This window comes from Aromatoleum anaerobium (assembly GCF_012910705.2).
GTDB lineage: Bacteria > Pseudomonadota > Gammaproteobacteria > Burkholderiales > Rhodocyclaceae > Aromatoleum > Aromatoleum anaerobium.
This window is the reverse complement of record NZ_WTVG02000037.1, coordinates 396,517-454,187: the sequence shown is the minus strand read 5'-3', so window position 1 is coordinate 454,187 and position 57,671 is coordinate 396,517. Positions and strand designations below refer to the sequence as shown.

Genomic DNA, 57,671 nt, shown 5'->3' with positions numbered 1-57,671 from the left:
GTTCCGCATCGTCGGCGATCGCCGCCGGGGCGAACTGCATGAGCGCGATGCGGTGCAGCAGCGAGGCGAGCGCCTGCAACGCCGCGTCGAACGACAAACTGCGCGCCTCCATGCGATCGGCCACCGCGAGCATCCCGGCGACGTCGCCTGCGGCCAGCGCGTCGAGCACCGCGTACAGATGGTCGTCGCCGACCGTACCGAGCATGTGCGAGACCTGCTCTTCCTCGACGCGCCCCGAACCGTGCGCGATCGCTTGGTCGAGCAGCGACAGTGCATCCCGCATCGAGCCGTTCGCCGCCTTGGCGAGGTGGCGCAGCGCGGGGACCTCGAATGGCACGCCCTCGGCCTCGAGGATGCCGCCGAGATGGTCGATGATGTGCCCCGGCGGCATCTGCTTGAGGTTGAACTGCAGGCAGCGGGAGAGCACCGTCACCGGGATTTTCTGCGGATCCGTCGTCGCCAGGATGAACTTGACGTGTTCGGGAGGCTCTTCGAGCGTCTTCAACATCGCGTTGAACGCATGCCCGGTCAGCATGTGGACTTCGTCGATCATGTAGACCTTGTAGCGCCCCTGCGCCGGCGCATAGACCGCCTTGTCGAGCAGCGCCGCCATGTCCTCGACCCCGCGGTTCGAGGCCGCATCCATCTCGACGTAGTCGGGAAAACGGTCCGCGTCGATCGCGCGGCAGGCCGCGCAAGTGCCGCACGGCTCGGGCGTGACGCCGGTTTCGCAGTTCAGTGCTTTCGCGAGAATGCGCGAAATGGTCGTCTTGCCGACGCCGCGCGTGCCGGTGAACAGCCACGCGTGGTGCAGCCGGCCGGTGGCGAGCGCATGGCTGAGCGCCCGGACGACGTGTTCCTGGCCGACCAGCGTCGCGAAACTCTTCGGGCGCCACTTGCGGGCGAGAACCTGATAGCTCATGGCGGGATTCTAGCAGAGCGGCCCCTGTCCCGCGGCGCCACCGCCGGCACGGCCACGGCGTGCCCGGCGAAGAAACGAGAGTCGCCAGCCCAAATATGCCGAAGGGCGTCTTCATGGGAAGACGCCCTTCGCGCGATTGTCAGGGGTGGCGAGCCTGACCCCCGGCACTTGCAGGGAACGGCTGTGGCTGCTGCCTTCCGGCCCTGACCAGGTTCACCGCGCTGCAATGCGGGGAGACCCGCCACGGCCGCAATTATATCAGCTTACGGCGGGCAGCACCCGGCGCGGCGGTCTCGACGGAAAACTTCCGTCGGGCCGGACCCAGGACGCGAAAACGGCGGGCTGCCCCCGCCGCCCGGCACTTTGCCTCACACGACACTGATCAGCCCTTCAGCTCCGGGAAGTCCTCTTCGAAGAACTCCAACTCCCTGCGCACTGTCGAGGCGTCCTTGCCCTGTTCGCTCCTGCGCAGCTCAACGCGCCGGATCTTGCCCGAGATGGTCTTCGGCAGGTCCGAAAATTCGATGCGGCGGATGCGCTTGTACGGTGCGAGTTTGTCGCGCGTAAAGGCGAAGATGTCCTTCGCGAGCTCCTTGCCGGCCTCAAAGCCCGGCGCGAGGATCACGTAGGCTTTCGGCACCGCGAGGCGCAGCGGGTCCGGGCTCGGAACGACCGCGGCTTCGGCGACCGCCGGGTGCTCGATCAGCACCGACTCGAGCTCGAACGGGCTGATGCGATAGTCCGACGCCTTGAACACGTCGTCGGCACGGCCGACGTACGTGATGTAGCCGTCGGCGTCGATGCTCGCGACGTCCCCGGTGTGGTAGTGACCGTTGCGCATGACCTCGCTGGTCTTCTCGGCGTCACCGGCGTAGCCGAGCATCAGGCCGAGCGGACGCTTCGCCAGCACCAGCGACACTTCGCCCTCTTCGGCCGGCTTGTCGTCGGCGTCGAGCAGCGCGATCGTGTAGCCGGGCAACGGTCGGCCCATCGAGCCGGGCTTGAGCACCTGCCCCGGCGTGTTGCCGATCTGCGCCGTCGTTTCGGTCTGGCCGAAGCCGTCGCGGATCGTGATGCCCCATGCCTTCTTCACTTGGTCGATGACTTCAGGGTTGAGCGGCTCGCCGGCGCCGATCAGCTCGCGCAGGTTCGTCTTCACCGACGCGAGGTCCTGCTGGATCAGCATGCGCCACACCGTCGGGGGTGCGCACATCGTCGTGATCTCGTATTTCACGAGCACGTCGAGCAACGCGCGCGCGTTGAAGCGATTGTAGTTGTACAGGAACACGCAGGCGCCGGCATTCCACGGCGCGAAGAAGCAGCTCCACGCGTGCTTCGCCCAGCCCGGCGAGCTGATGTTCATGTGGCGGTCGCCGGGCTGCAGGCCGATCCAGTACATCGTCGACAGGTGGCCGACCGGGTAGGACTGGTGGCTGTGCTCGACGAGCTTCGGCTTCGACGTCGTGCCGGACGTGAAATACAGCAGCAGCGGATCGGTGACGCGGGTCACGCCTTCGGGCGTGAATTCGGGCGACGCCGCGTACGCGTCCTCGAACGAGAGCCAGCCGCCGGTCGCGCCGCCGACGCTGATGCGCGTGTAGCTGCCGGCGAGCTCCGCGAATTTGTCGGTGTGGGCCTTGCCGATGACGACATGCCTGACCTGGCCGCGGTCAAGACGGTCGAGCAGATCTTCCGGCGTCAGCAAGGTGGTCGCCGGGATCACGACCGCGCCGAGCTTGATCGCGGCGAGCATCGTTTCCCACAGCGGCACTTCGTTGCCGAGCATGATCAGGATGCGGTCGCCGCGCGCGACACCGTGGCTCCTCAGCCAGTTCGCGACGCGGTTCGAGCGCACCGACATCTCGGCGAACGACAGCTTCGCCTCGTGCCCGTCTTCCTCGACGATCCACAGCGCCGGCTTGTCGTTGCCCTGCGCCATCGTGTCGAAATAGTCCAGCGCCCAGCTGAACTCGGTCAGTTGCGGCCACTGGAAACCGGCGTACGCAGTGGCGTAGTCGGTCCGGTTGGCCAGCAGGAAGTCCCGCGCTTTCAGAAACTCGGCAACTGCAGTCATGTGCTCTCCTTTCCCATATGCAACGCCCCGGACGCCCGTCCGCGACGCGTGTTGTACGCCGGCTCGCATCCCTGGCCGCGGTCGCCCCGCGGCAGGGCGCGGCGAAGAAGCGGGGGAACAGTCCGCTGCTGGCGGAGTGATTGGAATCCGGCGATCCCGGAAGATCGCCGGGCGGTATTGTGACGTTGACGTCAACGTCACGCAATCATCCCTCGACGGTAGCCCCTGGCGCCGAGCGGTTTGCGTGCCTCGGGAAGGGCCCTTGCTGATTCCGGAAAAACTCTTCATCGACGGCACGGCGAGAGCTTTGTGCGCATGTCCAGCACTTTCAGGTCCATGCTTTTGCTTGCGCAGCTTCCGATCGACTCCCCCGCTTCCGGGCGGTTCTCGAATGGCCCGGCATATTCCTCATTCCTTCGGCATGGCCGCGCCGGTTAGAATCCGCGACTTTCCCCGCACAGGAAGCCGCGACCGTGACCGCCCCTGCCGTCGAATCCTTCATCCAGCGTTGGCACCGGGCCGGCGGCAGCGAGCGGGCGAACTACCAGCTCTTCCTCACCGAGCTGTGCACGCTGCTCGACCTGCCGCAGCCCGAGCCGGCGAGCGACGACACGCACGACAACGCCTACGTGTTCGAGCGCCGCGTCGTCATGCGCCAGCCCGACGGCGGCGCCAACAACGGCTTCATCGACCTGTACCGGCGCGGCGCCTTCGTCCTCGAGGCCAAGCAGACCGGCAAGACGCTGGATTCCTCCGGCTGGGACAAGGCGATGCTGCGCGCCCACAACCAGGCCGACCAGTACGCCCGCGCGTTGCCTACCGACGAAGGGCGCCCGCCGTTCATCGTCGTCACCGACGTCGGCCGCAACCTCGAGCTGTACGCCGAATTCAGCCGCTCGGGCGCGACCTACACGCCTTTCCCCGACCCGCGCAGCCACCGCATCCGCCTCGAAGACCTGCACCGCGACGACATCCGCGAACGTCTGCGCGCGGTGTGGCTCGACCCGCTGTCGCTCGACCCGGCGCGGCGCTCGGCGCGCGTCACGCGCGAGATCGCCGACCGCCTGGCGACGCTGGCGAAGTCGCTCGAAGCCGCCGGCCATGCGCCGCAGAAAGTCGCCGGCTTCCTGATGCGCGCGCTGTTCACGATGTTCGCCGAAGACATCGGCCTGCTGCCGGGGCGCAGCTTCACCGAGCTGCTGCTGAGCCTCAAGGACTCGCCGCTGACCTTCGCGCCGATGCTCGAACACCTGTGGCAGAACATGAATGCCGGCGGCTTTTCGCCGATCCTGCGCGGCAACGTGCTGCGCTTCAACGGCGGGCTGTTCGCCGAGGCGAGCGCGATCCCGCTTGACCGCGACCAGTTCGAGTTGTTGCTGAAAGCCTCCGAGGCCGACTGGCGCTACGTCGAGCCGGCGATCTTCGGCACGTTGCTCGAACGCGCCCTCGACGCGCGCGAGCGCCACAAGCTCGGCGCCCATTACACGCCGCGCGCCTATGTCGAACGCCTCGTGTTGCCGACCGTCATCGAACCGCTGCGCGCTGAATGGAAGGAAGTGCAGGCCGCTGCGCTCGCCTTCGAGCAGCAGGGCAAGACCCGCGAAGCGGTCGCCGAGATCCGCGCGTTCCACCGCCATCTGTGCGAAGTGCGCGTGCTCGATCCGGCCTGCGGCAGCGGAAATTTCCTCTACGTCACGCTCGAACACCTCAAGCGCCTCGAAGGCGAAGTGCTGAACCTGCTGCACGACCTGGGGGAATCGCAGGGCCTGCTCGAACTCGAAGGCGTCACCGTCGACCCGCACCAGTTCCTCGGCCTCGAAATCAACCCGCGCGCGGCGAAAATCGCCGAGATGGTGCTGTGGATCGGCTACCTGCAATGGCACTTCCGCACCCACGGCTCGGTCAATCCGCCCGAGCCGGTGCTGCGCGACTTCCGCAACATCGAAAACCGCGACGCGCTGATTGCGTATGACCGCGAGGAATTCGTCACCGATGCCGCCGGCCGCCCGGTCACGCGCTGGGACGGCGTCAGCTACAAGCCGAGCCCCGTCACCGGCGAACCGATCCCGGACGAGACGGCGCAGGGCGTGCAGAAGCGTTACGTGAATCCGGGGAAGGCCGAGTGGCCGCAGGCGGATTACATCGTCGGCAATCCGCCGTTCATCGGCGCCGCGACGATGCGCCGCGCGCTTGGCGACGGTTACGTCGACGCGGTGCGTGGCACCTGGCCGGATGTGCCGGAGTCGGCCGATTTCGTCATGTACTGGTGGCACATCGCCGCCGAGCGCGTGCGCGCGGGCGCGACAAGCCGCTTCGGTTTCATCACGACGAACTCGATCCGCCAGACCTTCAACCGCCGCGTCATTGAAGCGCAACTGAGCGCGAAGAATCCGCTGTCGCTGGCGTTCGCGATTCCCGATCATCCATGGGTCGATGCGGCCGATGGCGCGGCGGTGCAGATCGCGATGACGGTCGGAGCAGGTGGCGAACAGGAAGGAAGGCTGCTGCAGGTGCGAGACGAACGCGAAACGGATCGGGACGAGGTCGATGTCACGCTGCAGGAGCACTCGGGCAAGCTGTTTGCAAACCTGAAGACCGGAGCGAACGTTCCCGCGGCGCAGCCGCTGCAGGCACTTCAAGGGATCAGTTCACGCGGCGTTCAACTTATCGGAGCCGGATTCATCGTCACTGAGAATGAGGCGGAGCAGCTTGGTCTCAGCAAGACTCCGGGTCTTAAAAAGCACATTCGCACCTACCGCAACGGACGCGATTTGACCGATTGCCCCCGCGGCGTCCGCGTAATCGACTTATTCGGCCTGACGAGTGACGAGGTTCGTGCGCAGTACCCGGCTGTTTACCAGTGGGTGCTGGAGCGGGTAAAACCTGAACGTGATCACAACAACCGGGCCACATACCGCGACAACTGGTGGTTATTTGGCGAAGCGCGCAGGAATTGGCGAATGATGAGTGATGGCTTGCCGCGCTACATCGCCACAGTCGAAACGACCAAGCACCGCTCATTCCAGTTCCTCGGTGCGGAAATCCTGCCCGACAACATGCTTATCGGGATCGCAACGGATGATGCCTTTCCGCTCGGCATCCTTTCGAGCCGTGTCCACATCGCCTGGGCGCTAGCAATGGGCGGGCGCTTAGGCGTCGGCAACGACCCGCGCTACAACAAGACTCGCTGCTTCGAAACCTTCCCCTTCCCCGCCGCCGCCCCGGAACAAACCGCCCGCATCCGCGACCTCGCCGAACAGCTCGACGCGCACCGCAAGCGCCAGCAGGCGCAGCACGCGGAGCTGACGCTGACCGGCCTGTACAACGTGCTCGAAAAGCTGCGCAGCGGCGCAACGCTGAACGCCAAGGACAAGACGATCCACGAGCAGGGGCTCGTGTCGGTGCTGCGCGAACTGCACGACGCGCTCGACGCCGCGGTGTTCGACGCCTACGGCTGGAACGATCTCGCTGCCGCCCTCACCGGCCGCCCCGGCGCGACCACCCCGCTGCCGGACAAGCCGGACGCGCAGACGGAAGCCGAGGAAGAACTGCTGCGCCGCCTCGTCGACCTCAACGCGCAGCGCGCCGCCGAGGAGGCGCGCGGGCTGGTGCGCTGGCTGCGCCCGGACTACCAGGACGCGCAGGGTCGTAGGGTGGATAAGCCGCAGGCGCAATCCACCGAAATGGAGGCCGATGGCGGAAGGCGCTTCGCTTTTCCGCCCTACGCGTCCGGCGAAGCGGACGAAGCCGAAGCTGCCCCCGCTGCCGCGCCGGCGGGCAAGCTCGCCTGGCCGAAAAGCATGCGCGACCAGGTCGCCGCGGTGCGCGCCGCGCTCGCCCGTCAGGGCCTGCCCGTTGAAGCCATCGCCGCGCAGTTCAAGCGCTCGCCGAAGGCCGCGGTGCTCGCGGTGATCGAAGCGCTGGAAGAGCTGGGCATGGTGCGACGCGAGGGCGAGCTCTTCACCTTGCAAGCCTGAGGGTGCCACGGCCGGTGATGTTTTGCCTGTAACGGGCGGCGTTGCGCGGACGTTCGTCGCTGCCTCGCGAGAACTGATTGATCCGCAAGATGCTCGGAGTAGAGTAAGAATGTAATGCAAGCCTTGTCGGAGGACGCCATGCTTGCGATCGCCAAGATTACCGCCAAGGGTCAAACCACCATCCCGCAGAACGTGCGCGCGGCGCTACATGTGGCGCCGGGGGATCTCATCGCCTGGGAAGTGGCGGCTGATGGGACAGCAACCGTGCGGCGCGTTCAACCGCTCGATCTCGAATACCTGCGCGCAGTCGAGGGCACCCTTTCCGAATGGGCGGGGAGCGCCGACGAGGAAGCCTACCGTGACCTTTGAGCGTTTCACGGCCCGCGCGGGAAAAACTCAGCGCCTTCGGCCGGCACGACCCATGCCCCCTTACGCCACGCTGCGCCCGGCGGCGACGAGGCGCTTGATCTCCGGTATGCACGAGCCGCAGCTCGTGCCGCATTTGAGTTTCGCCTGCAGCACGTCGAAGCCGTCGCCGCCGGCGATCGCTGCGGCAATGTCGCTCTCGGCGACGTTCAGGCACGTACAGACGATGCGGCCGCGGCTCTTCGCCGCCTCCGGCGGATTCGCGAGCGGCGCGAGGATCCAGCGGCGCAGATCCCCGGTCGGCTGGCGCTCGACGAGCACGTCGCGCAGCCAGCCGGCGGCCGCGGTCTCGCCGGTGAGGCGCAGGCCGACGAGGAGTCCGTTGTCGATACGCGCGCGCTTCGTGATGCCGCGCCGGGTGTCGCTGTACGCGAGGCAATGCTCGTCGTCGAGTCCGAGCAAGGCATCGAGTTCGGCGAGCCACTCGGGCGGGATCGGCTGGTGGTGCGCGATGCGCAGCACGACCGCGGGATGGTCGCGACCGGCAAGCGCAAGCGACGCGTAGCTGAAGCGCTCGAGCCAGGGCGCGAGCGCCGCCGCGCGTTCCAGCGCGAGGCCGGCAGCGTTGGCCGTGACGCTGCCCGCGGCGACCTTGCCCGGGACATTGATCGGCGCAGCGTCATCGTTCCCGTTCCCCTCCTCGTCGCCGGCCGCGCCGGGCTCGCCGCGCATGATCAGCGCCTGGAACGGCAGCACCGCCTTCTCGACCTGCACCGCCGCATGCTTGAGCTCGGGCTGCTTCGAGTACGGGTCGACGTCGCGCAGCGTCAGCGCGTTCGCACCGGCCGAGTTCAGGCTGTTGCCGCCCCAGTGCATCGCGATGAAAGCCTGGCCGGAACGGATTTCCGGCGAGGCTTCGGCGCGCAGCACGACGTCGCCGCGGCGGCTCCTGACGTGCACCAGATCGCCGCTCTTGAGCCCGCGCAGCGCGAGGTCGTCGGCGTGCATCTCGATGCGGGCCTCGTCGACGTGATTGTACAGCCGCGCGACCTTGCCGCTGCGGCTCATGCCGTGCCACTGGTCGCGCAGGCGGCCGGTCGTCAGGTGCAGCGGATAGCGCGCGTCGGCGCGCTCGGCGGTGAGCCGCTCGGTCGGCACGACGAAATGCGCCCGGCCGTCGGCAGTCGGGAAACGGCCGTCGGCGTAGAGACGGTCACGGCCGGCTGTATCGGCAACATTCGCGCCTTTTGGAAACGGCCACTGCTGCGGACCGGCCGCATCGAGCAGCGCGTACGACAGCCCCGTGATGTCGAGGTCGCGCCCGGCGGTCGAGGCCGCATGCTCGGCGAAGATCTCGGACGGCGCCGCGTACGGGAAGAGCCGCGCCGCCTCCTTGCCGATGCGCGGCCCGAGTTCGCGCGCGAAATCGCAGACGATGCGCCAGTCGGCCCTCGCTTCGCCCGGCGGCGTCAAGGCGCGATGAACGTGTGTGATGCGCCGCTCCGAGTTCGTCACCGTGCCTTCCTTCTCGCCCCAGGTCGCGGCGGGCAGCAGCAGATCCGCGAACGGCGCGGTCTCGGTGTTGCGGTAGGCCTCCTGCAGCACGACGAAGTCGCAGCGCGTGAGCGCTTCGCGCAGCCGCTCCTGCTCGGGCAGCGACTGCGCGGGGTTCGTGCAGGCGATCCACAGCGCCTTGATCTTGCCGTCGTGCGCCGCGTCGAAGAGTTCGATCGCGGTCAGGCCCGGCGTCGGAGGCACGCTGTCGACGTCCCACAGCCGCGCGACTTCGGCGCGGTGCTCGGGGTTCGCGAGGTCGCGGTGGCCGGACATCAGGTTCGCCATGCCGCCGACTTCGCGCCCGCCCATCGCGTTGGGCTGCCCGGTCAGCGAGAACGGGCCGCATCCGCGCTTGCCGATCTTGCCGGTCGCGAGCGACAGCGCGATCAGCGCGGTCCCGTTGTGCGTGCCGTGCGTCGACTGGTTCAGCCCCTGGCACCACAGCGACATCGAAGCCTTCGCCTCGCCCCACCAGCGCGCGGCCGTGACGATGTCGTCGGCGCCGCGCCTGCCGAGGCCGCAGACATCGGCGGCGATCGCCGGCGTGACATCGCGCACATGGTCGCGCAGCGCCGCGAAGCCTGCGGTGTGCTCGCGCACGAAAGCCTGGTCGACGTGGCCTTCCCACAGCAGCACGTTGAGCATCGCGTTGTACAGCCAGATGTCGGTGCCGGGCAGGACGGCCAGGTGCAGGTCGGCGGTCGCGGCGGAGTCGGTGCGGCGCGGGTCGACGACGATGATCTTCATCTGCGGGCGCGCGGCCTTCGCGTCCTCGATGCGGCGGAACGCGACCGGGTGCGCGTACGACGGATTCGCCCCGGCGATCAAGAGGCAGTCGGTGTGCGCGAAGTCCTCGTACGAACAGGGCGGCGCGTCGGCGCCGAGCGTCTGCTTGTACGCCGTGACCGCGCTGGACATGCACAGGCGCGAGTTCGAATCGATGTTGTTCGTGCCAATGAGCCCTTTCACGAGCTTGTTGAAGACGTAATAGTCCTCGGTCAGCAGCTGGCCGGAGATGTAGAACGCGACCGAGTCCGGCCCGTGTTCATTGATCGCCGCGGCGAAGCGTTCGGCGGCGGTCGCGAGTGCGGCGTCCCAGCTCGCGCGCTCGCGCGGCTTGCCACGGGCGCCGCGCAGCTCCGGGTACAGCAGCCGGGTTTCGGGCCGCGCGGAGAGGTGCAGCGTCGCCCCTTTCGTGCACAACCGGCCGAAATTCGCCGGATGTTCGGGGTCCCCGGCGACGCCGGTGATGCGGCGACCGTCATGTTCGATCAGGACACCGCAGCCGACGCCGCAGTAGGGACAAGTGGCTTTCGTTTTCATCAGGGGCTCCGCGGGAGAGGCTCATCATCGGTCTAGCGCCGACTGAGCAGAAACAACAGGATCAGGTTCAGCAGCAGCGACGCACCGGCGAAGAGCTTCAGCGCCAGCGCCGGGTTGCGCGCGACGAGCGGCACGCGGCGATGCGTCACGAGCGGGCGGTGCGCGCCGCGTTCGAGCGCGAGCAGGAACTCCTCGGCGGTCTCGAAACGGTCCTTGGCCTCGCGCGCGCAGGCCTTCAGCAGCACCGCTTCGAGCCACGCCGGCGTGTCCGGGCGGTAGCGCGTCGGCGGCACCGGTTCGCCGAAGCGCGGCCGCTGGAACGGCTCGACTTCGCCGTACGGGTATTTGCGCGTCAAGAGTTCGTACAGCGTCACGCCGCACGCGTAGAGGTCGGACGACTCGTTCGCCGTCCCGCCATTGAAGAGTTCCGGCGCCATGTACGACGGCGTGCCCGGATTGTTGATCTCGCGCAGGTCGTCAGCGTCGGACGCAGCGACGCCGAGGTCGAGCAGGCGCAGCTGACCATGACGGTCGACATGCACGTTGTCGGGCTTGATGTCGCGATGCACGATGCCGAGCCGGTGCAGGGCGCCTGTCGCGCGCAGCAGCGTCGCGCCGATCGCCACGAGCTCGTGCGGCGCGAAGCGGTGGCCGCGCGCGAGCTTCGCCTTCAGCGTCTCGCCTGCGTGCCAGCTCATCAGGTAATACAGGGCGCTGCGCGCATCGGCATCGGCGACGGCGGGGAAGCTCTGCGACGGCGCGCGTCGCGCGAGCCATTCCTCGCGCAGCAAGGCGCCGGCCGCCTCATCGTCGTCCGCGTCCGGGCGCAAGGTCTTCAGCACCAGCGCCTCATTGGTCGCGATGCGCGTGACGCGGTACAGCAGCGTCACGCGCGATTCGTGCAACAGCTCCTCGACCCGCAAGTCGTCGAGCACGTCGCCCGCCTTCAGCCGCGGTGGCAGCGGCAGGTGGCGCGCGCTGGCGAACCGGTCGCGCAGCGTATCCGGCGGCACCGCCTCGACGTTCGCGACGAGCGCGGTGCAGTTGTCGGTCGCGCCGCGCGCGAGCGCTTCCAGCGTCAGCACGTCGGCGGCGTCTTCGGCGCCCGCGTGGCGCTTCAGGATCTCGATGATGCCGCCGTCGCCGAGCGCCCCCCACACGCCGTCGGTGACGAGCACGAAGCGATCGCCGGCGGCCAGCTCGCCGTCGTCATAGTCGACGGCGAGCTGCGCATCGAGTCCGACCGCGCGGCGCAGCACGTTGCTGAGCTCGGGGTGTTCCCAGGTGTGGTCCTCGGTCAGGCGGCACAGCTCGCCCTCGCGCAGCAGGTACGCGCGCGAATCGCCGACGTGCGCGACGTGGTAACGGCGCCCGCGCAGCACGAACGCGGTCAGCGTCGTCGCCATGCCGGCGTACTCGCGCGACTTGGCCGACTGCGCGAGCAGCCAGCGGTTCAGCGCGCCGATCACGACGTCGAGCGATTTCTCGACGCTCCACGTGTCGGGCGTCGAGAAATAGTCGGCGAGCAGTCCGCGCACCGAATATTCGGCCGCCTCCCGGCCACGCGCGTGGCCGCCGACGCCATCGGCGATCGCGAGCAGCAGCCCCTTGGCCGCGAGCGGCGCGCCGTCGGGCGTCACCGCGCCGACGAAGTCCTCGTTGCCGGGCCGCAGCCCCTGCTGCGAGGCGTGGCCGAGCGTGACTTCGAGCGATTTCGCCACGGCGCGATGCGACGACGACGCGGGGACGGGGACAGCCGCGTTCCGCGGCGGCACGGGAGCCGGCTTGAACCGCGAACTCGCATCGATGATCCGCGCCACGTCGCTTCTCCCCGAACGCCTCAGAGTCAGATTTTCGCCGACGTCAGGTGGGCGGCACCCCACGTCGTGCGCCAGCGCGTCTTGACCGCGGTGAGCCCGACCAGCGCCGCGAGCGCGAGCGCGGCGAAGATCAGGAATCCGGATTGATAGCTGCCGGTCGCCTGTTTCGCGTAGCCGAGCGAGGACGCGAGATAGAAACCACCCACGCCGCCGGCCATGCCGACGAGCCCCGTCATCACGCCGATCTCCTTGCGAAAGCGCTGCGGCACGAGCTGGAACACCGCGCCGTTGCCCATCCCGAGCGCGAGCATCGCGGCGACGAACACCACCAGCGCCATCCACGCCGTCGGCAAACCGACGCTGACGATGCCGAGGAACAGCGCCGCGAACACGTACATCACCGACAGGCTCTTGATGCCGCCGATGCGATCGGCGACCGCGCCGCCGACCGGGCGCACCATCGAGCCGGCGAACACGCACGCGGCGGTGAAGTAGCCGGCCATCTTCGCGTCGAGGCCGTATTGCGTATTGAAGTAGATCGTCAGCGACGACGCCAGGCCGACGAAGCCGCCAAAGGTGACCGCGTAGAAGAACATGAACCACCACGCGTCCTTGTCCTTCAGCACCTTGAAGTACTCGGCGAGGGGCTTCGCGGGCGGGCACTCCGGAGCATCCTTCGCGACGACGAGGTAGAACACGAACACCAGCACGAGCGGGATCAGCGCGAGGCCGAACACGTTCGTCCAGCCATACGCCGCGGCGAGCCCCGGCGCGACCAGCGCCGCGATCGCGGTGCCCGAGTTGCCCGCGCCGGCGATGCCGAGCGCCGTGCCCTGGTGCTCGGGCGGATACCAGCGCGACGCGAGCGGCAGCGCGACCGCGAACGAGGCGCCGGCGACGCCGAGAAAGACGCCGAGCACGAGCGTCTGCTCAAAGCTGTGGATGCCGAACTGCCACGCCACGAAGAGCGCCGCGATGACGATGACCTGGCCGATCGCGCCGGCCATCTTCGGCTTCAGGTGGTCGACGAGCACGCCCATGAAGAGCCGCAGAATCGCGCCGGCGAGCACCGGGATTGCGACCATCAGGCCTTTCTGCGCGTGGTCGAGGCCGAGGTCGGCGGCGATCTGCACGCCCAGCGGCCCCAAGATCACCCACACCATGAAGGCGAGGTCAAAATACAGGAAAGCCGCGAGCAGGGTTGGCGGGTGGCCGGCTTTGAGGAAAGCTTTCTTGTCCATCGAGTTGGCTCCGGAATCGGTGGTGCGATCAAAAAGTCTGGCGGAAGGCGCTGCGCTCCTGGCTGCGCCGAAACTTCGTTTTCCGCCCTGCAACGTTGGGGGCGAGCGGTAGGGCGGAAAAGCCGAAGGCGCCTTCCGCCGCATGTGTCCGATCCGCACCGATGTCTGGCGGAAGGCGCTTCGCTTTTCCGCCCTACCGCCATGCCCGGCGCGCTTACGCCTTCAGCAGCACCTGGCCGTCGACGAGCTTCACCTCGAACGGCTTCGTGCAGCCGACGTCGGGCGCAACCGCCTCGCCGCTGTCGAGCTGGATCTTCCAGCCGTGCAGCGGGCACGTGACCTGGCGGCCATGCACGATGCCCTGCGACAGCGGGCCGTTCTTGTGCGGGCATTTGTCGTGCATCGCGAAGACCTCGTCGTCGGCGGTGCGGAAGATCGCGATGTCGCCGCTCTTCGAGGCGACGACGCGCGCGCCGAGCACCGGGATGTCGTCGAGCGCACAGATCGTTTTCCAGCCGGCATCGGCAGCGATATCGGTATCGGTCTTGCGAAGGGTCATGGCATTCATCGTCATCGTGTTTCTCACGCTTCCAGGGTTTCGAATGGCGCGCGCAGCGCCGGTGCCGCATCGGCTGCGTAGCGCTCCGCCCACGGGTCCTTGTAGTCCTGCACCGCGTACAGCAGGCGCTCGTACAGCGCGCGCCGCGTCGCGGCGTCCTCGACGACGCGCTTCTTGACGTGCTCGAGGCCGACGCGATGCACGTAATGCACCGTGCGTTCGAGGTAATAGCCTTCCTCGCGGTAAAGCTGCAGGAACGCGGCCGAATATTCGAGCACCTCCTCGCGCGTCGCGACCTTGCACAGGAACTGCGCGACTTCGGTCTTGATGCCGCCGTTGCCCGCGACGTACAGCTCCCAGCCGGAATCGACGCCGATCACGCCGACGTCCTTGATGCCCGATTCGGCGCAGTTGCGCGGGCAGCCGGACACCGCGAGCTTGACCTTGTGCGGGCTCCACATGCCGAACAGCATGCGTTCGAGATCGACGCCCATCGCCATCGAGCGCTGCGTGCCGAAACGGCAGTGCTCGGCGCCGACGCAGGTCTTCACGGTGCGGATGCTCTTGCCGTAGGCGTGGCCGGTCGGCATACCGAGGTCCTTCCACACTTTCGGCAGGTCGTCTTTCTTGATGCCGAGCAGATCGATGCGCTGGCCCCCGGTGACTTTCACTGTCGGCACGTTGTACTTCTCGGCGACGTCGGCGATGCGGCGCAGCTCGGCCGGCGTCGTCAGCCCGCCGAGCATCTGCGGCACGACCGAGTACGTGCCGTCCTTCTGGATGTTCGCGTGCGCGCGCTCGTTGACGAAGCGGCTCTGCGGATCGTCCTGCGCCTCGTGCGGCCAGGTCGAGATCAGGTAGTAGTTCAGCGCCGGGCGGCAGGTCGCACAGCCGTTCGGCGTCTTCCACGCCATCATGTCCATCGCGTCGGGGATGGTCAGCAGCCTGTGATCGCGGATGGCCTTCCTGACGTCGCCGTGCGACAGCTCCGTGCAAGCGCACACCGCCTTGTCGTGCACGCTGACCGCCTGATACGCGCCGCCGATCGTCGAGGCGAGGATCTGCTCGACGAGGCCGGTGCAGGAACCGCAGGAGGACGCCGCCTTCGTGTGCTTCTTGACGTCATCGAGCGTGAACAGCCCTTTCTCCTGGATCGCCTTGACGATGGTGCCCTTGCACACGCCGTTGCAGCCGCACACCTCGGCGCTGTCGGGCATCGCGACGGCCTTGTGCTCGCCCTTGTGGCCGGCGTCGCCGAGGTGGTTCTGGCCGAACATCAGGTGGTCGCGGATCGCGCCGATGTCCTGGCCGTCCTTCATCAGCTGGAAGTACCACGAGCCGTCGGCGGTGTCGCCGTACAGCACCGAACCGACGATGCGGTTGTTCCGGATGACGATGCGCTTGTAGACGCCGCCCTGCCTGTCGTGCAGCACGATCTCTTCGGTGTCGGCGCCACCGGTGAAGTCGCCGGCCGAGAACACGTCGATGCCGGTCACCTTGAGCTTCGTCGAGGTCACCGAGCCCTCGTAGCGGCCGATGCCGAAGTTCGCGAGGTGGTTCGCGCACACCTTGCCCTGCTCGAACAGCGGCGCAACGAGCCCGTAGGCGATGCCGCGATGCGCGACGCATTCGCCGACCGCGTAGATGCGCGGGTCGGTGACGGTCTGCATCGTGTCCGACACCTGGATGCCGCGCACGCGGCCTTCGCCGCAATAGATCCCGGCGCTTTCTGCGAGCGCGTAGTTCGGCCGGATGCCGGCGGCGACGACGACGAGGTCGGCCGGGATCTCGGCGCCATCCTTGAAGCGCACCGCGCCGACACGCCCCCCCTCGCCTTCGACGAGCGCCTCGGTCTGCTTCGACAGCAGGAACTTCATGCCCTTCGCCTCGAGCGACGCCTGCAGCATGTCGGCCGCGGCGCGGTCGAGCTGGCGCTCCATGATCCAGTCCGCCAGATGTACGACAGTCACGTCCATGCCGCGCAACATCAGGCCGTTCGCGGCTTCGAGGCCGAGGAGGCCCGCGCCGATGACGACCGCATGCTTGTAGTGCGTCGCCGCGTCGATCATCGCCTCGGTGTCGGCGATGTCGCGGTACGCAAGCACCCCCGCCAGGTCCTTGCCGGGGATCGGCGGAATGAACGGCGTCGAGCCGGTCGCGATGAGCAGGCGGTCGTATTCGGCCTCCGTGCCGTCGTCGGCGATGATGCGGCGATGCACGCGGTCGATCGTTGTGACCTTCTTGCCGGCGTGGAGCCGGATGCCGTTGTCGCCGTACCAGTCGAGATCGTTGAGCATGATCTCCGGCAGCGTCATCTCGCCAGCGAGCACCGGCGACAGCAGGATGCGGTTGTAGTTGCCGTGCGGCTCGGCGCCGAACACGGTGATGTCGTAGAGATCGGGCGCGTGCTTGAGCAGTTCCTCCAGCGTGCGCACGCCGGCCATGCCGTTGCCGATCATCACGAGTTTCATTTTTTTCATGCCGTATCTCCTTGCGAATTCATTCCCCGGAAGCTCACTTCGGGATAAGCGACACCCGCTGCGGTGCGCATGTCTGGTGTCAGGCGCTGCACCCAAGCTTCATTGCCCCGAGCTGTATTCAGTTATCGCAAAACCGGTGCCAGCTTCGACGAGTGACGCAACATATTGTTTTTATTATTTTTTAGTAGGTTGCATTGGAAAATGGCTGTGCCGGAGCAACAGGAAGGACACCAATCCGGTGCATCATTCGGTATGCTGCACCACAACATGGCGCAAGGCATCGGCACGCGAACCGTCCCTCATGGACGGATCCGCAAACCGACACATGTTGTTTCTAAATGTAAGTCAAGAGAACTTCACGCAACTTGTGTCGTAAATTCCCCGCGCTGACAGTGCCCTGTCGGTAGCTCTGAAAAAGGCAAACCCGTCGAAAGGCGGGGACGCAAAATCACCGGTCTACAGGGGTCGCCCCATGACAGCGGGATTGCCAGGCGATGGAATCACACCCCTCTCGGACGGGTGCTGTTCATCTGCTGTCCGCATTTCCTCGCGTGTTCTACGGATCGGCCCGGAGAAATGCGAGAGGAGTCGAAGATGAACGACACGACCATGAACGTCCGCCCCCACGGGTTTCGGCGAGTTTCACTGCAACGCCGCAATGTTTCTCTCGTGCTCGCGCTGGCCCTTGCCGGTTCGGCCGGCTCAATGGCGGCATACGGGGCCAACGACACGCCCGCGTGGGTGCCCGGACGAATCCTGGTCCAGCCCCGCCCGGGCCTGCCGGAAGCTGCCCTCGAGAAGATCCTCAAGGCCCACGGCGGCAAATCCATCGAGCGCATCGAGGCAATCGGCGTCCATGTCGTGCAGTTGCCGCCCAATGTCTCCGAAAAGGCGGTGGCCGCGTTGCTGAGCAAGAACAAGCACTTGAAGTTCGCCGAGCTGGACATGCTGCTCGAACCGGCAGGCAGCGTGAACGATCCCTATTTCAGCAAAGCCTGGCACCTGCCCAAGATCCAAGCCCCCACCGCCTGGGACGCGAGCACGGGTGCAGGCGTGACCGTGGCCATCCTCGACTCGGGCGTCGATGCCAGCCATCCCGACCTTGCCGGCAAGCTGGTGTCGGGTTGGAACTTCTACGACGGCAACTCCAACACCACCGACGTCAACGGCCATGGCACCAAGGTCGCCGGCACGGTGGCCGCCGCTACCAACAATGCAACGGGTGTCGCCGCGGTAGCCGGTGCCGCGAAAATCATGCCGGTGCGCGTCTCCAGCAGTTCCGGTTCGGGCTCGCTTTCGGCCATCGCCAGCGGCCTCACTTGGGCGGCAGATCGCGGCGCGCGTGTGGCCAACCTCAGCTTCTACGGCGTCTCAACCAGTTCCACCATCGTGAGCGCGGCCCAGTACATGAAGAACAAGGGCGGCCTCGTCACCGTGTCTGCGGGAAACTACGGGACCGAGACCACCTTCGCGTCCACCGACACGATGATCATCGTTTCTGCCACCGACAGTAACGACGCCAAGACCAGTTGGTCGAGCTACGGCAACTACGTGGACCTGGCCGCCCCCGGCGCGGGCATCTGGACTACCGCCAACGGCGGCGGCTACGGCTCGGTAAGCGGCACCTCCTTTTCCAGTCCCGTCACGGCCGGCGTCGTCGCCCTCATGATGGCGGTCAACCCGACCCTTGGCGCATCCCAGGTCCAACAACTACTGCAGTCCACCGCCAAGGATTTGGGAGCGGCCGGCTGGGACAAGTACTACGGCTACGGACTGGTCAACGCCGCCGCCGCCGTCCAGGCCGCCAAGGGCTCGGCCCCGAGCGACTCCACCGCCCCCAGCGTGAGCGTCTCCTCGCCCACCAGCGGCAGCACCGTCAAGGGCCTGGTGGCGATCAACGTCTCGGCTGCCGACAATGTCGGCATCAGCCGCGTCGACCTCCTCGTCAACGGCAGCAAGCTCGCCAGCGACACCACCGCCCCGTACGGTTTCAGCTGGGACAGCACCACCGTCGCCGATGGCAACGCTACCCTGACCGCCTACGCCTATGACGCCGTCGGCAACTACGCATCGAGCAGCGCCGCGGTGAAGGTAGCCAATGCCGCTAGCGCCAGCACCGACACGGTCGTGCCGACCGCCACCATCAGCAGCCCCACGAATGGCGCCAACATCGGCAGCAAGGTCACCGTCAGCGCCAGCGCCAGCGACAACGTCGGCGTCGCCAGCTTGAGCCTCTACATCGACGGTCAGCTCAAGAGCACCGTCAATGGTTCGAGCCTCTCCTACCTCTGGAACACCCGCAAGGAGTCCGGCGGCACGCACACTGTCCAGGTCGTGGCCAAGGATACGGCCGGCAACGCCGCCACCCGAAGCATTTCGGTCACCAAGTAGATCGATCCGCACTGGAGGCGACAAGCCGGCGCACTGGCGGCGGCTTGTCGCTTCTTGCACTTCCATGCCTCCACGCCCCTCTATCACAGTTGCGAACTGTCGGCAATCTTGACACTTTCCTCAGCGTGAAAAAAATCACACAATGAAAACAGTAACATACGATTTGGCATGGCGCTTGCCTCTTTACGGCCGTACGGAGCTCAGGGCGGACCCGAGCACCGGTGAGGTCCCGGTAAAGAGGAGAAGATCATGGATCCGATCGGCATCGCAGGCTTCTGCGCCAGGAAGCTGAAGGCTTCGGCGGCAATTGCGGCAATCGGGGTGTTCGCTGGGCTGGCGCCGACGCCCGCCGCAGCAATACCCTTGAGTTTCACATCCATCACCAACAACAACGCTGGTGACGCGGACATCGGCGAGGCGCAGCTAACCGTCGACGTGACGGATGCCGGTTCCAATCAAGTCAGCTTTTTGTTTGCCAACGTCGGACTGGATGCCAGCTCCATCACCGACATCTATTTTGACGACGGGACCTTGTTGGGGATCGCCTCGATCATCAATGGACTTGGCGTCAGCTTCTCGCAAGGTGCAAGCCCGGGCGACCTGCCCGGGGGGAACGGCATCACCCCTGCGTTCGAAACGACGGCTGGCTTCTTGGCTGACTCGGATCCTCCCGCTCAGCCCAACGGCGTAAATCCTGGTGAGCAGGTAACGATCATTTTCGATTTGCAGGGCGGGGGAACTTTTGCCGACGTGCTTTCCGAGCTCGGAACAGGCGAGTTGAGGATCGGCATCCATGTGCAGGGATTTGCCAGCGGCGGAAGCGAGAGCTTCATCAACACGCCTCCGGGTGGCGGCTGTCCTCCGGGCGCTCCCGGCACGTTCCCGGATTGCTTCCCGCAACAACAGGTCCCCGAGCCCTTCACATTGGCGCTACTGGGGATCGGACTGACGGGCATTGCTTTGGTGCGCCGTCAGAAAGTCTAACCTGTTCGGCATGAGCGATCGGCGCCGTTGCGGCGGAGCCGGTCGCTTTTAACTATCATCGCTGATAGGCGCGCACCGACAAGCCGCGGTGCGAGACCGCGTGTTGCCTGCCCCACTCCGGCGATGAGTGGCGTGGGGCCATGTCATTCTGAACCGTTTCTTTCGACCCACGCGGGGCTCGTTCCCGGGATGGCAAGCCGCCTGAAGCGCGTTCATTGCTCCGCAGCCCGTCCTTCACTCCGTGTCTCCGCGCATGCCTGCGCACCGCCCGTACATCGGAAACGAATCTTTTCATCGCGCTCGCCCATGCGACAATCTCGGCTCCACGATTTATCGCTTTCGGCCGGACGGTAATGATTGATACCCCGAAGCACGGTACCCCAGCACGCCCCACTCGATTTGCCCATCGCGGTTTCACCCTCCTCGAACTGCTCGTCGTGATGGTCATCATCGGCCTTCTCGCCGGCTACGTCGGCCCGCGCTTTTTCGCGCAGATCGGCAAATCCGAAGTCAAGACCGCGCGCGCGCAGATCGACGCGCTGGAAAAGGCGCTTGACCAGTACCGCCTCGACCTCGGCCACTATCCTTCCACCGAATTGGGCCTCGATGCGCTGGTGAACTCGCCGGGGGGCGAGGAACGCTGGGAGGGTCCTTACCTGCGCAAGGCCGTGCCCAGCGATCCGTGGGGCAAGTCCTACGAGTATCGCTATCCCGGCGAACGCAGCGAGTTCGACCTCTACTCTTTCGGCGCCGACGGCCAACCCGGTGGCGAAGGCGACGGGGCCGATGTGGTGAACTGGTAAGCGCAGCGGTTCTTCATGCGCTACCGCCTCAAGGCCCTTGCCGCCGACGCCTCCGTGGTCGAAACCGAGCTGGAAGCCACCAGCGAGGCCGAAGCACGGGCGCTCGCCGCGGCGCGCGGGCTGTCGATCCTGACCCTGCGCGCGACCGCGGACGCCTCCCGCGTCGTGGCCCGCTTCCCGCTGCTGCTGTTCAACCAGGAGATGCTCGCCCTGCTGCGCGCGGGCATTCCGCTCGCCGAGGCGATTTCCGCCCTTGCCGAAGGGGAAGGGCGCCGGGCAGTGCAGTCCGTGCTGTTGAAGCTGCAAGGCGCGCTGCGCGAAGGGCGCTCGCTGTCGACTGCGCTGGAAGGCGCGCCCGAAGCGTTTCCCCCGTTCTACATCGCGATGGTCCGCGCGGCGGAGCGCACCAGCGACCTCGACCTCGCGCTGGAGCGCTATATCGCGTACCAGCAACAGGTCGAGACGCTGCGCGGCAAGCTGGTGAGCGCGGCGATCTATCCGGTGTTGCTGCTGGCGGTCGGCGGGCTGGTCGTGCTTTTCCTGCTGGGTTACGTGGTGCCGCGCTTCTCGCACATCTACGCCGACGTCGGCGGCAATCTTCCGTGGCTGTCGCGGGTGCTGCTCGACTGGGGCCAGTTCGTCGAACACCATGCGGCCGGGCTCGGCGTCATCGTGCTGGGAGCCGTCTTCGTCACGATCGCCACGGTGCGCGCTCCGGCGCTGCGCGCGGTGGCGGGTCGCCAGCTCTGGAAGGTGCCCATGCTGGGCAAGCGCCTGAGGGTGTTCCAGCTCGCCCGCTTTTACCGCACGCTGGGCATGCTGCTGTCAGGAGGAATTCCGGCGATCACTGCGCTGCGCATGGTCGCCGGCCTGCTTTCGCCGGGGCTGCGCGGCAGCCTCGAACTCGCGATCGAAGGCATTCGCGAAGGCCGCGCCTTTTCCGCGACGCTGGCGGCCCACGGCCTCACCACCCGAGTGGCGCTGCGCATGCTGGAAGTGGGCGAACGCGCCGGCAACCTGGGCGAGATGCTGACCCGCTCGGCCGAGTTCCACGAGAACGACACTGCCCGGCAGGTGGAATGGCTCACACGCCTGTTCGGACCGCTGCTGATGCTCATCATCGGCTGCGCGATCGGCCTGATCGTGGTGCTGATGTACCTGCCCATCTTCCAGCTGGCCGAGACCATCGGATGAAGCACGAAGCCGTGATCCCCTGGCACGACCTGTCACTGCCGCAGCGCCCGCCTTTCTCCGCTAAGGAACTCGCCGCCGCGCGCGCGGCAGGCGGCCGGCTGCTCGACGCCCTGGCCGGGCCGGAAGCGGCGCCCGCCGAACGGCTGGCGCGTCTCGGGGCAACCGTCCATCTGCCCGTCGTCGCCCCCGCCCGCCTGATGAATCTCGCCCCCGACTTCACCGCGATCGACTTCGAGACTTCGCTGCGGCGCGAATGCGTGGCCGTGCGTGACGAGGACGGCGCGCTGCTGGTGGTGCTGGCCGATCCGTTCGATGACGACCTGCTCGACGGCCTCGGCGCGCGTCTGGCCGAGCCTTTCACGCTGGCGCTCGCCGACCGCGACGACCTCGGCGCCTGTCTCGCGCGCCACGAGGACGAGGTGCGCCGCGCCGCCGGCGTGACCGACGCGCGCGATACAGGCGTGGGCGGCGATGACGTCGAGGACTTGTCGCTGCGGCGCATCAGCGCCGACGCGAGTCCCGTCGTGAAGCTGGTCAATTCCACCCTCTACGACGCGCTCAAGCAGGGCGCGAGCGACATCCACCTCGAGGCGGTGCCGGGCGGCCTGGTCATCAAGTACCGCGTCGACGGCGTCCTCTCCCGCGTCGGCGGCGCTTCCGGCAACGATCTGGCCGAACAGGCGATCTCGCGCCTCAAGGTGATGGCCGAGCTCGACATCGCCGAAAGCCGCGTACCCCAGGACGGTCGCTTCAAGGCGCAGGCGGGCGGGCGCGAGATCGACTTCCGCGTGTCGATCATGCCCAGCATCCATGGCGAGGACGCGGTGCTGCGCATCCTCGACAAGGAACACCTGACGCGCGAGATGAGCGGCCTGACCCTCGAGGCACTCGGCTTCGATCCCGACTCGCGCAGCCTGCTGCGCCGCCTCGCCGGCGAGCCTTACGGCATGCTCCTCGTCACCGGCCCGACCGGCAGCGGCAAGACCACGACGCTCTACGCGGTACTCGGCGAAACCAACCACGGCCTGGACAAGATCGTCACCATCGAGGACCCGGTGGAATATCAGCTCGCCGGCGTGCTGCAGATTCCGGTGAATGAAAAAAAAGGCCTCACGTTCGCCCGCGGCCTGCGTTCGATCCTGCGCCACGACCCGGACAAGATCATGGTGGGCGAGATCCGCGACCCCGATACCGCCGAGATCGCCGTGCAGGCCGCGCTCACCGGCCACCTGGTGTTCACCACCGTACACGCCAACAGCGTGTTCGACGTGATCGGCCGCTTCATGCACATGGGGATCGACCCCTACAACCTCGTGGGCGCCCTGAACGGCGCGGTCGCCCAGCGCCTCGTGCGGATCAACTGCCCGCACTGCAGCCGCGATGTTGTCCCCGACCCGCAGCTCGTCGCCGAATCGCAGCTCGGCGACAGCAGCGGCTTCCGTTACCGCGCCGGCGCCGGCTGCGGCCACTGTCGCGGCTCGGGCTACCGCGGCCGCCGCGCAGTCGCCGAAGTGCTGCTCCTCGACGACGAGCTGCGCGAACTGATCGTCAGCCGCGCGCCGCTGCGCAGCATGAAGGAGGCCGCGCGCCGCCGCGGCTTCCGCTCTCTGCGCACCGCCGTCACGCAGCTGGTGGAAAAAGGGGAAACGACCCTCCAGGAATTGAATCGTGTCACGCTCCTCGGCTGATCTGCTGCTGTGCCTCGAAGCCGGGGCGTGGACGCTCGGCACGGGGCCGGGCGCGCGCCGGATCGCGTTCGGCGGGGCGACGCCGGCGGCCGCGCTCGAAGCGCTCGATGCCGGCGCCACACCCTCGCGCAGTCGCCTCCAGGTCGTGATCGACGACAGCTGGCTGCGCTACCTGGTCGTGCGCTGGCCCGATGGCGTGCGCGGCCGGGAGGAGCGCCAGGCTTATCTCGCCCACCGTTTCCGCGAAGTGCACGGCGTCGCCGAGCCGGAGTGGACGTTCGCGTTCGACCGCGGACCGGTGCATTTCCCGGTCCTCGCATGCGCCGCGTCGCGCAGCGTGACGGAGGGAATCCAGGCGTTTGCCCGCACACGCCGGCTGCGCCTGGTCGGCGTCGCGGGATGCTTCGTGCATCGCTTCAACCAGCTGCAGCGCCGCCTCGACAGCGCCCCGGGAGCCTTCGGCGCACTCGCGGTTTCCCGGGGGGATCGGCTCACCGTCGGCTTGTGGCGCGACGGTGCGTGGCAGGCGCTGCGCAGCCAGAACGTCGGCGAGCACGGAGCGCAGGTGCTGCGCCAGACACTCGAGAGCTGGACGCTGCGCACGCCCGGGGCCGACGGGGCGGGGGTGCTCTACACGTTGGGCATCGCACCGGCCGCGCCCGCAGGCTGGCGTACCCAAGACGCGGGAGACGCAGCGTGGCCCTGATTCGCGGCGCCCCCGCACGCCTCGCACTCGATTTCGCCCCGGTTCGCCGCCGTCCCGGCTGGCTCGGCTGGGTGCTGCTGGGCCTGGGACTCGTCGCCGTCGGCCTCGAGCTGGTGGCGTTCGAGGCCGCCCGCGCCGACCTCGCCGAGCGCGAAGCCATCGTCGCCCGCCTGCGCCACCAGCTGCAGCGCAAGCTCTCCGCGGCCCCTGCGGCTCCGTCGGCCCCTCCCTCGGCGAAGGAAGCACAGGCAGCGGTCAAGGTCTCGGCACAGAGGAATGCGGACTGGAGCGGACTCTTCGCCGGGCTTGCGCGCGCGCGCAGCGACGACGTCGCGCTTCTCGAAATCCATGCCGACGCCGCGGACGGACGCCTGAATCTCGTCGGCGAAGCGCCCGCGCTCGGCGCCGCCTTCGACCATCTCCGCCGCCTGCAGCAACAAGGCGGACTGCGCGACGCGCGCATCGATCGCCATGAATGGACGAGCGGCGACGGGGGCGATGTCATACGTTTTGCGACCAGCGCGCGCTGGGGAAATGGGCGATGAAACATGGCGCGCGCATCCAGGAGGCGGTCCTGCGGGCGATTCTGCACGCCGGATGGCCGGGCGTGCTCGGCGCATCGCTGCTCGCCTTCGCCCTGGCGTTCGGGTTCTCCGGCGACGCCGAGATGGGCGCGCAACGCGACGCGCTCGCCGAGGAGCGGGCCCGGCTGCTGCGCCCCGCGCGGCAGTCAGCCGGCGCGACGGCCGATCCCCGCAGCCGAATCGACCGCTATTACGCGGCGTTTCCCGCCCCGGCGGCGTTGCCGGCGAGGCTCGACCGCCTGCACGCAATGGCCGAGGCGCAAGGCATCGCGATCCAGGGCGCCGCTTACGACACCGCTGACGTCCCCGACACCCCGCTGAAGCGCGTATCGCTCGCGCTGCCGGTCAGCGGCGACTTCACGCGGGTCTACGCCTGGCTTGCCGAGACGCTGCGCGAGATGCCCGAACTCGCCCTGGAGTCGCTGTCTGTCAAGCGCGCCGCCTCCCGAAGCAGCGAGGTCGAAGGCGAGGCGCGGTTCGTGCTTTTTATGAGGAAGGACTGATGAGCCGCGACAGACGCCGCAGGTTCGTCATCGGCGCCGCGCTCGTCGCCACCCTGGCGGCAACCTGGTGGGCGGCTTCGCTGGAGGACGAGACCGGCTTGCCGGCCGACGAAGCCAACAGGGTTCGCGACGGTCGGCGCAGCCCGGAAACGACCCGGCGCGCCCGCGTCCCGCAGCCGATGCCGTCGCTGGACGGACTGAGTGTCAACCGCGCGCCTCTGCCGGACGTCGCCGCCGACATCCTGCCGCCGACGCAGCTTCACCCTCCCGCCGAGTTGGCAATCCCGTCCCCCGCGCCGGCCGTGCCGGAGGCACCGCCCTTGCCCTTTCGCTTCGTCGGCGCACTGGAAGAACGTGGCGAGCTGACCGCGTTCCTCCTCGAAGGCGAACAACTGCGCGTCGTGCGCGCACACGACACCCTCGACGACCGCTACCGGGTCGAGCGCGTCACCACCGCCTTCATCGAATTCACTTATCTGCCACGGCGCATGCGCCAGGTGCTCACCGTTTCGGGCTCGTCATGATCCTCAGTACAACTGCCGCCATGGCCGCAGCCCCACCGACTTTTCGCGTCCTGCGCGGGCGGCGGGCCCGTCGCGATCCGGGGGCGAACTGGATGGACTATGGCCGCGCGATTTTCGCTGCCCTGCTCCTGGCCGGCCTCCTTTCCGCCTGCAGCACGACGAAGGACGCGGTGGAGCGCAGCCGCGCCGAATTTTCCGGCGGCGATCGCACCCAGGCTTTCGCCCGGCTGAGGCAGGCCGTGCGCGACACGCCCAACGATCCGGAACTACGCGCCTATTACATCCGGCAGCGCGAACTGCTCACCGCGGAGCGCCTCGCAGACGCCGAACGCGCCCGGACGGCGGGACGCCTGGACGAAGCTGCGCGGCGCTATCGCGAGGCGCAGGAGATCGATCCCGATCATCCTCGCGCACGCGCCGGGCTCGAGGCGGTCGAGGCCGACCGGCGCCGTGTGGCGCGGCTCGCCGAGGCCGAAGCGGCGTGGGCGCGCAACGACCTCGCCACCGCCGAGCGGCTCGTGCGCGCGCTGCTCGCCGGAGCGCCGAACAACGCGCGTGCGCGCAGGCTGCTGCGCGACATTGAAGAGCGCGCCGAACGTCGTGCTCCGCTCGCCGAGACGCTCAGCGGCCCGCTCGCGAAGCCGGTGACCCTGCAGTTCCGCGACGCGCCGCTGCGCGTGGTTTTCGAAGCGCTGTCGCACGCCGCCGGGCTCAATTTCGTCTTCGACCGCGACGTCAAGGTCGACTCGGCGGTGACGCTCTTCGTGCGCGACAGTTCGGTCGACGAAGTCATCAAGCTGATCGCCATCACGCAGCAGATCGAGCACAAGGTGCTCAATGCGAATTCGGTGTTGATCTATCCGGCGACTCCCGCCAAACAGCGCGACTACCAGGAACTCGTGACGCGCAGCTTCTACCTCGCGAACGCCGACGCGAAACAGGCCCAGAGCCTGCTCAAGCAGTTGGTCAAGAGCAAGGACATGTTCATCGACGAGAAGCTCAACCTGCTGGTGATCAAGGACACGCCCCAGGCGGTCCGCCTGGCCGAACGCCTGCTTGCCTCGCTCGACGTCGCCGAGCCCGAAGTCATGCTGGAGGTCGAAGTGCTGGAAGTGGCGCGCAGCAAGCTGCGCGAGCTCGGCCTCGACTTTCCCGACGAGATCGGTTATGGCCTGCTGCGCAGCCAGCAGCAGATCACCCAGACCCAGACCGCGGCCGGCATCGTCAGTGAAGTCGTCACGCTGCCCGGCAGCGAGATCGCGCCGGGCGTCGTGCCGCGCGCGCAGTGGGGCGACCTTACCGGCTTTGTGACGAATCCGGCGCTGACCCTTCGCCTGCGCGCCGAGGACGGCGACACGAACCTGCTCGCGAACCCGCGCATCCGGGTGAAGAACCGCGAGAAAGCGAAGATTCACATCGGCGAGAAGCTGCCGGTGTTCACGACGACGTCGACCGCGAACGTGGGGGTTTCCGCCTCGGTGAGCTACCTCGACGTCGGCCTCAAGCTCGACGTCGAGCCAGCGGTGACGCTCGATGACGAGGTCGCGATCAAGGTCGCGCTCGAAGTCAGCAACATCGTCCGCGAAGTGCCGGGGCCGTCGGACTCGCTCGCCTATCAGGTCGGCACGCGCAGCGCCGCGACCGTGCTGCGGCTGCGAAACGGCGAAACCCAGGTCCTCGCCGGCCTGATCAGCGACGAGGAACGCCGCAGCGCGCAGCGCCTGCCGGGCCTGGGCGACCTGCCCCTGATCGGCCGCCTGTTCTCCAGCGAGCGCAATAACGCGAGCAAGACCGAAATCGTCCTCCTGATCACGCCGCGCATCGTGCGCAACATCGTCGCCCCGTCGCTCGCGCGTGCCGACCTGCCAGCGGGCACCGACGCGAGCATCGGCGCGACGCGGCTGGCGCTCGGCCCGACCCTGCCCGGCAGCCTCGGGCTGTGGAGTTCGGACGCGGGCGCGCCGAGCCGGACGCCGGACGCCCTGCCCGCCGGGACACCCCTCCCGGACGATGCGCCGCCGCTCGCGCCGCCCGCAACGGAGCCGGACGGCCCGGGAGTCGTGAGCATCCACGGACCCTCCACGGCACGAAGCGGCGAACGCATCCGGGCCACGCTCGATCTCGTCGTGCCGGGCTCGATCGCCGGAGGCGAAGCGATCCTCGGTTTCGACCCGCTGCGTCTCGAACCTGCGGGCGGCCAGCCGGCCGGTGAAGGCCGAGTCAAGGTAGACCTCCCCGCGGGAGCGGAGCACATCACCGTCCAAGTGCCGTTCGTCGTGCGTCCGGGCACGAGCGGCGCGGTGGATATCTCGCTTGAGGAAGTGACGGTGCGCCGCAGCAGCGGGGAAACCACGACGCCCGAAGGAAGCGGCGGCGGCGTCAGCATCGAGGTGACGCTTTGAGGAAGGCACGTTGAGCGCAAGAGCGTTGCGCGGCTTCACGCTCATCGAACTCGTCGTGACGGTTGCGATCGTCGCCGTGCTCGCGAGCGCCGCGATGCCGCTGGCCGAACTCACCGCCCAGCGCGCGCGGGAGTCGGAACTGCGCGCGGCGCTGCGCGCGATCCGCGGCGGCATCGACGCCTACAAGGCCGCTTTCGATGCGAACCGGATCGAGCGCGAGGCGGGAGCTTCAGGCTGTCCGCCCGACCTCGCCGCGCTCGTCAAGGGCGTGCCCGACATCACCGACCCGAACAGCCGGAAAATCTATTTTCTGCGTCGCATTCCGCGCGATCCGTTCTTCACCGACCCGGACGTGCCCGCCGAACGCACCTGGGGGCTTCGCAGTTATGCAAGCCCGCCGGAGACGCCGACCGAAGGCGAGGACGTCTTCGATATTCATTCGCTGTCACGGCGAGTCGGGCTGAACGGTGTTCCGTATCGCGAATGGTAGAGAAGTCCGGACATGATTAACCGCCGCTCCCCGGGCGTTTCCCGCGGCCCGTCCCGGCCCGCCGGCTTCACGCTGATCGAGCTGCTGGTGGTGATGGCGATCATCGCGACCCTGCTCTCGATTGCGGCTCCGCGCTATTTCGCCCATCTGGACCGGGCGCGCGAAGCAACGCTGCGGCAGTCCCTCGCCGTCATGCGCGACGCCATCGACAAGTACCGCGCCGATACCGGGAGCTATCCGCAGAAGCTGGACGACCTGGTGAGCCGGCGCTACCTGCGCGCGGTACCGAAGGACCCGATCACCGAATCCGATGCGACGTGGAAGCTCCTGGCGCCGCCGGACGGCGAAGGCGAAAGTGAAGGTGTCTGGGACATTCGCAGCGGCGCCGCGCAACGAGCGTCCGATGGCGGGAATTATGCGGACTGGTAGGCGCCAGCGCGGCTACACTTATCTCCTGGTGCTGTTTGCCGCCGCTGCGCTGGGATTGTTCGCCGCCGAGGTCGGGGTCGTGTGGGAGAAGGCGGTGGCGCGTGAACGCGAGGCCGAGCTCCTCGTCATCGGCAGCGAGATCGCCCGCGCGATCGGCCGCTACCATGCCGACTCGCCGGGTGCTCCGGCCTGGCCGGCCAGCCTCGATGAACTCGTCGAAGATCGCCGCTTCCCGACCGTCAGGCGCCATCTGCGGCGCATCTACCGCGACCCGCTGAGCGGACGCCCGGACTGGGGACTGGTACGCGAGGGCCAGGCGATCGTCGGCATTCACAGCCGGGAGACCGGCGAACCCATCCGCAAGTCCGGCCTGCCGCCCGAGCTAGGCCCCGCTGCGCCCAGTGCGGCGCGCTACGACGAGTGGATCTTTCGGCCGGCTGAACCGATCGGCGCCAGCACTGCGCTGTCGGCCGGCGGGGAGCCCTTGACGAGGGCCTTGGCCGCCGGGGTGGCACCTCGGCGATAGCGCACGCCCCGGCAATTGCGGAAGCAGCTGCGCGCAATGCGACGCGGGCGAGCTGCGCGGAACGGGTAAATCCCGTTCAGGCTGTAAGCGGCCCCGCGCCTGGCATGCCTTACACCCCTTACGCGCCGCGCTGGCGCCGCGCCTCGAACAGGCAGATGCCGCTCGCGACCGAGACGTTGAGGCTCTCGACGGTCCCGAGCATCGGGATGCGCGCCAGTTCGTCGCAAGTCTCGCGCGTGAGCCGGCGCAGGCCGTCGCCTTCGGCGCCGAGAACCCACGCGACCGGGCCTTTCTGGTCGACTTCGTACACCGATTTCTCCGCCTCGCCGGCCGCGCCGACGACCCAGATGCCCGCTTCCTGCATTTCGCGCAGCGCGCGGGCGAGATTCGTCACCGTGACGTACGGCACGCTGTCGGCCGCGCCGCTCGCGACCTTGATCGCGGTCGCGTTGAGGCCGACGGCGCGGTCCTTCGGCGCCACGACCGCGTGCGCGCCGGCGGCGTCCGCGACGCGCAGGCAGGCGCCGAGGTTGTGCGGGTCCTGCACGCCATCGAGCACCAGGATCAGCGCGTTTTCCTCGAGCACTTCGAGGACGTCGGCAAGCTTCAGCTCGCGGCTCTTCGCATCGACGCAAGCGACGACCCCTTGGTGGCGGCGCGTGCCGACCATGCCGTCGAGGCGCTCCGCCTCGGCCTGGATCAGGCGCACGTTCTGCGACTCGGCGAGCCGGACGACGTCTTTCGCGCGCGCATCGGTGCGCTGTGCGGACAGGTAAAGCTCGAACACCGACTCCGGGTCGCGTCTGAGCTTGCCGAGCACGGCATGGAAACCGTAGATCAGCCGCGACTCTCCCCGGCCTTCACGGGCCGCAGGCGCCTCAGGAGCCTCTCCTGCGTCGGACTCCCCGCGAATTCTGGCCGGCCTGCGGCTGTCTGCGGCGGAGCCGGCGTCGCGCTGCGGCGCCGGGCGCCTGCCAGCCGCGGTGGTGTGGATCGGGCGTTGTTTGCTTGAGGGCTTGTCAGCCACGGGCGGTGCCTTTCTTTTTGCCTGTTGCGGGTTTATCGGTGGCCGGTTCGCCGGCCGTTTTCGCCTTGCGGGGCTTCTTCGCGACACCCTCTTGCGGCGATGCCGCCTGCTGGTCAGGCGTGACCGTGACGGGAGGCTGGAACAGCGCGGCGACCTGCTTGCGTCCGCGCCCCGTCCGGGGGGCAACGGGCGCATCGACGAGCGCGGTTGCCACCTCGGCGACATCGGCCACCTCGCCCGCCGCCTCACCGACCTCGATCTCCTCGACCACCTCGGCCCGCTTGCGCTCCTTGCCGGTCTTGCCGACCCGTTCGGTCGGCCGCTGCGGCCCTTCGATCAGGCGAAAATCGATCTTGGTCGTCTCCAGATCGACCCGCACCAGTTGCACGCGCACCCGGTCGGAAAGCCGGTAACGCGCCCCGGTGCGCTCGCCGGCCAGTTCGTGGCGCGTTTCGTCGTAGTGGAAATAGTCGCTGCCCAGATCGGAGATATGCACCAGCCCCTCGATGAAAATGTCGTCGAGGGCGACGAAGAGGCCGAAGGGTACCACCGCCGACACGCTGCCGGAAAATTCCTCGCCGACCTTGTCCTGCATGTAATAGCACTTCAGCCATGAGACGACGTCGCGGGTCGCCTCGTCGGCGCGCCGCTCGGTCGCCGAGCAGTGCAGGCCGATCTGGTCCCAGTCGCCGGCCTCGTACGTGCGGTTCTCGAGCGCGGCCTTGATCGAGCGATGCACGAGCAGGTCCGGGTAGCGCCGGATCGGCGACGTGAAGTGCGTGTAGGCCTCGTACGCGAGGCCGAAGTGGCCGACATTGTCCGGGCTATACACCGCCTGGCGCAGCGAACGCAGCATCACCGTCTGCAGCAGCTGCGCGTCCGGGCGCTCCTTGACCTTCTCGAGCAGCTTGCCGTAATCGCCCGCCTTCGGCTCGTCGCCGCCGCCCAGGCCAAGGCCGAATTCGGTGAGGAAATTGCGCAGCTTCTCGAGCTTCTCCGGCGTCGGCCCCTCGTGCACGCGGTACAGCGCGGGATGTTCGCGAGTCTGCAGGAACTCCGACGCGCAGACGTTCGCCGCGAGCATGCATTCCTCGATCAGGCGGTGCGCGTCGTTGCGCACTTCGGGGACGATGCGCTCGATCTTGCCGGCGTCGTCGAAGATCATCCGCGTCTCGGTCGTCTCGAAGTCGATCGCGCCGCGCTTGGCCCGTGCCTTGAGCAGCACGCGGAACAGCTTGTCGAGGTTCTCGAGGTGCGGCAGCAGCGGGCCGACTGCATTGCGCGCGCCCGGATCCTGTTCGTACAGCGCGGCGGCGACCTGGTTGTAGGTGAGCCGCGCGTGCGAGAACATCACGGCCGGGTAAAAGCGGTATGCCTTGATCGCGCCGGTCGGCGAGATGCTCATGTCGCACACCATGCACAGGCGTTCGACCTGCGGATTCAGCGAGCACAGGCCGTTGCTGAGCTTTTCCGGCAGCATCGGGATCACGCGGCGCGGGAAATACACCGAGTTGCCGCGGTCCTGCGCATCTTCGTCGAGATCGCCGCCGGCCTCGACATAGTGCGACACATCGGCGATCGCGACGATGAGCCGGAAGCCCCGGCCCTGGCGCTCGCAATACACCGCATCGTCGAAGTCCTTCGCCGTCTCGCCGTCGATCGTCACCAGCGGCAGGTTCGTGATGTCCTCGCGGCCGGCCCAGTCCTTCTTGCGCACCTTCAGCGGCAGCTTGCGCGTCTCGGCCTTTGCTTCGGGCGAAAACTCGTACGGCAGTTCGTGCTTGCGCAGCGCGATCTCGATTTCCATGCCGGGATCGGCATAGTTACCGAGCACCTCGACAATCTTGCCGATCGGCTGCGCGAATTTCGTCGGCTGCACAATCAGTTCAACGGTCACGACCTGGCCCGGCACCGCCTTCTTGCCCCCCGGCGCGAGCAGGATGTCCTGGGCGAGACGGCGGTTTTCCGGCACGACCACCTGCACGCCGTGCGCATCGAGCACCCGCCCGACAACGCGGGTGTTCGCGCGTTCGAGCACTTCGACGATCTTGCCTTCGGGCCGGCCGCGCCGGTCGAGGCCGGTGACGCGCGCAATCACGCGGTCGCCGTGCAGCACTTCGCGCATTTCCTTCGGCCCGAGAAAGACATCGGGCTGCCCGTCGTCGCGGATCAGGAAGCCGAAGCCGTCGGCATGCCCCGCGACGCGGCCGCGGATCAGGTCTGCCTTGTCCGGCAGCAGGAAGGCATCGCGCCGGTTGCGGACCAGCTGGCCGTCGCGCTGCATCGCGCGCAAACGGCGCTCGAACAGCGGCGCTTCGTCGGCGGTGACGTCGAGCGCACTGCACAGCTCCGTGAAGCTCATCGGCACGCCCTGCTCGGCGAGCGTCTGCTCGACATATTCGCGGCTCGGCAGCGGATTCTCGTACTCTACGGATTCGCGCTCGAAGAACGGATCGGCGCGCCGAATATCACTCGGCGAGTGGCTTCCGGCGGGGGCGACAGGACTCTTCGTTTTCGGTCTGGAATTTTTTGATTTTGTAGTCATTGACATTCTCTAATTGATGCTTATAATGCGCGGCTCTTGCCCAGATGGCGGAATTGGTAGACGCACTAGTTTCAGGTACTAGCGCTGCGAGGCGTGGAGGTTCGAGTCCTCTTCTGGGCACCAGTTCTGCAGGAAAGCCGACCTTGAGTCGGCTTTTTTGTTGCCTGTCCTTCCTTGTTCCATCCTTCGCGTCGTGAACTCGTTGCAGCCGGGTGTCGGCGCCCCGCTTTGCCAAAACCCGACTTGCCGGTATACTCCGTCCGCCTGCCCAGATGGCGGAATTGGTAGACGCACTAGTTTCAGGTACTAGCGCTGCGAGGCGTGGAGGTTCGAGTCCTCTTCTGGGCACCAGATTCAAGCAAAAGCCGGTCATTCGACCGGCTTTTGCTTTTTCCAGCCCTGCACGAGCGTCGGGACTCCCGCTCTCAGGCACCGAAAGGGTGGCGGCGCAGGATCGTTTCGTCGCGCTCGGGGCCGGTCGAGATCACGTCGATCGCAATCTCGCAGATTTCCTCGATGCGGTGCAGATACGCGCGCGCTTCCTGCGGCAGCGCGTCCCAGCTCTGTGCGCCGAAAGTCGTGCCGCTCCAGCCTGCCATGGTCTCGAAGATCGGCTCGCAGCGCGTGACTTCCTCGGAGCCCATCGGCAGCAGATCGATGCGCTGGCCGTCGAGCAGGTAGCCGGTGCAAAGCTTCAGCTCCGGCAGGCCGTCGAGCACGTCGAGCTTCGTGATGCACAGGCCGGTCACGCCATTGATGATGATCGAGCGCTTCAACGCCGCCAGATCTAGCCAGCCGCAGCGGCGCTTGCGCCCGGTCACGGTGCCGAACTCCCGCCCTTTCGACGACATCTGCTGTCCCGGCGTGCCGGCAGTCTCGATGTCGAGTTCGGTTGGAAACGGCCCGCCGCCGACGCGCGTGCAATAGGCCTTCGTGATCCCGAGCACGTAATGCAGGCGCCCCGGGCCGACGCCCGAGCCCGCCGCCGCCTGGCCCGCCACGCAGTTGCTCGAGGTGACGAAGGGATAGGTGCCGTGGTCGATGTCGAGCAGCGTGCCTTGCGCGCCTTCGAACAGCAGGCTGCCACCGGACTTGTTGACCGCGTACAGCTCGGCGGAAACGTCGGCGACCATCGGCCGGATCTCTTCCGCATCGGCCATCGCCTGCTCGAACACCGGCTCGAACTCGACCGCTTCGGCACCGAGGTGCTGCGTCAGCACGAAGTTGTGATAGTCGAGGTTCGCGCGCAGTTTCGCGGCAAAGCGCTCGCGATCGAACAGGTCATAGACGCGCAGCGCGCGCCGGGCGACCTTGTCCTCGTAGGCCGGGCCGATACCCTTGCCGGTCGTGCCGATCTTGTCGCCCGCGCTTTTCGCCGCCTCGCGAGCGCGATCGAGCGCTGCGTGATAGCCGAGGATCAGCGGACAGCCCGGGCTGATGCGCAGCCGCTCGCGCACCCTGATGCCGCCCGCTTCGAGCGTGCGGATCTCGGACAGCAGATGGTGCGCGTCGAGCACGACGCCATTGCCGATATAGCACGCGACGCCTTCACGGACGATGCCTGACGGCACGAGGTTCAGCTTGTATTCGTTCGCGCCGATCACCAGCGTATGACCCGCGTTGTGACCGCCCTGGAAGCGCACCACGCCGCGCGCATGATCGGTCAGCCAGTCGACGATCTTGCCCTTGCCTTCGTCGCCCCACTGGGTGCCGACAACCACTACGTTCTTAGCCATTTACTTCATTCTCCCTGAAGCGATTCGACCGTCCAGCGGCCCTCACGCCTGATCAGTTGCCGGTCGCAACCGGCCTCGTTCCAGCTTCCTTCATGTCCGGGGAGTTCGGTCATCACGACCTCGCCCCGGCTGCGCAATTGTGCGACGACCGCGGCCAGCGCGGCGTCGCCATCGGCCGGCGCAAGGATCGCACCGGGCTGCCCCGGATCCGCCAGGCGCACCGCCAGTTCGCGCAGGTCGAGACTGAAGCCGGTGGCCGGCCGTCCGCGGCCGAAGGCCTCCCCGATGCGGTCGTAACGCCCGCCGAGCGCCAGCGCCGCGGGCGAGCCTCCGCCGTAAGCCGCGAACACGACGCCACTGTGGTAATGGTAGCCGCGCAGATCTGCCAGATCGAAGCTGATCGGCAAATCGCCGAGCGCCGCGGCGAGACGACCCAGATCGTCCAGCGCCGCGCGAATCTCGGCGTCGTCGGGAAGGCACGCCCGCGCTTCGTCGAGCACCTCGGCGCCGCCGTAAAGGCCCGGCAACGCGAGCAGTGCGGAGCGCACCGGCTCGGCGACGCCGGCGACGAGCTCTTGCAGGTCCGGCAGGTCCTTCGCCTGGAGCAGGTCGAAGAGCTCCTCCTCGCGCCCCGGCACCATCCCGGCGCGCGCCGCGAGCACGCGGAACAGGCCGACGTGCCCGAGGTCGATGCGGCTCGCCGGGACCTCGGCCAGGCGCATCACCTCGGCGAGCAGCCGGATGATTTCGATGTCGGCGTCGAGGCCCGCATGACCGTACAGTTCGGCGCCGAGCTGCAGCGGCTCGCGCGTCGCCGTGAGCGTCGAAGGCAGGGTATGCAGCACGCTGCCGCAATAGCACAGCCGCGACACGCCGCGGCGGTTCAACAGGTGCGCGTCGATGCGCGCCACCTGCGGCGTCATGTCGGCGCGCACGCCCATCGTGCGGCCGGACAACTGGTCGACGAGCTTGAAAGTCCGCAGCTTGAGGTCCTGCCCGGCTCCGGTCGTCAGGGAGTCGAGATATTCGAGCAGCGGCGGCACCACCAGCTGATAGCCGTGGGAGCGGAACGCATCGAGCAGGCGACGGCGCAGACGCTCGATCTTGTCTGCCTCGGCCGGCAACGCGTCCTGGATGTGATCGGGAAGAACCCAGCGCATGTCAGGCCTCCCGCTGGGCCGCCCCGAGGGGGGCCTGCGCTCCCTGGGGGGGGTGAGGCAGGGGTTTCACGGCGCACTGCGCCATGCCTGCCGAACGGGTCGGCTGTGCAAAGCCGGCCCTCCTCGAACAAAGTGAGCGTGGGGGTTGTTTCATCTCGTCAGGAAAGGAGAAACAGCAGCAGGACGCCGATCAGCATCGACGACAGTCCGATGAACCGGATCTGGCCGTCAGCCATCTGCGCCAGCCGCAAAAAAGTTTCGCGCCAGGCGGCCGGCGCGACAAAGGGCAGGATGCCTTCGATCACCAGCATCAGTGCGAAGGCCATCAACAAGGTGTTGCCCATCCGTTCAGTTCTTGCTGCCCCCGCCGGAATCCTTCATGAATCTGAAAAACTCCGAACTCGGGTCTACGACCAGCAGGTCGTTCTTGCTGGCGAAGGTCTGACGGTAGGCCTCGAGGCTGCGATAGAACGAGTAGAACTCGGGATTCCGGCCGTACGCTTCGCCGTAAATGCTCGTCGCCTTGGCGTCGCCGGCACCCTTGGACTGCTGCGCGTCGCGGTACGCCTCGGCGATGATGACTTCGCGCTGACGATCCGCATCGGCACGGATCTTCTCGGCAATCGCACCGCCTTCGGAGCGCAGCTCGTTGGCGACGCGCTTGCGCTCCGCCTCCATGCGGCGATAGACCGACTCCGACACCTCGAGCGGCAGATCGACCCGCTTGAGCCGCACGTCGAGAATCTGCACGCCGATCTTGCGCGCGTCCTCGTCGGCACGGGTGCGCATGTCTTCCATGATCTGGTCGCGGGCGCCGGATACCACGTCATGCACGGTGCGCCGGCCGAATTCCTCGCGCAGTCCAGAATTGACCGTCTGCAGCAGGCGGATGCGCGCGCGCGCCTCGTCACCGGCAACCGATACGTAGTAGAGCTTCGGGTCGATGATCCGCCACTTGACGAAGTGGTCGACGAGGACGTTCTTCTTCTCCGCGGTGATGAAGCGTTCCGGCTCCGGGGTATCCATTGTCAGGATGCGGCGGTCGAAAAAGCGCACGTTCTGGATCATCGGCCACTTGAAGTTCAGGCCCGGCTTGTCGATGACGTCCTTGACCTCACCGAGCTGGAATACGACCGCGAACTGACGCTGATCGACGGTAAATAGCGTCATTGACGCAAGGACGCCGATAAACAGCAGCGCGCCCGCAACGAGCGACATCTTGTCACGCATCAACGCTCTCCCCGCTCACGGTCACGCAACACATCGCGGCTGCGGGCATCAAAGGAACTGTCGGCCCGCGGTGCCGGGGCGGGTGCGGCCGGGGCCGCGGGCGATGAAGTCGCCGGCTCCTGCGCCGACTGCGCTGTTCCGACGCCCTGCAGCAGCTTGTCGAGCGGCATCAGGAGAAGATTCCCGTTGCCCTTCGCATCCACCATCACCTTGCTGGAATTCGACATCACGTGCTGCATCGTGTCCAGATACATCCGCTCGCGCGTCACCTCCGGCGCGCGCCGGTATTCTTCGAGCACCTGCGTGAAGCGGCTGGCCTCGCCCTGGGCATTGGCGATTACCCGCTCCCGATAGGCGTTCGCCTCCTCGATGAGACGCGATGCCGTCCCGCGGGCGCGCGGTATGACGTCGTTCGCGTAGGCCTCGCCCTCATTGCGCGCGCGCTCGCGGTCCTGACCCGCCTTCACCGCGTCATCGAAGGCTGCCTGAACCTGCTCCGGGGGTTGCGCATTCTGCATCGTCACACGGCTGACCTGAATGCCGGTTTCGTAACGATCGAGAATTTTCTGGATCAGTTCGTGGGCACTCGCCGCGATCTGCTCGCGTCCTTCATACAACACGAAGTCCATCTTGCTCCTGCCGACGATCTCGCGCATCGCCGATTCGGCGGCCTGGATCACCGACTCGTCCGGAAAGCGGTTGTTGAACAGGTAGTTCTCCGGGCTGCTCAGCACGTACTGGACCGCGAACTGGATGTTGATGATGTTCTCGTCATCGGTCAGCATCAGCGACTCGCGCAGCACCTTGTTGCGCTCGGTGCCGCGATAACCGACCTCGACGGTGCGCACCCCGGTCAGGTCGACGATCTCATTGCTCTCGATCGGATAGGGCAGGCGCCAGCGCAGGCCGGGCTCGGTGGTCTGCACGAAGTTGCCGAAGCGCAGCACGACGCCGCGCTGGTTCGCGTCGACGATGTAGAAACCGCTCGCGAGCCAGACGATGAAGATGAGCGCCAGCAACGCACCGATTCCGCCCCGAACTGGCGGAACGAAATCTGCGGCATCTGCGGGCCGCCGCCGCCCCACCGCCGCCGTTGCGCCCGCCGCGCTTGCCGCCGAATATGCTCGACAGCCGCTGGTTGAAATCACGCCAGATGTCTTCGAGATCCGGGGGCCCCTGGTTCCCGCCGCGATTTCCGTCGCCGCGTTTGCCGTCGTCATTCCCCTGGTTGCCCCAGCGAGGGTCATTGAGTGACATTAGAACGCCTGTAATCACGTTTGAATAGGATCGATGTCGGTGAGATTCGGCGAAGATCCCGCAGGATCTTCCGGGGCAGCCGCGCTTGCGCGTGCCGCTTCGGCCAGAGCATCGCGGAGCAGGCTCAGTCCTTCGCCTGTCCTGGCGCTCAAAAAAACGCGGTCGATCTTACCATACTCATCCCGATTGACCGCCGCTTCGGCCTGGGTGAGGTCGATCTTGTTCATCACCATGATTTGCGGCACGTCGCCCGCGCCGATCTCGACGAGCACGCGATTGACCGCATCGACCTGCGCCTCACGGTCCTCGCTGGCCGCATCGACGACGTGCAGGAGCAGGTCGGCGCTGGCGGTTTCCTCGAGCGTCGAGTGAAAGGCCGCGACCAGTGAATGCGGAAGATCGCGGATGAAGCCGACGGTATCCGAGAGCACGACGTTGCCTCCCTCGCCGACATACAGGCGACGCGAGGTCGTGTCGAGCGTCGCGAACAACTGGTCGGCCGCGTACGCGCCGGCTTTCGTCAGCGCGTTGAAGAGCGTCGATTTGCCGGCGTTCGTGTACCCGACGAGGGACACCGACAACACGCCGCGCCCCAGCCTGCCGCGCCGGCGCACGCGCCGCTGCTTCTCGATCCGGGCGAGCCGCTCTTTCAGCGTCTTGACCCGCGTGCCGAGCAGGCGGCGGTCGGTTTCGAGCTGCGTCTCGCCCGGCCCGCGCAGGCCGATGCCGCCCTTCTGCCGCTCGAGGTGAGTCCAGCCGCGGACGAGCCGTGTCGACAGATGGTCGAGCTGCGCGAGTTCGACCTGCAGCTTGCCTTCGTGGCTGCGCGCGCGCTGCGCGAAGATGTCGAGGATCAGCGCGGTGCGGTCGATGACGCGACACTCGAGCGAACGCTCGAGGTTGCGCTGCTGCGCCGGCGACAGCGCATGATTGAAAATGACGAGATCGGCGTCATGAACGCGCAACACCTCGGCAATCTCGTCGACTTTCCCGCGCCCGGCAAACAGCGCCGGATCAGGCTTCGCACGCCGCCCGCCGATGACCGCTTCGACACTCGCGCCCGCGCTGACGGCGAGCAGCCTGAGTTCGGAAAGGCGCTCGTCGAGTGCGCCCTGATTGAGATCGAGTTGAACAAGAACGGCCCGCTCACCGGAAGCAGGGCGCTCAAACATGGAGACTCGACAAAGCCGGGAATGACCGCTCGATGGGTCCGGGCTCAGCTATTGCCGTCACCCGAATCCTGCTGCTGGATATTGACCGGACGTGCAGGCACGACCGTGGAGATCGCATGCTTGTAGACCATCTGGGTAACGGTGTTCTTCAGCAGAACGACGTATTGGTCGAAGGATTCGATCTGGCCCTGCAGCTTGATGCCATTCACCAGGTAAATCGCGACCGGCACATGCTCCCTGCGCAGGGTATTCAGAAACGGGTCTTGTAGAAGTTGCCCTTTATTGCTCATTTTAAAACCTCAAACTCTATCTTCTTGTGAATGTAAAGGATTTTATGCTGCGCCGCAATATTGGCGCCGGCACGTCCTCCCGGTGCGGAGCCTATTCTTTCCCTATAAACGGATTGTGCGCAGTACGGAATTGTATCCGCAACGGCGTCCCCTGCAGCTTGAACGCCTCCATGAAGGTCCGTTCGAGATAGCGCACGTACGAGGTCGGCACATGATCGAGCGCCGCGCCGTGAATGACGACCACTGGGGGATTGTTGCCGCCCTGGTGCGCATAGCGCATCTTCGGCCGGAAAACACCGTGGCGCGGTGGCGCCTGTTTCGCGAGCGCAGCCTGCATCGTGCGCGTGAGGCGCGGAGTCGACAGGTTGACCATCGCGGCGGCATAGGCCGCGTCGACCGATTTCATGACTGCGGCAACGCCCGCCCCCTTCAGCGCCGAAATGTAGTGAAAGCGTGCGAACGACAGGAAATTGAGCTTGCGGGCGAGATCCTGCTTGATGAGCTCGCGACGGTAGTCGTTGACGTCGTCCCATTTATTCACCGCGACGACCAGCGCGCGGCCCGCCTCGAGGATGAATCCGGCGATATGCGCGTCCTGGTCGGAAATGTCCTGCGAGGCGTCAAGCACCAGGACGACCACGTTCGCCTGCTCGATCGCCTGCAGCGTCTTGATCACCGAGAATTTCTCGACCGCCTCGAACACTTTGCCGCGCCGGCGCAGGCCGGCGGTATCGATCAGCGTGTAGCGGCGCCCGTCCCGTTCGAACGGGATCGCGATTGCATCGCGTGTCGTGCCCGGCATGTCGAACGCGATGACACGCTCCTCGCCGAGCAGGCTGTTGACGAAGGTCGACTTGCCGACATTCGGACGGCCGACGATCGCGATCCGCGGCGTGCGCCCCTCGTCTTCCTCGGGCTCGGCATCCGGCGGAAAGGCGCCGAGCACGAGGTCGAGGAGCTGTTTCACGCCCTCGCCATGGGAGGCGGAAACCGGCAGCGGGTCGCCGAGCCCGAGCGCATGGAATTCGGCCGCGACCATCGTCCGCTCCATGCCTTCCGACTTGTTGACGACGAGATAGACCGGGCGCCCGGCACGGCGCAGGCGTGCGGCGATCTGCTCGTCATGAGGCGTGAGGCCGCTGCGGCCGTCGACCATGAACAGCAGCGCGTCGGCCTCGGCAATCGCCTGCTCGGCCTGCCGCGCCATCTCGTGCATGATGCCGTCCTTGGCCACGGGATCGAAACCGGCCGTGTCGACGACGAGATAATCGCGGTCGCCGACGCGGCCGATGCCGTAGTGGCGGTCGCGCGTCAACCCGGGCTGGTCGGCCACCAGCGCGTCGCGGGTTTTCGTCAGCCGGTTGAACAGCGTGGACTTGCCGACATTGGGCCGGCCAACCAGAACTATTGTGGGTTTCAAGCGATCATTCCCGCCTAGCGGACCTCAAAGACGCGGACGTTGCCGTCACGCGTCTGGATGACAAAACCCTGGGCACCGAACCGGCGCGGATCGGCAACGATCGCGCTGTCGTCGGCGCGCGCTCGCGCCGCGAAGGCGCCGCTCTCGCGGTCGAGCAGGTGCACGTAACCTTCCCTGTCGCCCACGGCGACGAAATTGCCTGCGACAAGCGGACGCGATACGGTCCGCCGCACCAGCGCATCCTGTTTCCAGGCACTGGCGCCGCTGCCGGCCTCCAGCGCGTGGACCGCGTCCTTGTCGTCCGTGATGTAGACAAAGCGCGTGTCACGGTCCAGGCCCGCGCTGCTCGAAAACTCGCGGGACCAGAGCGCGTTGCCGTTGCTCGCGTCGAAGCACGCCGCGCGTCCCTGGTAGGCCACCGCACACACTTCCCGCCGGCCGAGCACCGGCGTTCCGGCGACGTCGGCAACCCGCTCGAGCTCGGTCGCGCCGCGCGGTGTCGCCACCGTCAGCTCCCACATCGGCCCGCCGTTCGCGAGATTGACCGCGACCAGCTTGCCTCCCGGATAGCCGACGATCGCCACCCCGCCTTCGAGCGTCATGCCGGCGAAACTGCGCAGCGCCAGCGGCGGCGTCGGCCGCTGGAACACCCAGCGGCGACTGCCATCCCGGGCGTCGAGCCCGATCAGGCGGCTGTCCGACGCGCGCACGACGACGACCGCCTCGCCGACCGCGGGCGGGGCGAGAACCTCGACGCCTGCCGGAACTCGCCAGCGCGGCGCGCCGGTGGCGGCGTCGTACGCGACCACTTCGCCGCCGGTCGTCACGACGACTGCCAGGCGGCCGTCGCTGCCGACTCCCGCGGACAGGCGCTTGCCGACCTTTGCCGTCCACACGGCTTTTCCGTCCTGGTAGCGCGCGACCGTGCCGTCATGCGCCGCCGCATACACCTCCGTGCCGACAACGGCCGGCTGGAACACGTAGGGTCCCGACGAGCCGATCTCCGCCTGCCACACCGTATGCAGCTCGGCCGAAGGCTTGAAGGCGACGAGTTGGGCCGGCTTGGGCGAGGACGAGGCAAAAGGATTCAGTGACGAGCAGCCGGCGGAAAGCGCGAGCGAGCCCGCGAGCAGCAAGGTGGCCAGAGGACGCGTCATCGCTCAGCCCTCCAGCGCCTGAAGCTTCACGCGGACCACTTCGCGCAGCGTCTCGCCGCCTTCGGTGCCGCCCTGCGCAATCGCGTCCAGCGCGCCCTGGTAGGCGCTGCGAGCTTCAGCGGGCTTGCCGCTCGCCGCCAGCACGTCGCCGCGCAGATCGGCGAAACGCCCCTTCAGCGCCGCCTCCGGCTCGGCTTGCAGCCGGGCGAGCGCATCGGCATGGGCGCCTTCGTCGAGCAACACGCTCGCCAGCCGCAGGCGCGCGATGTCCCGCAGTGCGGGATCGCTGCCGTGATCCACCAGCCACTCGAGCTGGGCACGCGCGTTCTTTCCCTCGCCGGCGCTGAACTGCACGCCGGCCGACAGCAACGCGGCCATTTCGGCATAGGCGGTGCCGGAGAATTTTTCGATGATCTGCCCCGCGGCCTCCCGCGCCTTCTGCGCGTCGCCTCGCTCGGCCGCCTGCTGGACGACAAAATACAGCGCGCCGGCTTCGCTCGCCTGCTTGTTCTGGTACCACCTGAAGCCCTGCCAGCCGACCGACGCGAGCGCCGCCGCCACCGCAAGCGTCGTCACGAACTTGCCGTACTGCGCCCACCAGGCCTTCAGCTCGGAAATCTGCTCCTGTTCTTCCAGGTCATAAACTGCCATCTTCTTCCTCATTTTCCGTGAACAGGCATTCGGCCACCGCATTGGCGAGGCCGTCGAGCGCGACACGCTGCTGGCCGCCGGGGCCGCGCAACGGCTTGAGGCCGACCTCGCCCGTCGCCGCCTCGTCGTCACCGATCACGACCGCGACCGGCGCTCCGCTTGCATCCGCTTTCTTCATCTGCGACTTGAAGCTGCCGCCGCCGCAATGCGTCAACACTGCGAAGCCGTGACCGCGCAGGGCCTCGGCGGCGCGAAACGCGAGGCGCTGCGCCTGCTCGCCGAGATGGACGACGTACACGTCCGGCTGGGCCGGTTCGGCCTCGCCGCCGCTTTCGCGCCACAGCGCGAGCAGCCGCTCGATGCCCATCGCGAAACCGGCCGCCGGCGCCGGACGGCCACCGAGCTGTTCGACGAGACCGTCGTAGCGGCCGCCCGCGCACACCGTGCCCTGCGCGCCGAGCCGCGTCGTGACCCACTCGAACACGGTACGGTTGTAATAGTCGAGGCCGCGCACCAGCCGGTGGTTGATGCGGTACGGCACGCCGGCGTCCTTGAGCAGCACCTGCACGCCATTGAAGTGCTTCAGCGAGTCCTCGCCGAGGAAATCGAGCAGCTTGGGCGCGTTGTCGACGAGGTCCTGCAGCTCGGGGTTCTTGGTGTCGAGGATGCGCAGCGGATTCGTGTGCAGGCGCCGCTTGCCATCGTCGTCGAGGCGCTCGCGATGCCCCTCGAGGTACGCGACAAGTTCCGCCCGGTGGCGCGCCCTCTCGTCCGACGAGCCCAATGAGTTCAGCTCGAGTCTGACATCCTCCAGCCCGAGGTCGTCCCACAGGCGTGCGCACATCAGGATGTGTTCGGCGTCGATGTCGGGTCCGTCGAAGCCCAGCGCCTCGACACCGATCTGGTGAAACTGGCGGTAGCGCCCTTTCTGCGGCCGCTCGTGGCGGAACATCGGGCCGTGGTAGTAGAGGCGTTGCGCGCCGGCGGACAGCATCTTGTGCTGGATCGCGGCGCGCACGCAGGATGCCGTGCCTTCGGGGCGCAGCGTCAGCTGTTCGCCGTTGAGCGCGTCCTCGAAGGAGTACATCTCCTTCTCGACGATGTCGGTGACTTCGCCGATCGCGCGCTTGAACAGCGGCGTCGGCTCGACGATCGGCATGCGGATCGGCCGGTAGCCGTAGCTGCGCAGCCAGTCCCGGACGATGTCCTCGAAATGCTCCCAGGCTTCGGCCTCGTCGGGCAGGATGTCGTTCATCCCGCGTACGGCCTGCAAGGCCTGAATCATCGGTTTTTTTTCTGTCATAAGCTGACGGTTCAGCCCGCCTTTTTCACGTATCGGGTGGCCACGTAGTCGTCGACGATGGCCTTGAATTCGGTGCCGATATTGTCGCCACGCAGCGTGACGGTTTTCTCGCCATCGACGAACACCGGTGCCGCGGGAGTTTCGCCGGTGCCGGGCAGCGAGATGCCGATGTTGGCGTGCTTGCTCTCGCCCGGCCCATTCACGACGCAGCCCATCACCGCGACGGTCATGTTCTCGACGCCGTCGTACTGCTCGCGCCACACCGGCATCTGGTCCCGCACATAGGACTGGATGCCCGACGCCAGTTCCTGGAAGAAGGTGCTGGTCGTACGCCCGCACCCCGGGCAGGCGATCACCATCGGCGTGAATGCGCGCAGGCCCATCGTCTGCAGGATCTCCTGCGCGACGACGACTTCCTGCGTGCGGCTGCCGTTCGGTTCCGGCGTCAGCGAGATGCGGATCGTGTCACCGATGCCTTCCTGCAGCAGTACCGCGAGCGCCGCGGTCGAGGCGACGATGCCTTTCGAGCCCATTCCCGCCTCGGTCAGCCCGAGGTGCAGCGGATAGTCGCAGCGCGCCGCCAGATCGCGATACACCGCGATCAGGTCCTGCACGCTCGACACTTTCGCCGACAGGATGATGCGGTCGCCCCCGAGCCCATATTCTTCGGCCTTCGCCGCCGATTCCAGCGCCGACACGACGAGGGCTTCGCGCATCACCGCGTTCGCGTCGCGCGGCTGTGCGAGCCTGGCGTTCTGGTCCATGACGCGGGCCAGCACCGACGGATCGAGGCTTCCCCAGTTCACGCCGATGCGCACCGGCTTGTCGTAGCGGCACGCGATGTCGACGATCGCCGCGAACTGCGGGTCGCGTTTCGCGCCCGCGCCGACGTTGCCCGGATTGATCCGCAGCTTCGCCAGCGCCTCGGCGCAGGCCGGATGCTCGGCGAGCAGCTTGTGGCCGTTGTAATGGAAGTCGCCGACGAGCGGCACCTCCACATTGAGCGCCAGCAGGCGGTCGCGGATATGCGGCACGGCCTTCGCGGCCGCCTCGTTATTGACGGTGATGCGCACCAGCTCGGAGCCGGCGCGGGCAAGCTCGGCGACCTGCATCGCGGTCCCGAGCACGTCGACGGTGTCGGTGTTCGTCATCGACTGCACGACCACCGGCGCGTCGGAACCGATGCTGACCCGCCCCACCCTGACCTGCCGCGTCTTGTGACGGGCGAGTACTCCCGAAGAAGAATTCGTTGCCATTTCAGCTCACTTCACGGTCAGCTTTGCGACGCCGACGCGAATATGGGGAACAAGGTCCAGCGGCTGTCCGCGAAATTCCGTCGTGACCTTGTGCGCGTTGCCGACGACGAGTCCGAACGGCGGCTTGCCTTGGATCGTACGCGTGCTGCCCGCCGCATTGATGCCGGAAAAAATGATCGCGCCCGTCGCGTCACGCACCTCCACCCACGATTCACCGGCGAAACGGAACACGAGGTGCTCCACGCCCGGCAGTTCAGCAGGAACTGTCGTGGCCGCACTGCCTCCCGGAATGGAGGCGGGGGCGACTCCCGGCGAGGCCGCTGCGGCAGGCGCTTGCGGTGGCACATCGTTCGCCGCCACGCCATCCGCCGCCACCGCAGCCGGCGAAGACACTTGCGGCGCCACGGCGGGCCCGGCCACCGGGGACGGAGGTTCGAGCGGCACCGGCAGCGGCGTCGCCTCCCCTTCGGACGGCGTCAATTCGACCGTCGTGGTGTCGGCGTCCGGCATCTGGAACCAGTCGAAAAACCACCCCGCGACGACCACGGCCAGCAAGCCGCCGGCAACCAGCGCCGCCGGCAGACGGGCGGAACGCGCCGCCCTGCCGCTCGGCATCACGCCCTCGGCATTCGACACCGGGGCGAGTTCGACCGGCATCGCAGCGGCGTTTTTTGCGAGGCCGGCGAGCAGCGCGGCCGGGTCGATCCCGAGGTACCGCGCGTAATTGCGCAGGAAGCCGCGAACAAACGCCGGTCCGGGCAGCAGATCGAAGCGCTCGGCTTCCATCGCCTCGATCTGCCTGGAGGTCAGTTTCAATGCGTACGCGACGTCGCCGAGGGTCTCGCCGCGGGCTTCGCGTGCGCGGCGCAGGATCTCTCCGACAGAAGCTGCAGCAGCCGGTTCGACCGGGGTCGCGCCCTCTTCACGATGAACGTCGTTCACTCGTAATTTCCCTGATTCATTGCCCGGTGTTCCACGCTGTCGGCAAAACGGCCGCGCAGTTGCGCCGCGTAGCTCGACTCGGCCTCGCGGTTGCCGAGCTTGTGCTCGGTGCGCACACCGAGCCATACGGACTCCGCCGTCGGCTCGCTTTGCTGGTGCAACTGCACGAGATGGTTCCGCGCAACCTCGTAGGCGCCACCGCGGTAGGCGATCACGGCAAGGTGGTAGAGCGCCTGCGCGTTGGATGCGTCGAGCTCTACGGCGCGCTGGAACTCGGCCTCGGCCGCGGCCTCGTTGCCGCGCCGCAGGTGGCACAGGCCCGCGTTCGTGTAAGGCCGCGAGGGCGTGCGGTAATACGGGTTGCGCGCGGCGCGCGCGAGCCGTTCGAGCCCTTCCGCCTCCTGCCCCGACACGCACATGAACCAGCCGTAGCTGTTGTTGAACTCGGGGTCGTTCGGCGCGCTCTGCAGCGCGCGCAGGAAATTGTCGCGCGCCGCGTTCCGGTCGTCGATGAACATATAGACGAGACCCATCAGGTGATACGCCGGCGAGTACGCAGAATCGCTCGCGAGAGCCGCCCGCGCCTCGTCGAGCGCGACCGCGTAGCGCCCGACCTGAAGATACGCCATGCCGAGATCCACGTGGACCTTGGCGCTCGCCGTCGCGGCATTCGTCACCGGCACTTCAGAGACCGGCCGCTCCGCCAGCGGGCGTCCGGCGCCCGATGGCGCCGCGCACGCAGCCAGCCCGAGCACGACAGCGCAGAGGAGCAGCGGCGCCGCGAACCAGCGCATCATCAGCGCCCCTCCATCGACTTCACCAGCCTGACCGTGCGCCGCGACCGGTCCTGCACTTGTCCCGCGAGCTGCCCGCAGGCCGCGTTCACGTCGTCGCCGCGCGTCTTGCGGGTCGTCGTGACGATGCCCGCGTCGATCAGGATCCCGCCAAAGCGCCGGATGCGTTCAGTCGAGGAACGATCGAAGCCGGAATTCGGGAAAGGGTTGAACGGGATCAGGTTGAACTTGCACGGCACGTCGCGCACCAGTTCGACGAGCGCGCGCGCATGCGCGTCCGAGTCATTGATGCCGTCGAGCATGACGTATTCGAAGGTCACGAAGTCGCGAGGCGCCCGTTCGAGGTAGCGCTGGCACGCCGCCATCAGCTGGCGCAACGGATATTTGCGATTGATCGGCACCAGGCGGTCGCGCAACGCATCGTCCGGCGCATGCAGCGACACCGCCAGCGCGACCGGACATTCGTCGCGCAGGCGATCCATCGCCGGGACGATTCCCGACGTCGACACCGTCACGCGGCGGCGCGACAGTCCGTATGCGTGATCGTCGAGCATCAGCCGCAGCGCAGTGACGACATTGTCGAAGTTCGCGAGCGGTTCGCCCATCCCCATCATCACGACGTTGCTGATGACGCGGCCGTTGTCAGGCTCGCCGTCTCCGTCCTTCGAACCTGCCGGCGACGCGCTGCCGCCGAGGAGCTTGTTCGCGAGCCACAGCTGGCCGATGATCTCGGCCGCCGAGAGGTTGCGGTTGAAGCCCTGCTTGCCGGTCGAGCAGAACGCGCAGTCGAGGGCGCATCCGGCTTGCGACGAGATGCACAATGTGCCGCGGTTCGTCTCGGGAATGAACACCGCTTCGACCGCGTTCGCGCTGCCGACATCGAGCAGCCATTTGCGCGTCCCGTCGGCCGACACCGAATCGCGGATCGCGCAGGGCGCCCGGATGCAGGCCTCTTCGGCGAGCTTCGCGCGCAGGCTCTTCGCCACGTCGGTCATGTTGCCGAAATCGGTTTCGCCGAAACGGTGCATCCAGCGCATCACCTGACGCGCACGAAAAGGCTTCTCGCCCCGTTCAGCGAACCAGTTGACGAGACCGTCGACGTCGAAATCGAGCAGGTTGACCGGTGTAAGCATCTGTGTCCTGTACAGCTCCCATAATGCAATCGGCCCGCTATCGATGAAGATGCGCGGGCCGATGCGCGGGCTTTCCCCGTGAGGGGTTCAGCGGGTATACACGTTCATGCCGGGAAAGAAGAAGGCAATCTCGACGGCAGCCGTTTCCGGCGCATCGGAACCATGGACCGCGTTCGCGTCGATGGATTCCGCAAAATCCGCACGAATCGTGCCGGCATCGGCTTTTTTCGGATCGGTGGCGCCCATCAGGTCGCGGTTCTTCGCAATCGCGCTCTCGCCTTCGAGCACCTGGATCATCACCGGGCCGGAAATCATGAAGGACACCAGATCCTTGAAGAACGGGCGCTCCTTGTGCACGGCGTAAAACTGGCCGGCTTCGCGCTCGGACAGATGCGCCATCTTCGACGCGATGATCTTCAGGCCTGCATCTTCGAAGCGCTGGTAGATCTTGCCGATCACGTTCTTCGCGACGGCGTCGGGCTTGATGATGGACAGGGTACGTTCGATTGCCATGAAAAACTCCGGATGGACGATAAGCGGAAAAAAGCGCAGCGGAGGATTCTAGCAGTTTTTCCCCGTCGGCTCCCAGCAACGAAAAGCGCCGGTCCAGCCGGCGCTTTTCTACCGCTCGGGGCGAATCGTGCTTACAGCATCGCCTTCAGCAGCTTGGCCATCTCGGACGGATTGCGGGTCACCGTGAAGCCGCATTCTTCCATGATCGCGAGCTTGGCGTCGGCAGTATCCGCGCCACCCGAGATCAGCGCACCGGCGTGGCCCATGCGCTTGCCGGCCGGCGCGGTGACGCCGGCGATGAAGCCGACGATCGGCTTCTTCATGTTGGCCTTGCACCACTGCGCCGCTTCCGCCTCGTCCGGCCCGCCGATCTCGCCGATCATGATCACCGCGTCGGTGTCCGGATCGTCGTTGAACATGCGCATCACGTCGATGTGCTTCAGGCCGTTGATCGGGTCCCCGCCGATGCCGACCGCCGACGACTGACCCAGACCGATCTCGGTCAGCTGTGCGACCGCCTCGTAGGTCAGCGTGCCCGAGCGCGACACGACGCCGATGCGGCCCTTCTTGTGGATGTGACCGGGCATGATGCCGATCTTGATCTCGTCCGGCGTGATCAGGCCCGGGCAATTCGGCCCGAGGAGCAGCGTTTCCTTGCCGCCGGCCGCAACCTTGGCCTTCATTTTGTTGCGCACCATCAGCATGTCGCGGACCGGGATGCCTTCAGTGATGCAGATCGCGAGGTCCAGATCCGCTTCGGCCGCTTCCCAGATCGCCGCGGCGGCGCCGGCCGGCGGCACGTAGATCACGGAGACGGTCGCGCCCTGAGCTTCCTTCGCTTCCTTGACGGTGGCGTAGATCGGCACGCCTTCGAAGTCCTCGCCGGCCTTCTTCGGGTTGACACCGGCGACGAAGCAGTTCGCACCGTTCGCGTATTCGCGGCACTTCGAGGTGTGGAACATCCCGGTCTTGCCGGTGATGCCCTGGGTGATGACCTTGGTATCTTTATTGATGAGAATCGACATTCGGTGGCTCCTTACTTGACGGCAGCGACGATCTTCTCGGCCGCTTCGGCCATCGTATCGGCGGCGATGATCGGCAGGCCGGAATCCTTGAGGATCTGCTTGCCGAGGTCCTCGTTCGTGCCTTTCATGCGCACGACGAGCGGCACCGCCAGATGCACTTCGCGCGCGGCGGCGACGACGCCGGCCGCGATCGTGTCGCAGCGCATGATGCCGCCGAAGATGTTGACGAGGATGCCCTTGACCTTCGGGTTCTTGAGCATGATCTTGAAGGCTTCGGTGACTTTCTCGGTCGTCGCACCACCGCCGACGTCGAGGAAGTTCGCCGGTTCGGCGCCGTACAGCTTGATCGTGTCCATCGTCGCCATCGCCAGACCGGCGCCGTTCACGAGGCAGCCGATGTTGCCGTCGAGCGAGATGTACGCAAGGTCGAACTTCGAGGCCTCGATTTCGGCGGGATCCTCTTCATCCAGATCACGGAACGCGACGATGTCGGGATGACGGAACAGCGCGTTCGAGTCGAAGTTGAACTTCGCGTCGAGTGCCTTGATGTTGCCGTTGCCCTCGAGGATCAGCGGATTGATTTCCGCGAGCGAGGCATCGGTTTCCATGTAGCAGGTGTAGAGCTTCTTAAACGTGTCGACTGCCTTGTCGATCGACGCATCGGGCACGCCGATGCCTTTCGCGAGTTCGGTCGCCTGCGCGTCGGTCAGGCCGACAAGCGGATCCACGAACACCTTGATGATCTTCTCGGGAGTGTTGTGCGCGACCTCCTCGATGTCCATGCCGCCTTCGGACGAGGCCATGATCGCCACCGATTGCGTTGCACGGTCGGTCAGCGCCGCGACGTAGTATTCCTTCTTGATGTCTGCGCCTTCCTCGATCAGCAGGCGGCGGACGTTCTGCCCCTCGGGGCCGGTCTGGTGGGTCACCAGTTGCATGCCGAGAATCTCGCCGGCGTGCTGTTGCACTTCATGGATCGACCGCGCGAGCTTCACGCCGCCGCCCTTGCCACGCCCCCCCGCGTGAATCTGGGCCTTCACGACCCAGATCGATCCGCCCAGCTGCTCGGCGGCCTTGACTGCTTCATCCACGGAAAAGCAGGGGATGCCGCGCGGCGTGACGACGCCGTACTTTCTCAACAGCTCTTTTGCCTGATACTCATGAATCTTCATGGTTGCCCTTCGATCGAAGACGCGACGCACAAGCGGCGCGAACAGGTTGATGGGACGCTTCGGAGCTTCGCTCCGCGACGGGCGCCGTCTCCCTCGTCCGACGCACGCCGCTGCCGACCGGACAATGCAGCCCGGCCCCGTCTCATGACTCGCCCCCGAAACGGGCGCGATCGCCGCAAGATCGCGGGATTATAACCGGAATTGCGCAGTGCGGAATTTCAGCCCGGGCCGCACGTACCCGATAGGGATCACGGGTCGTTCGCCCGCCCCCGATGCCACTTCGGGTAGTACAGCCGCACAGTCTCCGTCGAGGTTTCCAGGGCGTGGCAACGGTCGAGCTGAAACGGCTTCTCGTCCTCGTCCTCGTTGTCGCGGCGGAAAGTCGCCAACGTCTGGATTGCAGCGGTCGGCAGGCTCAGCAGCAGCTCGGTCATGTGCGAGCAGCCACGAACATCGGCGAACATCTCGCTGACGGTCCGGCGAAAACCCCGCATCAGGTTCAGTCCGACCAGTTGCCGGTATGCGGGCGCGATGGTGTCGCAGCCCCCCGGGTACGGCACGCGGTCGGAACAGGCTTGCGCGTCGATGATCGTGAAATCGGCGTCGAGGGTAACCCGGACCCTCATCTCGTGGATCGCGTCGCCGGCCCGACGGATACCGGAAGCGAGCACGTAGTCGATCTCTTTCGTGTCCCGCAGGCACGCTTCGAGCTCGAGCATTCCGTCGTCGCGCCGATACCCCTCGACGCTTATCTGGCGCAGATGGACTTTCTGGCGGAGAGCACGCGGAGGAGGAAGGGGCATCTTTACGTACGGTGGCGTATGGGATGTCGATACTACCGTGAATTCCAAAGTCGTGGCTGGAGCGCCAACGTAGAATACGAACCCTGCCAGGCACCGACAACCCCGTCGCAAGGCCGAGAGCCGCAAACCAGATCGGGCGTTTCCGAATTACTGCACACCCCCTGAAGAATGCCCGCTCCCTGGACATGCAGATTGTTTAAAATGGCGCCACGAATTTGACACAAGATGTAACGCCTTCCTGGTCCCCTGCGGCGTCGACGAGCCGACAATGAACAAAATCGCACACCTGGCCGTCTCCTTTTCCGTTGTGCTGAGCGTCACGGCGCTCGCGGCATCGACGGGCATGGCAGCCGTCGCGCTCGGCGAGCCGGTGGCGTTGTCGGCGATCGGAGCACCGCTGCGGGTGGAGATCGCGATCGCTGGCGGGGAGCCGGCACGCGCGGGCGAATGCCTGAAGCTGACGGCAGGCACGAACGAAGACGGCGTGCCATGGGTACGGAACGGACGGATAAGCGTCGTCGGCCACGGTCGCGCAGCGCGGATTGTCGTGTCCGGGACGGCACCGGTCGCCGAGCCGATCGTGAAACTCGGGATCGAGGATACGTGCGACGCGCACCTGCGTCGCGAATACACGCTGCTCCTGTCCTTCCCCGACTTTCCACCGGAGGCGCCGGCGGTTCACGCGGGGATCGAACACGGCGCCGAAACGCGCCCGGCGCCGCCAGAGCCCTCCGCAGCCAGGACGAAACCGCGCACCGTCCCGGGCGCCGGCACGTCGTCCGTGCAGCCTGCACGCTCGGCAAGAAAGACAACGCGAACGCCCGTATCCGCCTTCGCCTCTGCCGCCGGAAGAGAACCGGCGCTCCGGCAAGAGGGTCATCCGCCTCCCCCCGGCGCGGAGGTGCGCCATGGAGACGGCTTGCGCCTCAGCAGCGGACTCCCCAAAACGGAGCCGGCCAAGGCGGCAACGGATACCGGGCAGGATCAGTTGCAGCGCGAACAAAGCGCAATCAGCGCGATCGACCGAACGATCGTCGCCCAGCTCGAACTGAACGAACGCATCCGCCGGCTGGAGCAAATCCAGGCGGCGATGATGGAGCGAGTGCGCGCGACTGCGGACCCCGCTTCCCGAACGAGCGCAATCGCCCCCCCCGCAGTGACGCCGCCCGCGATGATGCCCGCCTCGTCATCGCGCGACTGGATCGTTCCGGCGACTGCGCTCGGCACCCTGTTGCTCGCCCTGGCCGGAGGGGGGCTGTGGCTGCGCAGACAGCGGGCGGAGGCCGCAAGCCGGTCCGGCAGGACACCGCTTGCGAACATCCCATCGCCTCCTGCCCTGCACAGGCGACTCGACGCCCCGTCCGCAACACGTGGCACTCCCGCCGCGCCGGCCCCGGCAGCACCGGGATTCGCGCTGTTTGCAGAAACCTCCGTCCCGGCTCGCCCGCCCGTTTCACTATCCGGGGCCCCGCGCCTGGAGCTCCCGGCGGCGGCGCTCCTCGTCGAGGACGATGCGGAAGAGCATGACTCGGCGATCGAGCTGGCTGAAATCATGATGGCTTTCGGCCGCGTGCAAGGGGCGGCCGAGACGCTCGCCGAGTTCATCCAGTCGAACCCGAAGAAAGCCATCACGCCGTGGCTGAAACTGCTCGAGGTGTATCGTGCCGCGGGATTGCGGCCCGAGTTCGACACGCTCGCGCGGCAGCTGAACAAGACGTTCAACGTCAAGGCGGTAACCTGGGACACATTCGACGAGGCGCGCCGGCCCACGAGCACGATCGAACAGATGTCCCACGTCATGAGCCGGATCCAGAACCTGTGGGGGAGTCGCGACTGCCAGGCCTACCTGGAGAACCTGCTCCGCGACAACCGCGACGGCATGCGGGAAGGCTTCCCGCTCAGCGTGATCGACGAGATCCTCGTCCTGGCAGGCGTTCTCGAAGAGCACCTCGGCCCGTATCAGCCGGACGTCCGGGCAAAGGAGCTATCCCTCTCGTCCTGACCCCGTGACCGCTGCGAACGGCGTCCGGCGATCAGACCGGATTGTCGAGATCGGCAAACCGGGCGTCGAGCCCGAAAACCTCGGACAGGTGCTGAGCGAGCGCGTGCACGCCGTAGCGCTCGGTCGCGTGGTGCCCGGCGGCGATGAACGCGACACCGGATTCGCGGGCAACGTGCACCGTCTGCTCGGAGATTTCCCCGGAGACATAGAGATCCGTCCCCGCGGCGATTGCCTCTTCGAAATAACCCTGGGCACCGCCGGTGCACCATGCCACCCGCCGGATGACGCGCTCAGGATCGCCCACCAGCAACGGCTCCCGGCCGAGCCTTGCAGCGAGCGAACGGGCGATATGGCCGGCGCTGTTCGGCTGCATCGGGGTTCCGATCCAGCCCAGCTCCTGATCGCCGAACCGCCCTTCCCCACGCCAGCCCAGCAGTTTGCCCAGTTGAGCGTTGTTGCCCAATTCCGGGTGGGCATCGAGCGGAAGATGGTAAGCGAGAAGACTGATATCGTTGCGCAGCAGCCCGGCGAGCCGGCGCTTGCGGATCCCCGTGATGCGGCCATCCTCGCCACGCCAGAAGTAGCCATGGTGCACGAGCAGCGCGTCGGCGCCTTCGGCGACCGCCAGATCGACCAGCGCCTGGCTCGCCGTCACCCCGCACACCACCCGTCTCACCTCCGGGCGTCCTTCCACTTGCAATCCGTTTGGGCAATAATCCCTGAATCGCGCGACATCCAGCAGTTCATCCAGATGGGTTTGCAGCTCGATGAGTTGCATGCGGTCTCCGCTCACTGACTTGTCCGATTCCTCCGCGGGTAGCTGTCCGGCCGCTCGCGCATCAGAGCAACATTATGCGCCGCCTGTGGCTGATCTTCGCGCAGGCCGTGACGATCAGCGTCGCGGTGCTGTTTGTCCTCACCACCCTGAAGCCCGAGTGGCTCAAAGGTGCTGCGCCGTCCTCGGTAGTGGAAATCCTCGAAGCACCCGGCGCTGCCTCCGATTCGGTCGTCGTTGCCCCGGGTTCGTACGCAGAAGCCGCCAAACGTTCGATGCCGGCGGTGGTGCACATCTACACGGCAAAGGACGTTCAGCGCCCGCGTCATCCGCTTCTCGACGATCCGATCTTTCGTCATTTCTTCGGCGAACGCCAGGACAATGCACCGCCACAGCGCGCCTCGGGGCTGGGCTCGGGCGTCGTCGCAAGCCCCGACGGATTCATCCTCACGAACAATCACGTGATCGAGGCCGCGGACGAGATCGAGGTCGCGCTCAACGACGGGCGGAAATTCCCGGCCAAGCTCGTCGGCCGCGACCCGGAGACCGATCTCGCGGTGCTGAAGCTCGAAGGCAACGGAAAGCTTCCGGCGATCACCTTTGCAGCAACCGACGCCATCGAGGTCGGCGATGTCGTGCTCGCGATCGGCAATCCGTTCGGGGTCGGCCAGACGGTGACGATGGGGATCGTTTCGGCGCTCGGCCGCAGCCAGCTCGGGATCAATACGTTCGAGAACTACATCCAGACCGATGCGGCGATCAATCCGGGAAACTCCGGCGGCGCGCTCGTCGACAGCCACGGGAACCTGGTCGGGATCAATACCGCGATCTACTCGCGCTCGGGGGGCTCGCTCGGTATCGGTTTCGCGATACCGGTCTCGATTGCGCGCAACGTCCTCGAGCAGATCGTTTCCAGCGGCGAAGTGACGCGTGGCTGGATCGGCGTCGAAATACAGGAAATGACTGCCGAACTGGCCGAATCCTTCGGCCTGCCGAAGGTCAATGGCGCCCTGATCGCCGGGGTGCTGCGCGGCAGCCCCGCCGAACGCGCGGGAATCCGGCCGGGCGACGTGCTGCTCAGCGTCGATGGGACGCCAGTGCACGACCCCAGGGGAATGCTGGAAACCGTCGCAGCCCTGCCCCCGGGACACGAAGCCCGGTTCCGCATCCGCCGCACGACCGGCGAAGTCGATCTGAAAGTGCAGGTCGGACGCCGGCCGACACCACCGGCCGAGCGCTGATCCCGCTTGCGCGTCCGGCGGCAGCCCTTGCTTATTTCCCGTCCGGCTCCGGGGCTTCGATGCGATCGAGACCCGGCTCGACTCGCGCAGGTTCTCCCGTTCCCGCATCGCGCTTGGCGACGAACTTCGCCAGCAGGATCCCGACTTCGTAGAGCAGGCACATCGGCACCGCGAGCATGAACTGCGACACGACATCAGGAGGCGTGATGATCGCCGCGATGACGAACGCGCCGACAATGACGTAGGGCCGGACTTCGCGGAGCTTGGCAATGCTGACCACCCCTGCCTTGACGAGCAGGATCACCGCCACGGGAACTTCGAACGTCAGGCCGAAGGCGATGAACAGGGTCATCACAAACGACAGGTACTGTTCGATATCCGGCGCGGGGACGATGCTCTTCGGCGCGAATTCGGCAATGAACTTGAAGACGGTACCGAACACGAAGAAATAGCAGAAGGCCATGCCGAGCAGAAACAGCAGCGTGCTGCCAAGCACCAGCGGCAGGCCGAGGCGGCGCTCGTGGGCATACAGCCCCGGGGCGATGAACGCCCAGGCCTGATAGAGCACGAAAGGCAGTGCGAGAACGAAAGACACCATCATCGTGACCTTGACCGGCACGAAAAACGGCGTGACCACTCCGGTCGCGATCATGTGCGTGCCTTCCGGCAGCGTATTCATCATCGGCCGGGCAAGCAGGTCGTAGATCTCGCCGGCCCAGGGCATCAGGCAGACAAACACCACGATGACCGCAACCATCGCCCGCAACAGCCGGTCGCGCAGCTCGACGAGATGCGAAATGAAGGTTTCCTGAAGCTCGCTCATGCTTTCTCCGCCCGCTGCCCGGGGACGGCAGCCGGCTCCAGGTCCCTGCCCGCCGAAGCGGAATCACCTTGCGGCGCAAGAGAGACGGGAGCAAGGGTCACCGGCGCTTCCACCGTGTGCGCGACCGGCCGGGTGCCGGAAGCAGCTGCCGGTTCGCCCGCCTCGGACCGATCGGCGACCGGCGCGGGAGCGGCGTCGAGCGTCACCCCGGCTTTCACCTCCGCGACGGTCTCATTCACGTCCGCCTCGATTTTCGCCGCCTCGCCACGCACCGATGATTCCAGTTCGCGTGCCTGTTGTTCGACCTGCTGCTGCAGCGCCTTGAGCTCTTCGAGCTGCATTTCACGCTGAATGTCCGACTTCACGTCCGAGACGTAACGCTGCAGCCGGCCCAGCAGGTGACCGGCGGTGCGGGCCACCTTCGGCAGGCGCTCCGGGCCGACGACGATCAGCGCCACCACTGCGATGACGACAAGTTCCGAAAAACCGAAATCAAACATGATCTAGCTGGTTGTCCCGCCCGGATGCTTCGCTCGCGGATCGCGCCAAAACGAAGGGGCGCACTGCAGCGGCGCCCCTTTGAGCGGGTAAGTCCCGTGGGAGGTCAGTGGCTGACCTTGTTGTGGCTCTTGTCCGTCGCCTGCGCGTCGAGCGTGTCACCGCCGATCTTCTGCTGCACGTCGTCACCGGACTTTTCGGAA

General features: G+C 66.8%; 48 protein-coding genes, 2 tRNA genes, 1 other RNA gene, 1 pseudogene and 1 riboswitch (2 of these 53 only partly in view). Of the genes and pseudogenes, 19 read left to right on the top strand and 33 right to left on the bottom strand.

The annotated features are described in order from the left end of the window. From dnaX to GO606_RS08160, 3 genes are all read right to left on the bottom strand, one after another. On the bottom strand, window positions 1–922 hold the 5' end (the start) of the coding sequence (gene dnaX, locus GO606_RS08170; RefSeq protein ID WP_169118177.1) for a DNA polymerase III subunit gamma/tau. The gene continues 1,076 nt to the left of window position 1, outside the view; the window shows 922 of its 1,998 coding nt (coding positions 1–922); it begins with the start codon at window positions 920–922; its stop codon lies beyond the left edge, outside the window. A gap of 144 nt (window positions 923–1,066) precedes the next feature. Beyond that, window positions 1,067–1,165, bottom strand: an RNA gene (ffs, locus tag GO606_RS08165) — signal recognition particle sRNA small type. 139 nt (window positions 1,166–1,304) lie between these two features. Continuing rightward, window positions 1,305–2,996, bottom strand: a complete 1,692-nt coding sequence (locus GO606_RS08160) for an AMP-binding protein (protein ID WP_169118176.1) — start codon at window positions 2,994–2,996, stop codon at window positions 1,305–1,307. Between the two features lie 473 nt (window positions 2,997–3,469). Between GO606_RS08160 and GO606_RS08155 the strand changes: the two genes are divergently transcribed. After that, window positions 3,470–6,973, top strand: coding sequence for a class I SAM-dependent DNA methyltransferase (locus GO606_RS08155; protein ID WP_169118175.1), 3,504 nt, complete (start codon window positions 3,470–3,472; stop codon window positions 6,971–6,973). Between the two features lie 138 nt (window positions 6,974–7,111). Continuing rightward, complete coding sequence (locus tag GO606_RS08150) at window positions 7,112–7,342, top strand: AbrB/MazE/SpoVT family DNA-binding domain-containing protein (RefSeq protein WP_169118174.1); 231 nt, start codon at window positions 7,112–7,114, stop codon at window positions 7,340–7,342. 60 nt (window positions 7,343–7,402) lie between these two features. Here the strand turns inward: GO606_RS08150 and GO606_RS08145 are convergent, their stop codons facing one another. The 5 genes from GO606_RS08145 to nirB form a co-directional block, all read right to left on the bottom strand. Next, complete coding sequence (locus tag GO606_RS08145; protein WP_169118173.1) at window positions 7,403–10,219, bottom strand: nitrate reductase; 2,817 nt, start codon at window positions 10,217–10,219, stop codon at window positions 7,403–7,405. 32 nt (window positions 10,220–10,251) lie between these two features. Next, window positions 10,252–12,039, bottom strand: a complete 1,788-nt coding sequence (locus GO606_RS08140) for a bifunctional protein-serine/threonine kinase/phosphatase (protein ID WP_425532196.1) — start codon at window positions 12,037–12,039, stop codon at window positions 10,252–10,254. A 26-nt stretch (window positions 12,040–12,065) separates the two neighbouring features. Next, window positions 12,066–13,280, bottom strand: a complete 1,215-nt coding sequence (locus GO606_RS08135; protein ID WP_169118172.1) for a nitrate/nitrite transporter — start codon at window positions 13,278–13,280, stop codon at window positions 12,066–12,068. 214 nt (window positions 13,281–13,494) lie between these two features. Further along, the gene (gene nirD, locus GO606_RS08130; protein WP_246979445.1) at window positions 13,495–13,854 is read right to left on the bottom strand and encodes a nitrite reductase small subunit NirD; all 360 of its coding nucleotides are present in this window, start codon (window positions 13,852–13,854) and stop codon (window positions 13,495–13,497) included. Window positions 13,855–13,862: 8 nt separating this feature from the next. Continuing rightward, window positions 13,863–16,319, bottom strand: coding sequence for a nitrite reductase large subunit NirB (gene nirB / locus GO606_RS08125; RefSeq protein WP_169118170.1), 2,457 nt, complete (start codon window positions 16,317–16,319; stop codon window positions 13,863–13,865). Window positions 16,320–16,726: 407 nt separating this feature from the next. Further along, a riboswitch (cyclic di-GMP riboswitch) is annotated at window positions 16,727–16,811 on the top strand. 102 nt (window positions 16,812–16,913) lie between these two features. Between nirB and GO606_RS08120 the strand changes: the two genes are divergently transcribed. The 13 genes from GO606_RS08120 (at window position 16,914) to GO606_RS08060 (ending at window position 29,543) form a co-directional block, all read left to right on the top strand. Further along, on the top strand, window positions 16,914–18,710 hold the full coding sequence (locus tag GO606_RS08120; RefSeq protein ID WP_169118169.1) for a S8 family serine peptidase: 1,797 nt from the start codon (window positions 16,914–16,916) through the stop codon (window positions 18,708–18,710). A 249-nt stretch (window positions 18,711–18,959) separates the two neighbouring features. Next, window positions 18,960–19,694: a PEP-CTERM sorting domain-containing protein gene (locus GO606_RS08115; protein ID WP_169118168.1), complete on the top strand. Its 735-nt coding sequence runs from the start codon at window positions 18,960–18,962 to the stop codon at window positions 19,692–19,694. A gap of 353 nt (window positions 19,695–20,047) precedes the next feature. Beyond that, window positions 20,048–20,497, top strand: coding sequence for a type II secretion system major pseudopilin GspG (gene gspG, locus GO606_RS08110; RefSeq protein ID WP_169118167.1), 450 nt, complete (start codon window positions 20,048–20,050; stop codon window positions 20,495–20,497). A gap of 15 nt (window positions 20,498–20,512) precedes the next feature. Continuing rightward, window positions 20,513–21,691: a type II secretion system F family protein gene (locus GO606_RS08105; protein ID WP_169118166.1), complete on the top strand. Its 1,179-nt coding sequence runs from the start codon at window positions 20,513–20,515 to the stop codon at window positions 21,689–21,691. Then, a complete protein-coding gene (locus GO606_RS08100; RefSeq protein ID WP_211166598.1) occupies window positions 21,688–23,379 on the top strand; it encodes a GspE/PulE family protein in 1,692 nt (563 codons plus the stop codon). The genes GO606_RS08105 and GO606_RS08100 overlap by 4 nt, the downstream gene beginning before the upstream one ends. After that, window positions 23,360–24,085, top strand: a complete 726-nt coding sequence (locus tag GO606_RS08095) for a hypothetical protein (RefSeq protein ID WP_169118165.1) — start codon at window positions 23,360–23,362, stop codon at window positions 24,083–24,085. The genes GO606_RS08100 and GO606_RS08095 overlap by 20 nt, the downstream gene beginning before the upstream one ends. Next, complete coding sequence (locus tag GO606_RS08090; RefSeq protein ID WP_169118164.1) at window positions 24,076–24,630, top strand: hypothetical protein; 555 nt, start codon at window positions 24,076–24,078, stop codon at window positions 24,628–24,630. The genes GO606_RS08095 and GO606_RS08090 overlap by 10 nt, the downstream gene beginning before the upstream one ends. Next, window positions 24,627–25,172 carry a hypothetical protein gene (locus GO606_RS08085; RefSeq protein WP_169118163.1) on the top strand — a complete coding sequence of 182 codons (546 nt, stop codon included), beginning with the start codon at window positions 24,627–24,629 and terminating at the stop codon, window positions 25,170–25,172. The genes GO606_RS08090 and GO606_RS08085 overlap by 4 nt, the downstream gene beginning before the upstream one ends. Beyond that, complete coding sequence (locus tag GO606_RS08080; RefSeq protein ID WP_169118162.1) at window positions 25,172–25,696, top strand: hypothetical protein; 525 nt, start codon at window positions 25,172–25,174, stop codon at window positions 25,694–25,696. The genes GO606_RS08085 and GO606_RS08080 overlap by 1 nt, the downstream gene beginning before the upstream one ends. A gap of 92 nt (window positions 25,697–25,788) precedes the next feature. Further along, window positions 25,789–28,098, top strand: a complete 2,310-nt coding sequence (locus GO606_RS08075; RefSeq protein WP_169118161.1) for a secretin N-terminal domain-containing protein — start codon at window positions 25,789–25,791, stop codon at window positions 28,096–28,098. A 10-nt stretch (window positions 28,099–28,108) separates the two neighbouring features. Then, the gene (locus GO606_RS08070) at window positions 28,109–28,588 is read left to right on the top strand and encodes a type II secretion system protein (RefSeq protein ID WP_169118160.1); all 480 of its coding nucleotides are present in this window, start codon (window positions 28,109–28,111) and stop codon (window positions 28,586–28,588) included. Between the two features lie 12 nt (window positions 28,589–28,600). Next, window positions 28,601–29,017: a type II secretion system protein gene (locus tag GO606_RS08065; protein ID WP_169118159.1), complete on the top strand. Its 417-nt coding sequence runs from the start codon at window positions 28,601–28,603 to the stop codon at window positions 29,015–29,017. Beyond that, a complete protein-coding gene (locus GO606_RS08060) occupies window positions 29,004–29,543 on the top strand; it encodes a type II secretion system protein (RefSeq protein ID WP_246979444.1) in 540 nt (179 codons plus the stop codon). Before GO606_RS08065 ends, GO606_RS08060 begins: the two co-directional genes overlap by 14 nt. A gap of 118 nt (window positions 29,544–29,661) precedes the next feature. On the opposite strand, the gene rlmB is transcribed toward GO606_RS08060, so the two are convergent. After that, window positions 29,662–30,384, bottom strand: a complete 723-nt coding sequence (gene rlmB, locus GO606_RS08055) for a 23S rRNA (guanosine(2251)-2'-O)-methyltransferase RlmB (protein WP_169118203.1) — start codon at window positions 30,382–30,384, stop codon at window positions 29,662–29,664. A gap of 178 nt (window positions 30,385–30,562) precedes the next feature. Then, window positions 30,563–33,115 (bottom strand): ribonuclease R, encoded by a 2,553-nt coding sequence (rnr, locus tag GO606_RS08050; RefSeq protein WP_211166597.1) that lies wholly within the window; start codon window positions 33,113–33,115, stop codon window positions 30,563–30,565. A 38-nt stretch (window positions 33,116–33,153) separates the two neighbouring features. On the opposite strand from rnr, the gene GO606_RS08045 reads away from it, so the two are divergent. Together GO606_RS08045 and GO606_RS08040 are read left to right on the top strand one after the other, a co-directional pair. Beyond that, window positions 33,154–33,238, top strand: a tRNA-Leu gene (locus GO606_RS08045). Between the two features lie 143 nt (window positions 33,239–33,381). Then, window positions 33,382–33,466: transfer RNA gene (locus tag GO606_RS08040), tRNA-Leu, on the top strand. A gap of 74 nt (window positions 33,467–33,540) precedes the next feature. Here GO606_RS08040 and GO606_RS08035 read toward each other — a convergent pair. From GO606_RS08035 to GO606_RS07945, 19 genes and pseudogenes are all read right to left on the bottom strand, one after another. Beyond that, window positions 33,541–34,851, bottom strand: a complete 1,311-nt coding sequence (locus tag GO606_RS08035; RefSeq protein ID WP_169118157.1) for an adenylosuccinate synthase — start codon at window positions 34,849–34,851, stop codon at window positions 33,541–33,543. Window positions 34,852–34,856: 5 nt separating this feature from the next. Then, window positions 34,857–36,011: an ATP phosphoribosyltransferase regulatory subunit gene (locus GO606_RS08030; RefSeq protein WP_169118156.1), complete on the bottom strand. Its 1,155-nt coding sequence runs from the start codon at window positions 36,009–36,011 to the stop codon at window positions 34,857–34,859. Window positions 36,012–36,169: 158 nt separating this feature from the next. Beyond that, complete coding sequence (locus tag GO606_RS08025; RefSeq protein WP_169118155.1) at window positions 36,170–36,355, bottom strand: DUF2065 domain-containing protein; 186 nt, start codon at window positions 36,353–36,355, stop codon at window positions 36,170–36,172. 4 nt (window positions 36,356–36,359) lie between these two features. Further along, window positions 36,360–37,241 carry a protease modulator HflC gene (hflC, locus tag GO606_RS08020; RefSeq protein WP_169118154.1) on the bottom strand — a complete coding sequence of 294 codons (882 nt, stop codon included), beginning with the start codon at window positions 37,239–37,241 and terminating at the stop codon, window positions 36,360–36,362. Continuing rightward, window positions 37,241–38,498, bottom strand: a pseudogene (gene hflK, locus GO606_RS08015) (FtsH protease activity modulator HflK). Before hflK ends, hflC begins: the two are co-directional and overlap by 1 nt. Before the next feature lie 14 nt (window positions 38,499–38,512). After that, on the bottom strand, window positions 38,513–39,670 hold the full coding sequence (gene hflX, locus GO606_RS08010; RefSeq protein ID WP_169117612.1) for a ribosome rescue GTPase HflX: 1,158 nt from the start codon (window positions 39,668–39,670) through the stop codon (window positions 38,513–38,515). A gap of 44 nt (window positions 39,671–39,714) precedes the next feature. Then, the gene (gene hfq, locus GO606_RS08005; RefSeq protein ID WP_026295813.1) at window positions 39,715–39,960 is read right to left on the bottom strand and encodes an RNA chaperone Hfq; all 246 of its coding nucleotides are present in this window, start codon (window positions 39,958–39,960) and stop codon (window positions 39,715–39,717) included. Window positions 39,961–40,051: 91 nt separating this feature from the next. Then, entirely contained in the window at window positions 40,052–41,380 is a 1,329-nt protein-coding gene (gene der, locus GO606_RS08000; protein WP_169117613.1) for a ribosome biogenesis GTPase Der, read from the bottom strand. A gap of 14 nt (window positions 41,381–41,394) precedes the next feature. Beyond that, window positions 41,395–42,537 (bottom strand): outer membrane protein assembly factor BamB, encoded by a 1,143-nt coding sequence (gene bamB / locus GO606_RS07995; protein WP_169117614.1) that lies wholly within the window; start codon window positions 42,535–42,537, stop codon window positions 41,395–41,397. Window positions 42,538–42,540: 3 nt separating this feature from the next. After that, on the bottom strand, window positions 42,541–43,188 hold the full coding sequence (locus tag GO606_RS07990; RefSeq protein ID WP_169117615.1) for a tetratricopeptide repeat protein: 648 nt from the start codon (window positions 43,186–43,188) through the stop codon (window positions 42,541–42,543). Next, entirely contained in the window at window positions 43,175–44,473 is a 1,299-nt protein-coding gene (gene hisS, locus GO606_RS07985) for a histidine--tRNA ligase (protein WP_169117616.1), read from the bottom strand. Before hisS ends, GO606_RS07990 begins: the two co-directional genes overlap by 14 nt. A gap of 29 nt (window positions 44,474–44,502) precedes the next feature. After that, on the bottom strand, window positions 44,503–45,747 hold the full coding sequence (ispG, locus tag GO606_RS07980) for a flavodoxin-dependent (E)-4-hydroxy-3-methylbut-2-enyl-diphosphate synthase (RefSeq protein ID WP_169117617.1): 1,245 nt from the start codon (window positions 45,745–45,747) through the stop codon (window positions 44,503–44,505). Between the two features lie 6 nt (window positions 45,748–45,753). Next, window positions 45,754–46,689 carry a RodZ domain-containing protein gene (locus GO606_RS07975; RefSeq protein WP_169117618.1) on the bottom strand — a complete coding sequence of 312 codons (936 nt, stop codon included), beginning with the start codon at window positions 46,687–46,689 and terminating at the stop codon, window positions 45,754–45,756. Then, window positions 46,686–47,483, bottom strand: a complete 798-nt coding sequence (gene pilW, locus GO606_RS07970; RefSeq protein ID WP_169117688.1) for a type IV pilus biogenesis/stability protein PilW — start codon at window positions 47,481–47,483, stop codon at window positions 46,686–46,688. Before pilW ends, GO606_RS07975 begins: the two co-directional genes overlap by 4 nt. 2 nt (window positions 47,484–47,485) lie before the next feature. Further along, window positions 47,486–48,616 carry a dual-specificity RNA methyltransferase RlmN gene (gene rlmN, locus GO606_RS07965; protein WP_169117619.1) on the bottom strand — a complete coding sequence of 377 codons (1,131 nt, stop codon included), beginning with the start codon at window positions 48,614–48,616 and terminating at the stop codon, window positions 47,486–47,488. 87 nt (window positions 48,617–48,703) lie between these two features. Further along, on the bottom strand, window positions 48,704–49,129 hold the full coding sequence (ndk, locus tag GO606_RS07960; protein WP_169117620.1) for a nucleoside-diphosphate kinase: 426 nt from the start codon (window positions 49,127–49,129) through the stop codon (window positions 48,704–48,706). A 131-nt stretch (window positions 49,130–49,260) separates the two neighbouring features. Continuing rightward, window positions 49,261–50,154 (bottom strand): succinate--CoA ligase subunit alpha, encoded by an 894-nt coding sequence (gene sucD, locus GO606_RS07955; RefSeq protein WP_169117621.1) that lies wholly within the window; start codon window positions 50,152–50,154, stop codon window positions 49,261–49,263. Window positions 50,155–50,165: 11 nt separating this feature from the next. After that, on the bottom strand, window positions 50,166–51,326 hold the full coding sequence (gene sucC, locus GO606_RS07950; RefSeq protein ID WP_169117622.1) for an ADP-forming succinate--CoA ligase subunit beta: 1,161 nt from the start codon (window positions 51,324–51,326) through the stop codon (window positions 50,166–50,168). A gap of 248 nt (window positions 51,327–51,574) precedes the next feature. Further along, window positions 51,575–52,129 (bottom strand): DUF2889 domain-containing protein, encoded by a 555-nt coding sequence (locus GO606_RS07945; protein WP_169117623.1) that lies wholly within the window; start codon window positions 52,127–52,129, stop codon window positions 51,575–51,577. A gap of 268 nt (window positions 52,130–52,397) precedes the next feature. On the opposite strand from GO606_RS07945, the gene GO606_RS07940 reads away from it, so the two are divergent. Then, on the top strand, window positions 52,398–54,131 hold the full coding sequence (locus GO606_RS07940) for a type IV pilus assembly protein FimV (protein WP_169117624.1): 1,734 nt from the start codon (window positions 52,398–52,400) through the stop codon (window positions 54,129–54,131). Between the two features lie 31 nt (window positions 54,132–54,162). On the opposite strand, the gene GO606_RS07935 is transcribed toward GO606_RS07940, so the two are convergent. Beyond that, on the bottom strand, window positions 54,163–54,909 hold the full coding sequence (locus GO606_RS07935) for a Nif3-like dinuclear metal center hexameric protein (RefSeq protein ID WP_169117625.1): 747 nt from the start codon (window positions 54,907–54,909) through the stop codon (window positions 54,163–54,165). A 74-nt stretch (window positions 54,910–54,983) separates the two neighbouring features. On the opposite strand from GO606_RS07935, the gene GO606_RS07930 reads away from it, so the two are divergent. Further along, window positions 54,984–56,147 (top strand): Do family serine endopeptidase, encoded by a 1,164-nt coding sequence (locus GO606_RS07930; protein WP_169117626.1) that lies wholly within the window; start codon window positions 54,984–54,986, stop codon window positions 56,145–56,147. A 31-nt stretch (window positions 56,148–56,178) separates the two neighbouring features. On the opposite strand, the gene tatC is transcribed toward GO606_RS07930, so the two are convergent. The 3 genes from tatC to tatA form a co-directional block, all read right to left on the bottom strand. Continuing rightward, window positions 56,179–56,970: a twin-arginine translocase subunit TatC gene (tatC, locus tag GO606_RS07925; protein ID WP_169117627.1), complete on the bottom strand. Its 792-nt coding sequence runs from the start codon at window positions 56,968–56,970 to the stop codon at window positions 56,179–56,181. Further along, window positions 56,967–57,470: a Sec-independent protein translocase protein TatB gene (gene tatB / locus GO606_RS07920; protein WP_169117628.1), complete on the bottom strand. Its 504-nt coding sequence runs from the start codon at window positions 57,468–57,470 to the stop codon at window positions 56,967–56,969. Before tatB ends, tatC begins: the two co-directional genes overlap by 4 nt. A gap of 104 nt (window positions 57,471–57,574) precedes the next feature. Beyond that, on the bottom strand, window positions 57,575–57,671 hold the 3' end of the coding sequence (gene tatA / locus GO606_RS07915) for a Sec-independent protein translocase subunit TatA (protein WP_169117629.1). 134 nt of this gene lie beyond the right edge of the window; only the last 97 of its 231 coding nucleotides appear in the window; the start codon falls outside the window, past its right edge; its stop codon occupies window positions 57,575–57,577.

Excerpts from the sequence above, each read along its gene's own strand:
- GO606_RS08160 (WP_169118176.1), bottom strand. The coding sequence starts at position 2,996 with ATGACTGCAGTTGCCGAGTTTCTGAAAGCGCGGGACTTCCTGCTGGCC.
- GO606_RS08150 (WP_169118174.1), top strand. The coding sequence starts at position 7,112 with ATGCTTGCGATCGCCAAGATTACCGCCAAGGGTCAAACCACCATCCCG.
- GO606_RS08145 (WP_169118173.1), bottom strand. The coding sequence starts at position 10,219 with ATGAAAACGAAAGCCACTTGTCCCTACTGCGGCGTCGGCTGCGGTGTC.
- GO606_RS08135 (WP_169118172.1), bottom strand. The coding sequence starts at position 13,280 with ATGGACAAGAAAGCTTTCCTCAAAGCCGGCCACCCGCCAACCCTGCTC.
- nirD (WP_246979445.1), bottom strand. The coding sequence starts at position 13,854 with ATGACGATGAATGCCATGACCCTTCGCAAGACCGATACCGATATCGCT.
- nirB (WP_169118170.1), bottom strand. The coding sequence starts at position 16,319 with ATGAAAAAAATGAAACTCGTGATGATCGGCAACGGCATGGCCGGCGTG.
- GO606_RS08120 (WP_169118169.1), top strand. The coding sequence starts at position 16,914 with ATGAACGACACGACCATGAACGTCCGCCCCCACGGGTTTCGGCGAGTT.
- GO606_RS08115 (WP_169118168.1), top strand. The coding sequence starts at position 18,960 with ATGGATCCGATCGGCATCGCAGGCTTCTGCGCCAGGAAGCTGAAGGCT.
- gspG (WP_169118167.1), top strand. The coding sequence starts at position 20,048 with ATGATTGATACCCCGAAGCACGGTACCCCAGCACGCCCCACTCGATTT.
- GO606_RS08105 (WP_169118166.1), top strand. The coding sequence starts at position 20,513 with ATGCGCTACCGCCTCAAGGCCCTTGCCGCCGACGCCTCCGTGGTCGAA.
- GO606_RS08100 (WP_211166598.1), top strand. The coding sequence starts at position 21,688 with ATGAAGCACGAAGCCGTGATCCCCTGGCACGACCTGTCACTGCCGCAG.
- GO606_RS08085 (WP_169118163.1), top strand. The coding sequence starts at position 24,627 with ATGAAACATGGCGCGCGCATCCAGGAGGCGGTCCTGCGGGCGATTCTG.
- GO606_RS08080 (WP_169118162.1), top strand. The coding sequence starts at position 25,172 with ATGAGCCGCGACAGACGCCGCAGGTTCGTCATCGGCGCCGCGCTCGTC.
- GO606_RS08075 (WP_169118161.1), top strand. The coding sequence starts at position 25,789 with ATGGACTATGGCCGCGCGATTTTCGCTGCCCTGCTCCTGGCCGGCCTC.
- GO606_RS08065 (WP_169118159.1), top strand. The coding sequence starts at position 28,601 with ATGATTAACCGCCGCTCCCCGGGCGTTTCCCGCGGCCCGTCCCGGCCC.
- GO606_RS08060 (WP_246979444.1), top strand. The coding sequence starts at position 29,004 with ATGCGGACTGGTAGGCGCCAGCGCGGCTACACTTATCTCCTGGTGCTG.
- rnr (WP_211166597.1), bottom strand. The coding sequence starts at position 33,115 with ATGACTACAAAATCAAAAAATTCCAGACCGAAAACGAAGAGTCCTGTC.
- GO606_RS08035 (WP_169118157.1), bottom strand. The coding sequence starts at position 34,851 with ATGGCTAAGAACGTAGTGGTTGTCGGCACCCAGTGGGGCGACGAAGGC.
- GO606_RS08030 (WP_169118156.1), bottom strand. The coding sequence starts at position 36,011 with ATGCGCTGGGTTCTTCCCGATCACATCCAGGACGCGTTGCCGGCCGAG.
- GO606_RS08025 (WP_169118155.1), bottom strand. The coding sequence starts at position 36,355 with ATGGGCAACACCTTGTTGATGGCCTTCGCACTGATGCTGGTGATCGAA.
- hflC (WP_169118154.1), bottom strand. The coding sequence starts at position 37,241 with ATGCGTGACAAGATGTCGCTCGTTGCGGGCGCGCTGCTGTTTATCGGC.
- hflX (WP_169117612.1), bottom strand. The coding sequence starts at position 39,670 with ATGTTTGAGCGCCCTGCTTCCGGTGAGCGGGCCGTTCTTGTTCAACTC.
- hfq (WP_026295813.1), bottom strand. The coding sequence starts at position 39,960 with ATGAGCAATAAAGGGCAACTTCTACAAGACCCGTTTCTGAATACCCTG.
- bamB (WP_169117614.1), bottom strand. The coding sequence starts at position 42,537 with ATGACGCGTCCTCTGGCCACCTTGCTGCTCGCGGGCTCGCTCGCGCTT.
- GO606_RS07990 (WP_169117615.1), bottom strand. The coding sequence starts at position 43,188 with ATGGCAGTTTATGACCTGGAAGAACAGGAGCAGATTTCCGAGCTGAAG.
- hisS (WP_169117616.1), bottom strand. The coding sequence starts at position 44,473 with ATGATTCAGGCCTTGCAGGCCGTACGCGGGATGAACGACATCCTGCCC.
- ispG (WP_169117617.1), bottom strand. The coding sequence starts at position 45,747 with ATGGCAACGAATTCTTCTTCGGGAGTACTCGCCCGTCACAAGACGCGG.
- pilW (WP_169117688.1), bottom strand. The coding sequence starts at position 47,483 with ATGCGCTGGTTCGCGGCGCCGCTGCTCCTCTGCGCTGTCGTGCTCGGG.
- rlmN (WP_169117619.1), bottom strand. The coding sequence starts at position 48,616 with ATGCTTACACCGGTCAACCTGCTCGATTTCGACGTCGACGGTCTCGTC.
- ndk (WP_169117620.1), bottom strand. The coding sequence starts at position 49,129 with ATGGCAATCGAACGTACCCTGTCCATCATCAAGCCCGACGCCGTCGCG.
- sucD (WP_169117621.1), bottom strand. The coding sequence starts at position 50,154 with ATGTCGATTCTCATCAATAAAGATACCAAGGTCATCACCCAGGGCATC.
- sucC (WP_169117622.1), bottom strand. The coding sequence starts at position 51,326 with ATGAAGATTCATGAGTATCAGGCAAAAGAGCTGTTGAGAAAGTACGGC.
- GO606_RS07945 (WP_169117623.1), bottom strand. The coding sequence starts at position 52,129 with ATGCCCCTTCCTCCTCCGCGTGCTCTCCGCCAGAAAGTCCATCTGCGC.
- GO606_RS07940 (WP_169117624.1), top strand. The coding sequence starts at position 52,398 with ATGAACAAAATCGCACACCTGGCCGTCTCCTTTTCCGTTGTGCTGAGC.
- GO606_RS07935 (WP_169117625.1), bottom strand. The coding sequence starts at position 54,909 with ATGCAACTCATCGAGCTGCAAACCCATCTGGATGAACTGCTGGATGTC.
- GO606_RS07930 (WP_169117626.1), top strand. The coding sequence starts at position 54,984 with ATGCGCCGCCTGTGGCTGATCTTCGCGCAGGCCGTGACGATCAGCGTC.
- tatC (WP_169117627.1), bottom strand. The coding sequence starts at position 56,970 with ATGAGCGAGCTTCAGGAAACCTTCATTTCGCATCTCGTCGAGCTGCGC.
- tatB (WP_169117628.1), bottom strand. The coding sequence starts at position 57,470 with ATGTTTGATTTCGGTTTTTCGGAACTTGTCGTCATCGCAGTGGTGGCG.